This window comes from Micromonospora sp. KC723 (assembly GCF_004348595.1).
In the GTDB taxonomy this organism is placed as follows: domain Bacteria; phylum Actinomycetota; class Actinomycetes; order Mycobacteriales; family Micromonosporaceae; genus Micromonospora.
In genome coordinates this window covers 1-57671 of the sequence record NZ_SMKD01000017.1, presented here as the reverse complement: position 1 = coordinate 57671, position 57671 = coordinate 1, and the positions used below count along the sequence as shown (strand labels likewise).

The 57671-nt window shown below is 72.3% G+C and carries 47 protein-coding genes and 3 pseudogenes (1 of these 50 running past the window's edge); 19 read left to right on the top strand and 31 right to left on the bottom strand.

The window, feature by feature from the left end; translation table 11 throughout:
• A protein-coding gene (locus tag E1165_RS06720; protein ID WP_243704626.1) for an ABC transporter ATP-binding protein crosses the window boundary here: on the top strand, positions 1 to 35 show its end. The gene continues 1840 nt to the left of window position 1, outside the view; the window shows 35 of its 1875 coding nt (coding positions 1841-1875); its start codon lies off the left edge, out of view; the stop codon is at positions 33 to 35.
• A 156-nt stretch (positions 36 to 191) separates the two neighbouring features.
• Positions 192 to 2792, top strand: coding sequence for a valine--tRNA ligase (gene valS, locus E1165_RS06715; RefSeq protein ID WP_132388801.1), 2601 nt, complete (start codon positions 192 to 194; stop codon positions 2790 to 2792).
• Positions 2793 to 2816: 24 nt separating this feature from the next.
• On the opposite strand, the gene E1165_RS06710 is transcribed toward valS, so the two are convergent.
• From E1165_RS06710 to E1165_RS06695, 4 genes are read right to left on the bottom strand one after another with little or no spacing between them, the layout of a single operon-like run.
• Positions 2817 to 3527, bottom strand: coding sequence for an ABC transporter permease (locus E1165_RS06710; RefSeq protein WP_132388799.1), 711 nt, complete (start codon positions 3525 to 3527; stop codon positions 2817 to 2819).
• A 3-nt stretch (positions 3528 to 3530) separates the two neighbouring features.
• Positions 3531 to 4484, bottom strand: coding sequence for an ABC transporter ATP-binding protein (locus E1165_RS06705; protein ID WP_132388797.1), 954 nt, complete (start codon positions 4482 to 4484; stop codon positions 3531 to 3533).
• A complete protein-coding gene (locus E1165_RS06700) occupies positions 4481 to 5362 on the bottom strand; it encodes an ABC transporter permease (protein ID WP_132388795.1) in 882 nt (293 codons plus the stop codon). Before E1165_RS06700 ends, E1165_RS06705 begins: the two co-directional genes overlap by 4 nt.
• Positions 5355 to 6269: an ABC transporter ATP-binding protein gene (locus E1165_RS06695; RefSeq protein WP_132388793.1), complete on the bottom strand. Its 915-nt coding sequence runs from the start codon at positions 6267 to 6269 to the stop codon at positions 5355 to 5357. Before E1165_RS06695 ends, E1165_RS06700 begins: the two co-directional genes overlap by 8 nt.
• A gap of 144 nt (positions 6270 to 6413) precedes the next feature.
• Between E1165_RS06695 and E1165_RS06690 the strand changes: the two genes are divergently transcribed.
• The 4 genes from E1165_RS06690 to galT all read left to right on the top strand — a co-directional run bounded on the left by E1165_RS06690 (position 6414) and on the right by galT (position 10602).
• The gene (locus E1165_RS06690; RefSeq protein ID WP_132388791.1) at positions 6414 to 6989 is read left to right on the top strand and encodes a DM13 domain-containing protein; all 576 of its coding nucleotides are present in this window, start codon (positions 6414 to 6416) and stop codon (positions 6987 to 6989) included.
• 101 nt (positions 6990 to 7090) lie between these two features.
• The gene (gene cysC / locus E1165_RS06685; protein ID WP_132388789.1) at positions 7091 to 8620 is read left to right on the top strand and encodes an adenylyl-sulfate kinase; all 1530 of its coding nucleotides are present in this window, start codon (positions 7091 to 7093) and stop codon (positions 8618 to 8620) included.
• Between the two features lie 105 nt (positions 8621 to 8725).
• A complete protein-coding gene (locus tag E1165_RS06680) occupies positions 8726 to 9529 on the top strand; it encodes a DeoR/GlpR family DNA-binding transcription regulator (RefSeq protein WP_132388787.1) in 804 nt (267 codons plus the stop codon).
• The gene (gene galT, locus E1165_RS06675) at positions 9526 to 10602 is read left to right on the top strand and encodes a galactose-1-phosphate uridylyltransferase (protein ID WP_132388785.1); all 1077 of its coding nucleotides are present in this window, start codon (positions 9526 to 9528) and stop codon (positions 10600 to 10602) included. Before E1165_RS06680 ends, galT begins: the two co-directional genes overlap by 4 nt.
• A 282-nt stretch (positions 10603 to 10884) precedes the next feature.
• On the opposite strand, the gene E1165_RS06670 is transcribed toward galT, so the two are convergent.
• Complete coding sequence (locus E1165_RS06670) at positions 10885 to 12102, bottom strand: NADP-dependent isocitrate dehydrogenase (protein ID WP_132388783.1); 1218 nt, start codon at positions 12100 to 12102, stop codon at positions 10885 to 10887.
• A 135-nt stretch (positions 12103 to 12237) separates the two neighbouring features.
• Between E1165_RS06670 and E1165_RS06665 the strand changes: the two genes are divergently transcribed.
• Entirely contained in the window at positions 12238 to 13044 is an 807-nt protein-coding gene (locus tag E1165_RS06665; RefSeq protein WP_132388781.1) for an MBL fold metallo-hydrolase, read from the top strand.
• Positions 13045 to 13205: 161 nt separating this feature from the next.
• Here E1165_RS06665 and E1165_RS06660 read toward each other — a convergent pair whose 3' ends face one another.
• From E1165_RS06660 to purN, 4 genes and pseudogenes are all read right to left on the bottom strand, one after another.
• On the bottom strand, positions 13206 to 14156 hold the full coding sequence (locus tag E1165_RS06660) for a malate dehydrogenase (RefSeq protein ID WP_132388779.1): 951 nt from the start codon (positions 14154 to 14156) through the stop codon (positions 13206 to 13208).
• Positions 14157 to 14283: 127 nt separating this feature from the next.
• The gene (locus E1165_RS06655; RefSeq protein WP_132388777.1) at positions 14284 to 15144 is read right to left on the bottom strand and encodes a bifunctional methylenetetrahydrofolate dehydrogenase/methenyltetrahydrofolate cyclohydrolase; all 861 of its coding nucleotides are present in this window, start codon (positions 15142 to 15144) and stop codon (positions 14284 to 14286) included.
• A 173-nt stretch (positions 15145 to 15317) separates the two neighbouring features.
• Positions 15318 to 16889, bottom strand: coding sequence for a bifunctional phosphoribosylaminoimidazolecarboxamide formyltransferase/IMP cyclohydrolase (purH, locus tag E1165_RS06650; RefSeq protein ID WP_207916676.1), 1572 nt, complete (start codon positions 16887 to 16889; stop codon positions 15318 to 15320).
• A pseudogene (purN, locus tag E1165_RS29480) lies at positions 16890 to 17507 on the bottom strand (phosphoribosylglycinamide formyltransferase); the annotation flags it as partial.
• A gap of 178 nt (positions 17508 to 17685) precedes the next feature.
• Between purN and E1165_RS06645 the strand changes: the two are divergent.
• Both E1165_RS06645 and E1165_RS06640 read left to right on the top strand, forming a co-directional pair.
• A complete protein-coding gene (locus tag E1165_RS06645) occupies positions 17686 to 17985 on the top strand; it encodes a CD225/dispanin family protein (protein ID WP_132388773.1) in 300 nt (99 codons plus the stop codon).
• A 28-nt stretch (positions 17986 to 18013) separates the two neighbouring features.
• On the top strand, positions 18014 to 18445 hold the full coding sequence (locus E1165_RS06640; protein WP_132388771.1) for a DUF4190 domain-containing protein: 432 nt from the start codon (positions 18014 to 18016) through the stop codon (positions 18443 to 18445).
• 102 nt (positions 18446 to 18547) lie between these two features.
• Here E1165_RS06640 and E1165_RS06635 read toward each other — a convergent pair whose 3' ends face one another.
• Positions 18548 to 19831 carry a DUF6350 family protein gene (locus E1165_RS06635; RefSeq protein ID WP_132388769.1) on the bottom strand — a complete coding sequence of 428 codons (1284 nt, stop codon included), beginning with the start codon at positions 19829 to 19831 and terminating at the stop codon, positions 18548 to 18550.
• Between the two features lie 156 nt (positions 19832 to 19987).
• On the opposite strand from E1165_RS06635, the gene E1165_RS06630 reads away from it, so the two are divergent.
• Positions 19988 to 20254, top strand: a complete 267-nt coding sequence (locus E1165_RS06630) for a DUF4190 domain-containing protein (protein ID WP_132388767.1) — start codon at positions 19988 to 19990, stop codon at positions 20252 to 20254.
• 48 nt (positions 20255 to 20302) lie between these two features.
• Here E1165_RS06630 and sucD read toward each other — a convergent pair whose 3' ends face one another.
• The 3 genes from sucD to E1165_RS06615 form a co-directional block, all read right to left on the bottom strand.
• On the bottom strand, positions 20303 to 21190 hold the full coding sequence (gene sucD / locus E1165_RS06625; protein WP_132388765.1) for a succinate--CoA ligase subunit alpha: 888 nt from the start codon (positions 21188 to 21190) through the stop codon (positions 20303 to 20305).
• A 2-nt stretch (positions 21191 to 21192) separates the two neighbouring features.
• Entirely contained in the window at positions 21193 to 22371 is a 1179-nt protein-coding gene (gene sucC, locus E1165_RS06620) for an ADP-forming succinate--CoA ligase subunit beta (RefSeq protein WP_132388763.1), read from the bottom strand.
• Positions 22372 to 22858: 487 nt separating this feature from the next.
• Positions 22859 to 23263 carry a cobalamin B12-binding domain-containing protein gene (locus tag E1165_RS06615; protein ID WP_132388761.1) on the bottom strand — a complete coding sequence of 135 codons (405 nt, stop codon included), beginning with the start codon at positions 23261 to 23263 and terminating at the stop codon, positions 22859 to 22861.
• Between the two features lie 388 nt (positions 23264 to 23651).
• Between E1165_RS06615 and E1165_RS06610 the strand changes: the two genes are divergently transcribed.
• Positions 23652 to 24368, top strand: coding sequence for a M23 family metallopeptidase (locus E1165_RS06610; RefSeq protein ID WP_132388759.1), 717 nt, complete (start codon positions 23652 to 23654; stop codon positions 24366 to 24368).
• Between the two features lie 263 nt (positions 24369 to 24631).
• Positions 24632 to 25417 carry a M23 family metallopeptidase gene (locus E1165_RS06605; RefSeq protein WP_132388757.1) on the top strand — a complete coding sequence of 262 codons (786 nt, stop codon included), beginning with the start codon at positions 24632 to 24634 and terminating at the stop codon, positions 25415 to 25417.
• A gap of 73 nt (positions 25418 to 25490) precedes the next feature.
• Here E1165_RS06605 and E1165_RS06600 read toward each other — a convergent pair whose 3' ends face one another.
• Positions 25491 to 25877, bottom strand: a complete 387-nt coding sequence (locus E1165_RS06600; RefSeq protein ID WP_132388755.1) for a VOC family protein — start codon at positions 25875 to 25877, stop codon at positions 25491 to 25493.
• 153 nt (positions 25878 to 26030) lie between these two features.
• Positions 26031 to 28472: a DNA helicase PcrA gene (gene pcrA, locus E1165_RS06595; RefSeq protein ID WP_132388753.1), complete on the bottom strand. Its 2442-nt coding sequence runs from the start codon at positions 28470 to 28472 to the stop codon at positions 26031 to 26033.
• A gap of 182 nt (positions 28473 to 28654) precedes the next feature.
• On the opposite strand from pcrA, the gene E1165_RS06590 reads away from it, so the two are divergent.
• Together E1165_RS06590 and E1165_RS06585 are read left to right on the top strand one after the other, a co-directional pair.
• Positions 28655 to 30505, top strand: coding sequence for a bifunctional UDP-sugar hydrolase/5'-nucleotidase (locus E1165_RS06590; RefSeq protein ID WP_132388751.1), 1851 nt, complete (start codon positions 28655 to 28657; stop codon positions 30503 to 30505).
• Between the two features lie 264 nt (positions 30506 to 30769).
• Positions 30770 to 31114, top strand: coding sequence for a chorismate mutase (locus E1165_RS06585; protein ID WP_132388749.1), 345 nt, complete (start codon positions 30770 to 30772; stop codon positions 31112 to 31114).
• A 181-nt stretch (positions 31115 to 31295) separates the two neighbouring features.
• Here E1165_RS06585 and E1165_RS06580 read toward each other — a convergent pair whose 3' ends face one another.
• The 7 genes from E1165_RS06580 to E1165_RS06550 all read right to left on the bottom strand — a co-directional run bounded on the left by E1165_RS06580 (position 31296) and on the right by E1165_RS06550 (position 39561).
• The gene (locus E1165_RS06580) at positions 31296 to 32309 is read right to left on the bottom strand and encodes an ABC transporter ATP-binding protein (protein ID WP_132388747.1); all 1014 of its coding nucleotides are present in this window, start codon (positions 32307 to 32309) and stop codon (positions 31296 to 31298) included.
• Positions 32302 to 33330: an ABC transporter ATP-binding protein gene (locus E1165_RS06575; protein ID WP_132388811.1), complete on the bottom strand. Its 1029-nt coding sequence runs from the start codon at positions 33328 to 33330 to the stop codon at positions 32302 to 32304. The genes E1165_RS06580 and E1165_RS06575 overlap by 8 nt, the downstream gene beginning before the upstream one ends.
• Positions 33331 to 33354: 24 nt before the next feature.
• Entirely contained in the window at positions 33355 to 34332 is a 978-nt protein-coding gene (locus E1165_RS06570) for an ABC transporter permease (protein WP_132388745.1), read from the bottom strand.
• Entirely contained in the window at positions 34325 to 35251 is a 927-nt protein-coding gene (locus E1165_RS06565) for an ABC transporter permease (RefSeq protein ID WP_132388743.1), read from the bottom strand. Before E1165_RS06565 ends, E1165_RS06570 begins: the two co-directional genes overlap by 8 nt.
• Positions 35252 to 35402: 151 nt before the next feature.
• Positions 35403 to 37043: an ABC transporter substrate-binding protein gene (locus E1165_RS06560; protein ID WP_132388741.1), complete on the bottom strand. Its 1641-nt coding sequence runs from the start codon at positions 37041 to 37043 to the stop codon at positions 35403 to 35405.
• Between the two features lie 590 nt (positions 37044 to 37633).
• Entirely contained in the window at positions 37634 to 38320 is a 687-nt protein-coding gene (locus E1165_RS06555) for a response regulator transcription factor (protein WP_132388809.1), read from the bottom strand.
• Between the two features lie 2 nt (positions 38321 to 38322).
• Positions 38323 to 39561, bottom strand: coding sequence for an ATP-binding protein (locus tag E1165_RS06550; protein ID WP_132388739.1), 1239 nt, complete (start codon positions 39559 to 39561; stop codon positions 38323 to 38325).
• Positions 39562 to 39757: 196 nt separating this feature from the next.
• Between E1165_RS06550 and E1165_RS06545 the strand changes: the two genes are divergently transcribed.
• The 3 genes and pseudogenes from E1165_RS06545 to E1165_RS06535 all read left to right on the top strand — a co-directional run bounded on the left by E1165_RS06545 (position 39758) and on the right by E1165_RS06535 (position 43254).
• Positions 39758 to 41287: a PspC domain-containing protein gene (locus E1165_RS06545; RefSeq protein ID WP_132388737.1), complete on the top strand. Its 1530-nt coding sequence runs from the start codon at positions 39758 to 39760 to the stop codon at positions 41285 to 41287.
• Positions 41284 to 41544 (top strand): annotated as a pseudogene (locus tag E1165_RS30660) (hypothetical protein); the annotation flags it as partial. The gene E1165_RS06545 and the pseudogene E1165_RS30660, both read left to right, overlap by 4 nt.
• Positions 41545 to 42006: 462 nt before the next feature.
• On the top strand, positions 42007 to 43254 hold the full coding sequence (locus E1165_RS06535) for a phosphatidylserine decarboxylase (RefSeq protein ID WP_132388733.1): 1248 nt from the start codon (positions 42007 to 42009) through the stop codon (positions 43252 to 43254).
• 54 nt (positions 43255 to 43308) lie between these two features.
• Here E1165_RS06535 and E1165_RS06530 read toward each other — a convergent pair whose 3' ends face one another.
• From E1165_RS06530 to E1165_RS06520, 3 genes are all read right to left on the bottom strand, one after another.
• The gene (locus E1165_RS06530) at positions 43309 to 44241 is read right to left on the bottom strand and encodes a phosphatidylcholine/phosphatidylserine synthase (protein WP_132388807.1); all 933 of its coding nucleotides are present in this window, start codon (positions 44239 to 44241) and stop codon (positions 43309 to 43311) included.
• Between the two features lie 346 nt (positions 44242 to 44587).
• A complete protein-coding gene (locus E1165_RS06525; RefSeq protein WP_132388731.1) occupies positions 44588 to 45502 on the bottom strand; it encodes an NUDIX hydrolase in 915 nt (304 codons plus the stop codon).
• Positions 45503 to 45611: 109 nt separating this feature from the next.
• Entirely contained in the window at positions 45612 to 46559 is a 948-nt protein-coding gene (locus E1165_RS06520) for an NUDIX hydrolase (RefSeq protein ID WP_132388729.1), read from the bottom strand.
• 144 nt (positions 46560 to 46703) lie between these two features.
• Between E1165_RS06520 and E1165_RS29770 the strand changes: the two are divergent.
• A pseudogene (locus tag E1165_RS29770) lies at positions 46704 to 47057 on the top strand (PspC domain-containing protein); the annotation flags it as partial.
• Positions 47058 to 47175: 118 nt separating this feature from the next.
• Here E1165_RS29770 and guaA read toward each other — a convergent pair.
• Positions 47176 to 48729 carry a glutamine-hydrolyzing GMP synthase gene (guaA, locus tag E1165_RS06510; protein WP_132388725.1) on the bottom strand — a complete coding sequence of 518 codons (1554 nt, stop codon included), beginning with the start codon at positions 48727 to 48729 and terminating at the stop codon, positions 47176 to 47178.
• Positions 48730 to 48855: 126 nt separating this feature from the next.
• Positions 48856 to 50553: an FAD-dependent oxidoreductase gene (locus tag E1165_RS06505; RefSeq protein ID WP_132388723.1), complete on the bottom strand. Its 1698-nt coding sequence runs from the start codon at positions 50551 to 50553 to the stop codon at positions 48856 to 48858.
• A gap of 138 nt (positions 50554 to 50691) precedes the next feature.
• Between E1165_RS06505 and E1165_RS06500 the strand changes: the two genes are divergently transcribed.
• Entirely contained in the window at positions 50692 to 51801 is a 1110-nt protein-coding gene (locus E1165_RS06500) for an LCP family protein (RefSeq protein WP_132388721.1), read from the top strand.
• 6 nt (positions 51802 to 51807) lie between these two features.
• On the opposite strand, the gene E1165_RS06495 is transcribed toward E1165_RS06500, so the two are convergent.
• From E1165_RS06495 to guaB, 4 genes are all read right to left on the bottom strand, one after another.
• Entirely contained in the window at positions 51808 to 53271 is a 1464-nt protein-coding gene (locus tag E1165_RS06495; RefSeq protein ID WP_132388719.1) for a M1 family metallopeptidase, read from the bottom strand.
• A gap of 103 nt (positions 53272 to 53374) precedes the next feature.
• A complete protein-coding gene (locus E1165_RS06490) occupies positions 53375 to 54787 on the bottom strand; it encodes a M1 family metallopeptidase (RefSeq protein ID WP_132388717.1) in 1413 nt (470 codons plus the stop codon).
• A gap of 48 nt (positions 54788 to 54835) precedes the next feature.
• Positions 54836 to 55954: a GuaB3 family IMP dehydrogenase-related protein gene (locus E1165_RS06485; protein ID WP_132388715.1), complete on the bottom strand. Its 1119-nt coding sequence runs from the start codon at positions 55952 to 55954 to the stop codon at positions 54836 to 54838.
• A 27-nt stretch (positions 55955 to 55981) separates the two neighbouring features.
• Positions 55982 to 57544 (bottom strand): IMP dehydrogenase, encoded by a 1563-nt coding sequence (gene guaB / locus E1165_RS06480; protein WP_132388713.1) that lies wholly within the window; start codon positions 57542 to 57544, stop codon positions 55982 to 55984.
• Positions 57545 to 57671: the final 127 nt, after the last annotated feature.

The following is a 57671-nucleotide window of genomic DNA, read 5'->3' as shown; positions in this document are numbered from 1 at the left end:
CCCTGCACGAGCACTGGCGGACCTCCCTGATCTGAGCGCCCCCGCCGGCCGCGGCCCGGCTGGCCTCCCGCCTGGGGCCAAACGGAGTGTCCGGTCTCACGGACGGCACGGCGTGCGGCAGCCGGTGGCCGTTCCGCGGGTCGGGTCAATCATGGAGGCGGCAGACGGCACCGGCTGCCTAGGATCGACGGATGACCGACACGGCGAGAACGGCCCGCGCCGGTGTCCCCGACCGTCCCACCCTGGACGGCATCGAGGACACCTGGGCGCGCCGCTGGCAGGAGGACGGCACCTACGCGTTCGATCGGACGAGGGCGCACGTACCGACGGACACCCCGGGCCGGAGCGGTCGCCGCAGCGACGTGTTCTCCATCGACACCCCGCCGCCGACCGTGTCGGGCGAGCTGCACATGGGGCACGTCTTCTCGTACACACACACCGACACGGTGGCCCGCTTCCAGCGGATGCGCGGCAAGGCGGTCTTCTACCCGATGGGGTGGGACGACAACGGTCTGCCCACCGAGCGACGGGTGCAGAACGTGTACGCGGTGCGCTGCGACCCGGCCCTGCCGTACGACCCGGCCTGGCAGCCGCCGGCCACCCCGGTCACCGAACGGCAGCGCAGACAGCCGACCTCGATCTCCCGGCGCAACTTCGTCGAGCTGTGCGAACGGTTGACCGCCGAGGACGAGCAGGTCTTCGAGGCGCTGTGGCGGCGACTCGGGCTGTCGGTGGACTGGTCGCTGACGTACACCACGATCGGGCGGGCCGCCCGGACGGCCAGCCAGCGGGCGTTCCTGCGGAACCTGGCCCGGGGTGAGGCGTACCAGGCGGAGGCGCCGACCCTGTGGGACGTCGGCTTCGCCACCGCGGTGGCCCAGGCGGAGCTGGAGGACCGGGAGCGGCCGGGGGCGTACCACCGGCTGCGGTTCACCGGGCCGGACGGGCGCGAGGTGCTGATCGACACCACCCGGCCGGAGCTGCTGCCGGCGTGCGTCGCGCTGGTCTGCCACCCCGACGACGAGCGGTACACGGACCTGGTGGGCAGGCTCGTGCGTACCCCGGTCTTCGGGGTCGAGGTGCCGGTGCGCGCGCACCCGCTGGCGGACCCGGCCAAGGGCACCGGCATCGCGATGGTCTGCACGTTCGGCGACCTGACCGACGTGACCTGGTGGCGGGAGCTGGACCTGGCGACCCGGGTGGTGGTCGGCCGGGACGGCCGGCTGCTGCCGGAGCCGCCCGCCGGCGTGCCTGCCGGCCCCTACGCGGCGTTGGCCGGGCAGACGGTCAACGGCGCCCGGTCCACCGTGGTCGGGATGCTGGCCGACGCCGGCGACCTGGTCGGCGAGCCACGCCCGATCACCCACCCGGTGAAGTTCTACGAGCGGGGCGACCGGCCGCTGGAGATCGTGTCGACCCGACAGTGGTATCTGCGCAACGGCGGCCGGGACGCCCGCCTGCGGGAGGGGCTGCTGGCCCGCGGCGGCGAACTGCGCTGGGTGCCGGAGCACATGAAGCACCGGTACGACCACTGGGTGGGTGGGCTGACCGGTGACTGGCTGGTCAGCCGGCAGCGCTTCTTCGGGGTGCCGGTGCCGGTGTGGTACCGGCTCGACGACGTTGGCGAGCCGGACTTCACCCACCCTCTCACACCCGACGAGTCGATGCTGCCGGTCGACCCGTCCGGCGAGCCGCCGCCCGGGTACGACGAGTCGCAGCGCGGGGTGCCGGGGGGCTTCGTCGGCGACCCGGACGTGTTGGACACCTGGGCCACCTCGTCGCTGACCCCACAGATCGTCGGCGGCTGGGAGTCCGACCCGGACCTGTTCGGCCAGGTGTTCCCGATGGACCTGCGCCCCCAGGGCCAGGAGATCATCCGGACCTGGTTGTTCTCCACCGTGGTCCGCTCCCATCTGGAACACGGCGTGCTGCCCTGGCGGACGGCGGTGCTCTCCGGCTGGATCCTCGACCCCGACCGCAAGAAGATGTCGAAGTCCAAGGGGAACGTGGTCACCCCGATGGCGCTGCTCGAGCAGCACGGCTCCGACGCGGTGCGCTACTGGGCGGCCAACGGCCGGCCGGGCATGGACCTCGCCTTCGACACCGCCCAGATCAAGGTGGGCCGGCGGCTCGCCACGAAACTGCTCAACGCCTCGAAGTTCGCCCTCGGGCTGGGCGCCGCCGACGCGTTGCGCACCCCGGCCACCGCACCGCTGGACACCGCCCTGCTGGCCGAACTCTCCACGGTTGTCACGGCGGCGACGACGGCCTTCGACGCCTACGACCACACGGCGGCGTTGCAGGCGACCGAGGCGTTCTTCTGGCGGTTCTGCGACGACTACATCGAGCTGGTCAAGGAGCGCGCCTACGGCAGCGGGCCGGGGGCCGACTCGGCCCGGTCGGCGCTGGCGACCGCGCTGTCGGTGCAGCTACGCCTCTTCGCCCCGGTGCTGCCGTACGTCACCGAGGAGGTGTGGTCCTGGTGGCGGTACGGCTCGGTGCACCGCGCGACCTGGCCCACCACGTACGAGGTGGGCCAGGTCGTCACCGGCACCGGCGACCCGGCGCTGCTGCGGTTGGCGGCGAACGCGCTGGGTCAGGTGCGTCGGGCCAAGTCGGAACGGAAGCTGTCGATGAGGGCGGAGGTGCCGCTGGCCGAGGCGCTCGGCCCGGCGGCCCTGCTGGAGCAGCTCACCCTGGTCGCCGACGACGTCCGGGCCGCCGGTCACATCGACAAACTCGACCTGCTTCCCGACCGCACCCCGGAGCTGGTCGTAGCCTGCGCCTTCTGACCACCCGGTCGGGCGTACCGGTGGTCAGCTCGTCTCGCCGGCCACGCTGAACGAGCGGAGCCGGTCGATCGCCAGGATCGTGAGACCGACCGCGACCAGGGTGGTCAGCACGGCGGCGACGGGCACCGAGACCGCTGCGGTGAGCAGGTCGGTGGGGGCGAGCCGGTCGGCGAGGGTGATCACCCACTGTTGCACCGACAGCACGCGGGTGCCACTGACGAACCGGCCCAGCAGCCCCTCCCAGATCAGCACGTAGACCAGCCCGAGCAGCACCGGCCGCCGGGTGACCAGGCTCAACGCCAGGAACAACGCCGAGTACGCCAGCGCGCCCAGCGCCGAGGCGGCGGCGAGCGCCACGCCGAGGCGTACCGAGTCGGCGAGCACCCCCGCGACGACGATCGGCACCGCGACGGTGACCGCGCTGACCCCGGTGGCGACGGCCAGCTTCGGCAGCACGATCTGCCAGCGGGGCAGCGGCTTGGTCAGCACGTGTACCACCGTGCCGTCGTCGATCTCGGCGCCCAGCACGCCGGTGCCGACCACCAGCGCCACCACCGGCAGCACCACGGCCAGGCCGAGGCCCACCAGCACCGGCGGCCCCCACTCCCGCGGGTCCACGCCCAACGAAGTGCAGAGGACCGCGAGGGCCACCAGCACCGCGGGCAGCGGCAGCAGCATCAGGAACCGGCGGCGGCCGAACAGGCCCCGCGCGGTGATCCAGGTAACGGTCGACACCGCTCAACCCTCCAGCAGGTAGGAGAAGACGCTCTCCAGGGACTCGTCCTCGGGCAGCAGCTGCCGGACCCGGACGCCGTGGGCCAACGCGATCTTCGGCAGGGCACGGGTGAACGCGCCGTAGTCACCGGCCTTGACGGTCAACCCCGTGCGGTCCAGTTCGACGCCGGTGACCGAGGGCTCGGCCATCAGCGCGACGGCCAGTGCCCGGTCGTCGGTGGAGCGGACCGTGAACACGTGCGGCCGGTTGGTCATCAGCCGACGGATGGTGCGGAAGTCGCCGGAGGCGGCGAGCCGCCCGGCCACCATCACCTGCACCGTGCCGGAGACCTGCTCGACCTCCTCCAGGATGTGCGAGCTGAACAGGATGGTCCGGCCGGCGTCACCGAGGGAGTGCAGCAACGTCATCATGTGCAGCCGCTGGCGCGGGTCCATGCCGTTGAACGGCTCGTCGAGCAGCAGCACCTGCGGGTCGTGCACCAGCGCGGCGGCGACCCGCGCGCGCTGCCGCATGCCCTTGGAGTACGTGCCGATCCGGCGGTCCTGCGCGTCCTCCAACTCGACCAGGGCGATCGCCCGGCGGGCCGCCGCCGCCGGATCCGGCAGCCGGTGCAGCTTCGCGCTGGCCAGCACGAACTCGTACGCGGTGAGGAAGGTGTGCACCGCCTCCCGCTCGCTGACCAACCCGAGCCGCCGGTACACCGGCGGGTTGCGCCAGGTCGGCTCCCCGTCCAGGGTCACCGTCCCCCTGGACGGGGCCAGGAAGCCGGCCATCATGTGCAGCAGGGTCGTCTTCCCCGCCCCGTTCGGGCCGAGCAGACCGGTCACGCCCGGCCCGAGCCGCATGCTGACGTCGTTGACGGCCACCACGTTGCCGTACCAGCGGGACACGCCGGTGAGGGCCAGGGTGCTGGTGGTGACGGCCGGGGCGGGGGCCTCGGCGCTGAGCGTGGTCATCGGGCGGCCACCTTCCGGTATCGCAGCAGCAGCAGGGCAACACAGGCGGCGACCAGCAGCACCGCGCCGAGGGCGTACACCGGGCCGAAGCCGCCGATCATCTGGTCGGCCGCCCCGGCGGGCGCCAGCCGGTCGCCCAGGGTGAACAGGCCGACCCCCTGCACCAGGGTGGACGGTGAGGCGAGCATGGCCAGTTCGTTGACGGTGCGGGAGGGCAGGATGGAGAGCACGCCGACGATCGGGGTGGTCATCAGGAAGACCGCCACGACGCCGCCGGCGGCGAACGCCCGCTTGCCGGTGAGCGAGGCGACCAGCAGCCCGACCGAGGCGAAGACGACCGCCCACAGACCGGCGTAGAGCAGCGCCGGCAGCAGGTCGAACGCCTCGTCGCGCACCCCGGCGAGCCCGTCGCCGGTGGCGAAGGCGGCACCGAGGAACATCACCAGCTGCGGCCCGCCGAGCAGCAGCCAGAGCCCGGCCACCAACGCCAGCAGCTTGGCCAGCGCGTAGTCGCCGCGCGGCAGCGGACGGGAGAAGTACAGCGGCAGTACCCCGCTGCGCAGGTCACGGGAGACCAGCTCGGGGGCGGCGACCGCGGCGAAGAAGATGACCAGCCAGCTCATCGCGTCGGCGAACTGGGCGTACGTCATCACCACCTCGCCGGTCTGGCTGCGTATCGCGGTGATCCCGGCCGCCACCAGGGTGACGATGCCGATCACGAGCCACGGGAAGATCTTCGCCTTGGCGCTGCGGCCCAGACCGAAGATGGTGCGCAGGCCGTGCAGCCAGAGCCCCCCGAAGACGTGCCGGCGGCCCAGCCGGGGGCCGGTGTAGCGCTGGTAGCCGATGTCGTGGATGACTCCGGTCGGCTCAGACATGGGTGGGCTCCCTCAGGGCGAACAGCTCGGCCACCCGGTGCCGGCGCTGGTCCAGCCGGTGCAGCGGCAGGTCCAACTCGGCGACCGCGCCGAGGATCAGGTCGTAGGTGGCCTCGTCGGTGAGCGGGACGAGCAGCGTCGGGCCGTCCCGGGTCACCGGCAGGTCGAGCGCGGCGAGCCGGCTGGCCAGGCTGTCCGTACCCTCGCTGACCTCGACGGCGAGCACGTCGGTGGCGGAGGTCATCGCGGCGATCGGGCCGGCGCGCAGCAGCCGGCCGCCGTCGATGGCGACCAGCGTGTCGCAGATCCGCTCCACCTCGCCGAGCAGATGTGAGCAGACCAGCACCGAGATGCCGAACTCGGTGCCGATGCGGTGCACCAGCGCGAGCATGTCGTCGCGACCGGCCGGGTCGAGGCCGTTGGTCGGCTCGTCGAGCAGCAGCAGGTCGGGGTCGTGGACCAGGGCCTGGGCCAGCTTCACCCGCTGCTTCATGCCGGTGGAGTAGCCGCCGACGGCACGGTGCCGCTCCTCGTGCAGGCCGACGTGTCGCAGCGCCTCGGAGGCCCGCTCGCGGGCGGCCGTGCGTGGCAGACCACTCATCCGCCCCAGGTGGGTGACGAGCTCGGCGGCGGAGAGATCGGGTGGGAGCGCGTCGTGCTCGGGCATGTAACCGACCCGGGCGCGCACCGCGGCCGGGTCGGTGGTCGGATCGAGGCCGAGCACGCGGACCCGTCCGCCGCTCGGAGCGAGCAGGCCCAGCAAGATCTTGATCAGGGTGGATTTGCCGGCGCCGTTCGCGCCGACCAGCCCGATGATTCCCGGCTCGACCGCGACGGTCAGGTCGGACAGCGCGGTGACCCGGCCCCCGTACGTCTTGGTAAGCGACTCGGTCGCGATCAGTGTCACGACCGTCAGCCTAGGAAGCGGACCCCCCGGCGGGTATCAGGAATCGCCCGGGGTCGCCCCTGATACCCGGCGGGGACGGCGGTAAGGATCTCGTAAGCCGCTGGTGTGGTGACTCGCGGGCCGGTCGGCCCGAGACTGGACGGCATGGTCCGTCTGTCGCGTACCCCGCTGACCTGGTTCGTCGTCTCCGTCCTCGTGGTCGCAACGGCCTTCGGGCTGTACTGGTTCCAGCCGTGGAAGCTGGCGACCGACACCCGGGTCGACGAACGGCTGTCGGGGGTGGTCGAGCCGGCGACCGTGGGGCCGGCCGCCACCGGCCCCACCGCGGCGCCCACAGCCGACGCTCCGGTTGTCCCGGCGGGTCCGGTGCTGGTCAGTCGCGGACAGTTCGTCACCCACGAGCACGACACGTCGGGCACCGCCCGGGTGGTCCGCGCCGACGACGGCAGCCACCGGTTGGAACTGGTCGGGCTGTCCACCTCCAACGGGCCGGACCTGCGGGTCTGGCTCAGTGACCAGCCGGTGCGCACCGGCCGGGCCGGCTGGGACGTCTTCGACGACGGCCGCTGGGTCGAGCTGGGTCGGCTGAAGGGCAACCGCGGCGACCAGGTGTACGGCATCCCCGCCGGGACGGACCTGGCTGGGCTGACCAGCGTCTCGATCTGGTGCAAGCGATTCTCGGTCTCCTTCGGCGCCGCCCCGCTGACCCCGGTGGGCTGATCGGCGCCACCCTCATCGGCGGGAGTGGAGTGGCGCTCTCGACCGATCGCCGGTCGGCTGCGAAACTGTGTGCCGGCCAGGTCAGTGAGTGAGGGGTACGGATGAGCAACGGGTGGGTGCTGCCCGACGAGGTGCTTCGGGACGCTCCGGCGTACACGCCGCGCCCGGGTGAACTGGCCGACCTGGAGTTGTTGCTGACCGGGGCGTACGCCCCGCTGGCCGGCTTCATGACCCGGGCCGACCTGGCCTCCCTGCAACGGCGGGGCCGGCTCGCCGACGGCACGTCCTGGCCGGTGCCGGTGACCCTCCAGGTGCCGGCGGCGCTCGCCGCCGGGCTCGACCCGACCGACCCCGGCCGCCGCACCCTGGTGCTCAGCGACGGCGAGGGCGCACCGGTGGCGGCGTTGGAGGTCGTCGACGTCTGGACGGCCCGGGAGGGCGTGGCCGGCGTGGGTGGCCCGGTCCGCCGGCTCGGCGACGGCGGGCACGGCCCGTTCCAGCGGCTGCGCCGCACCCCGGAGGAGGTCCGTGCCCTGCTGCCCCCGGGCCGGGTGCTCGGGGTGATCGCCGACCGGCCGTTGCACCGGCCGCAGTTGGCGCAGATCGCCCACGCCGCGCGCACGTTGGGCGCGCACCTGCTGGTGATGATTCCGGTGGGTGAGGACGGCCATGGTGGCCTGCCCTCGGAGGCGCTGGTCCGCGCGATCTTCGCCGCCCGTGACCGGATGCCCCCGGCGACCCTGGTCGCGGTGCCGGTGCCGCGCCGCCGCGACGAGATCAGGGACGCGTTGCTGCGGGCCCGGATCTCCGCCGCGTACGGGGTGACCCACCTGCTCTCCACCGGCGAGTCGTTCTCCGGACCGGGGTTGCGGGTGCTGGTTCCCCGCGAGCTGGCCTACGACAACCGGGACGGACAGTGGCGCTGGCGGGAGGACATCCCGCCCCGCAACCGGCGGCTGGCGCTCAGCCAGGCGGAGATCGACGACCTGCTGGACCGGGGCTTCCCGTTGCCCGAGTGGCACACCCCGCCGGCGGTGGCCAAGGAGCTGAGCCGGGCCCGGCCGCCGCGCCGGCACCGGGGTCTGGTGGTCTTCCTGACCGGCTTGTCCGGTTCGGGGAAGTCGACCATCGCGCGGGGCTTGGCGGATCTGCTCCGCGAGCAGGGCGACCGGACGGTGACCCTGCTCGACGGGGACGTCGTGCGCCGGGAACTGTCGGCCGGGTTGGGCTTCAGCAAGACCGACCGGGACGCCAACGTGCGCCGGATCGGCTGGGTTGCCTCCGAGATCGCCAAGCACCGGGGGGTCGGTATCTGCTGTCCCATCGCCCCGTACGCGCAGGCGCGGGCGACCGCCCGCGAGATGGCGCTCGCGGCGGGGGCGGGTTTCGTGCTGGTCCATGTGGCCACCCCGCTGGAGGTCTGCGAGCAGCGGGACCGCAAGGGTCTGTACGCCCGCGCCCGCGCCGGTCTGCTCACCGGGATGACCGGCGTCGACGACCCGTACGAGGAGCCGACCGACGCCGATCTGGTGATCGACACCACCCACCTCACGGTGGAGGAGGCGGTGCGGGCGGTGATGCATCTGCTCACCGAGACCGGCTGGGTGGAACCCCGGCTCCAGTCCGCCTGATTACCCCGCAGTTCTCCTTCCGCCGCTGCCAGCTGCGCGCTAGTGTTCGTTCTTGTTGGAACGCGTTCGAGCGCGTGAGGTGCCCGGGAGCTGGAGGTGCGACGGATGCTGGCGCGACAACGACAGGCGGCCATCCTCGACCGGGTCCACGCCACCGGCGGGGTACGGGTCAGCGAGCTGGCCGCCGAGTTCGGCGTCTCCGACATGACCATCCGGCGCGACCTGGACACCCTGCACGAGCAGGGCCTGCTCGCCAAGGTGCACGGCGGCGCCACCGTCGCCGGCCCCGGCTCCACCGACGAACCCGGCTTCCACGCCAAGTCCGTCCGGCAGCTCGCCGAGAAGGCCGCCATCGCCGCCCGGGCCGTGGAACTGGTCCGCCCCGGCGCCGCCGTCGCGCTCTCCGCCGGCACCACCACCGCCGAACTGGCCCGACGTCTCGTCGAGGTGCCCGGCCTGACCGTGGTGACCAACTCGCTGCCGGTGGCCGAGATCCTGCACACCGGTGGGCGACCCGACCAGACCGTGGTGCTCACCGGAGGGGTGCGCACCCCCTCCGACGCGCTCGTCGGGCCGCTGGCCGTGGACGCGATCCGCTCACTGCACCTGGACGTGCTCTTCCTCGGCGTGCACGGGATCAGCGAACGGGCCGGCTTCACCACCCCGAACCTGATGGAGGCGGAGACCGACCGGGCCCTGGTCGCCGCCGCCGACCGGCTGGTCGTACTGGCCGACCACACCAAGTGGGAAACCGTGGGCATCTCTTCGATCGTCGGTCTGGCCGCCGCCGACGTGCTGGTCACCGACGACCAGTTGACAGCCGAGGCGCGCCGGGTACTCGACGAGAAGGTGGGTGAGCTGGTGGTCGTGACGAGCACGGGCCGGACAGTGGCGGAGGAGTCGCGGTGAAGCGTACGGCGATCGAGCTGGCGGACGGCCGCGAGCTGATCTACTTCGACGAGCGGGACGACGCGGTCCGCGACCAGCCCGACCGGCGAGACCTGCCGCCACCGCCGTCGGCCTCCCAACTGCGGTACGACCCGCTCACCGACGAGTGGGTGGCGGTGGCGGTGCACCGGCAGACCCGGATCTTCCTGCCGCCGGCCGACCAGTGCCCGCTCTGCCCCTCTCGGGGCGACCGGCTCAGCGAGATCCCCGCCCCCGACTACGACGTGGCGGTCTTCGAGAACCGTTTCCCGTCGCTCAGCCAGCGGATCGCCGAGGAGCCCGCGGAGATCACCCCGTTCACCCCGGTACGCCCCGGCCAGGGCCGCTGCGAGGTGGTCTGCTTCACCGACGACCACAACGCCTCCTTCGCCAGCCTGCCGCCGGGCCGGGTCCGCACCGTGCTGGACGCGCTCGCCGACCGGACCGTGGCGCTGAGCGAACTGCCCGGGGTGGAGCAGGTGTTCTGCTTCGAGAACCGGGGCGTGGAGATCGGTGTGACCCTGCACCACCCGCACGGGCAGATCTACGCGTACCCGTTCGTCACCCCGCGCACCCGGTCGATGCTGTCCGCCGCCCGCCGGCACGCCGAACGCACCGGCGGCGGCAACCTCTACGCCGACGTGCTCGCCGCCGAACGCGCCGCCGGGGACCGGATCGTCGTCGCCAACGAGCACTGGACGGCGTACGTCCCGGCAGCCGCCCGCTGGCCGTTCGAGGTGCACGTGGCGCCGCACCGGCCGGTGCCGGACATCCCGGCGCTCGACGACGCCGAACGAGCCGCGTTCGGCCCGCTCTACCTGGATCTGCTGCGCCGCTTCGACACCCTGTTCGACACGCCCATGCCGTACATCGCGGCCTGGCACCAGGCGCCCGTGCGGGTGGACCGGGAGCTGGGGCACCTGCACCTACAGTTGTTCAGCATCCGGCGGGCGAAGGACAAGCTGAAGTACCTGGCCGGCTCGGAGTCCGGCATGGGCGTCTTCATCAACGACATCGCGCCCGAGCGGGCCGCCGAACTGCTCCGCGCCGCCTGACCCGAAGCGGAATCCGGGGCGGGCCCAGAACGACAGGGCGCGGGGGGCCCGGGACAGGGCCCCCCGCAGGGAAGGGACGGCTGGCTGCGCACGACAGCCGGGAAGGCTGGCTGATCGGCACGCGTGCCGCGAGGCGACCTCGGTCAACCTTCCGTGGACGCGACTGGCACCACGTCCACCCCGTTCAACGACCCGTCCATGCACCGGTGACGCACCCGCCGTCCGGGTACGACGGAGCCCGCCGGCCTGGGCGGCCGGCGGGCTCGGTCGATGCGGCGGGAATCAGGCGCCGAGCTTGCGCGCCAGGTTCTCGTCGAGCGCGTTCATGAACTCGTCGGTGGTCAGCCACGGGGCGTCGCGCGAGATGAGCAGCGCGAGGTCCTTGGTCATCTGGCCGCCCTCGACGGTTTCGATGATGACCTGCTCCAGCGTGTTGGCGAACTCGGTGACCGCCGGGGTGCCGTCCAGCTTGCCCCGGTGGGCCAGGCCCCGGGTCCAGGCGTAGATCGAGGCGATCGGGTTGGTCGAGGTCTTCTCGCCCTTCTGGTACTGCCGGTAGTGCCGGGTGACGGTGCCGTGCGCGGCCTCGGCCTCGACGGTGCGGCCGTCGGGGGTCATCAGCACCGAGGTCATCAGGCCGAGCGAGCCGAAGCCCTGCGCGACGGTGTCGGACTGCACGTCACCGTCGTAGTTCTTGCAAGCCCAGACGAAGCCGCCCTCCCACTTGAGCGCGGCGGCGACCATGTCGTCGATGAGCCGGTGCTCGTAGCTGATGCCGGCGGCCTCGAACTCCGACTTGAACTCGTTCTCGAACACCTCGGCGAAGATGTCCTTGAACCGGCCGTCGTACGCCTTGAGGATGGTGTTCTTGGTCGACAGGTAGACCGGGTAACCGCGGTCCAGGCCGTAGCGCATGGAGGCGCGGGCGAAGTCGCGGATCGACTCGTCGAAGTTGTACATGCCCATGGCGACGCCGCCGCCCGGGAAGTTGGCGACCTCCATCTCCATCGGCGCGCCGCCGTCGGCCGGCTGGTAGGTGATGGTCACCGTGCCCGGGCCGGGCACGACGAAGTCGGTGGCCTTGTACTGGTCACCGTGGGCGTGCCGGCCGATGATGATCGGCTTGGTCCAGCCGGGGACCAGCCGCGGCACGTTGGACATGATGATCGGCTCGCGGAAGACGACGCCGCCGAGGATGTTGCGGATGGTGCCGTTCGGCGACCGCCACATCTTCTTCAGGCCGAACTCCTCGACCCGGGCCTCGTCCGGGGTGATGGTCGCGCACTTGACGCCGACGCCGTGCTGCTTGATGGCGTTGGCGGCGTCGACGGTGACCTGGTCGTCGGTCTCGTCGCGGTACTGGATCGACAGGTCGTAGTAGTGCAGGTCGACGTCGAGGTAGGGCAGGATCAGCTGCTCCCGGATCTGCTTCCAGATGATCCGGGTCATCTCGTCGCCGTCGAGCTCCACGACCGGGTTGTTTACCTTGATCTTCGCCATCGGCCGGCGCTCCTCTCGGGGGACACGTGCTCAAGCAGTACGAGCGTACTGGAAACGGGCCGGCAACCCACAGCCGCCCTCGGCTGGTGGGAAAACCGGGCGACCGGCACCGGAGATCGCTGGCATCATCGGCCGATGCCAGCGAGCCGCACCCTCGGGTCTATCACGGTCACCGCGCTCACCGACGGCGAGGGGCCGTTCTTCCAACCCCGCACCGAGGCCTTCCCCGACGCCACCGAGACGCACTGGCGCGAGGCGGACCGGCGCGACCCCACCTCGGTCACCGCCGACGGCCGCTGGTGGCTGCCGTTCCGTAGTTTCGCGCTACGCGACGGCGACGGACCGGTCACACTGGTCGACGCCGGCATCGGACCGGCCGACTCCCCCGCCGCGAGCTGGACGCCGGTGCCGGGGCGGCTCCCCGCCGACCTGGCCGCCGCCGGCATCGAGCCCGCCGACGTCGGCACCGTGGTCCTCACCCACCTGCACAGCGACCACATCGGGTGGGCGGTCACCGGCACGCCCGGCCGCCCGTACTTCCCGAACGCCGACTACCTCGTGCAGCGGGCCGAACTGGACGCGATGGAGACGATCAACCCAGGGCTGCCGGCCGGCCTGGTCGCCCCCTTGCGTGCCGCCGGCCAGCTCCGCGTGGTCGACGGCGACACCCGACTCACCCCCGGGGTACGCCTGCTGAGCACGCCCGGGCACACCCCCGGTCACCAGTCGGTGCTCGTCGACGCCGGTGACGAGCGGCTCCTGCTCACGGGCGACCTCCTGGTGCACACCGTGCAACTCGTCGACCCCGCCCTGGCGTACGCCCACGAGATGGACCCGGAAACCGCCCGGACCTCCCGCAGCATCCTGCTGCACACGCTGGCCGAGGGCCCCCCGACCCTCCTCGCCACCCCGCACCTGGGCGCTCCCTTCACCCCTCTCTGACCCCTCACCCATGTTCAGGAGGGTTGCGTCATCCCGGGGCCGGCTCCCGACGCGAACCTCCTGGTCGCCGGGGCGGTGCGGCGGTGGACGGCGGTGGGAGGGACGCGCAAGGAGGGCACGTCGGCGTGCCGGCGTGCCCTCCTTGCGGTGGTACTGGTGGATCACATGTTGGCGACGTCGGCCTGCTTGGCGCGCACCGCCTCGGCGGCCTCCTTGAGGCTGGCCAGCTCGTCGGCGTCCAGGTCGGTCTCGACGACCTTCTTGACGCCCTCGGCACCGATCTCGGCCTCGACGCCCAGGTAGACCCCGGCGATCCCGTACTCACCGTCGACCCAGGCGCAGACCGGCATGACCTCGCCGGAGTCCTCCGCGACGGCCCTGGCCATCCGGGCGGCGGCTGCGGACGGGGCGTAGTAGGCGGAGCCGGTCTTCAGCAGCGCCACCACCTCGGCGCCACCGTTACGGGTCTTGACGACGAGTTCCTCGATCTGCTCGGCCGGCATGACCTCGCGCAGCGGCTTGCCGTTGACGGAGCTCTTCGACGGCACCGGAACCATGGTGTCGCCGTGCGAGCCGAGGGTCAGCGTCTTCACGGACCTCACCGGCACCTGGAGCGCCTCGGCGACGAAGTTGGTGAACCGGGCGGTGTCGAGCATGCCGGCCTGGCCGAGCACCCGGTTCTTCGGGAACTGGGTGGCGAGCTGGGCCAGCGCGGTCATCTCGTCCAGCGGGTTGGACACGACGATGACGACGGCGCTCGGGGCGTACTTGGCCACGTTCTCGGAGACCTGACGAACGATCTTGGCGTTCGTCTCCAGCAGGTCCATCCGGCTCATGCCCGGCTTGCGGGGCAGTCCGGCGGTGATGACGACGACGTCCGAGCCCTCGATGGCCTCGTAACCCTCGCCGTTGGGGCCGGTGGTGACGCCCACGACCTTGGTCTCGAAACCCTCGATCGCCCGCGACTGGTTGAGGTCCAGCGCGAGACCCGCCGGCTTGCCCTCCACGATGTCGGTGATCACGACGGTGTCGAAGACGTCGTACTCGGCCAGGCGCTGTGCGGTGGTGGAGCCGTAGAAGCCGGCCCCGACGACAGTGACCTTCTTACCCATGGTCGTCCCACTCCCTGCTACCAGTCGGTTTTCCGGACCGTATCAGCCATCCTGGCATCGGTCGGGCCAGGGGCGGCGGGCATCGGCCGGATGGGGTGAACGTCACCGTCGGCCGCTTGCGGCGGCGTCAGTCCCGTTCGGCCCGCTCGACCACGTTGGTCAGCAGCATGGCGCGGGTCATCGGCCCCACGCCGCCGGGCATCGGCACGAGCTTCCCGGCCACCCCGGCCACCTCCGGGTCCACGTCACCGGTGTAGCGCCCCTTGCCGTCGGCCCCGACGACCCGGGTGATGCCGACGTCCACCACGGTCGCGCCGGGTGTGACCATGTCGGCGGTGAGCAGCCCCGGCACCCCCGCCGCGACGATCACGACGTCCGCGGCCCGGGTGTGCGCGGCGAGATCCAGTGTGCCGGTGTGGCAGAGGGTCACCGTCGCGTTCTCGCTGCGTCGGGTGAGCAGCAGGCCGAGCGGACGGCCCACCGTGTTGCCCCGGCCGACCACCGCCACCTTGGCGCCGCGCAGCGGCACGTCGTGCCGGCGCAGCAGCTCGACGATGCCCCGTGGGGTGCAGGGCAGCGGACCGTCGTAGCCGAGCACGAGGCGGCCGAGGTTGACCGGGTGCAGGCCGTCGGCGTCCTTGTCCGGGTCGATCATCTCCAGCGCCCGCTGGGTGTCCAGGTGGGCCGGCAGCGGCAGTTGGACGATGTAGCCGTGGCAGGCCGGGTCGGCGTTCAGCTCGGCGAGGACCTCGTCGACCTGCTCCTGGGTGGCGTCCGCGGGCAGCTCGCGGCGGATGGAGGCGACCCCCACCTCGGCGCAGTCGCGGTGCTTGCCGTCGACGTACGCCTGGGAGCCCGGGTCCGCGCCGACCAGGACCGTACCGAGCCCGGGGATGATGCCGCGCTCCGCGAGCGCCTTGACCCGTGTCCGCAGCTCGTCCTTGATCTCCGCCGCGGTCGCCTTGCCGTCCAGGATCTTCGCCGTCACGACCTGATCGTCTCATGGGGGTGTGCTCGCCGGGCGCGGGGTCCGTCGCCGGCCCGCGCCAGGTTGTGGTTCTCGGTCGCGGGGATGCCCCCGGTACGCCGCAGCCGCGACGGGACGGGTGCGGACGGCACGTTGGCGGAGATGGGGCGGACGCCTGAGCGCCAGGGCCGCGCTCAGTGGAAGAAGTGGCGGGTGCCGGTGAGGTACATGGTGACCCCGGCCTCCTTGCAGGCGGCGATGGTCTCCTCGTCGCGGACGGAACCGCCGGGCTGCACGATGGCCCTGACGCCGGCCTCGATGAGGATCTGGGGACCGTCGGCGAACGGGAAGAACGCGTCCGAGGCGGCGACCGCGCCACGGGCCCGGTCCGCGCCCGCCCGGCTGACCGCCAGCCGCGCCGAGTCGACCCGGTTGACCTGACCCATGCCCACGCCGACCGAGGCGCCCCCCCTGGCCAGCAGGATCGCGTTGCTCTTCACAGCCCGGACCGCCCGCCAGGCGAAGACCAGGTCGGCCAGGGTCGCCGGATCGGCCGCCTCGCCGGTGGCCAGCTGCCAGTTGGTGGGATCGTCGCCCTCGGCGTCGATCCGGTCCCGTGACTGCACCAACACACCGCCGGAGACCTGACGCCACTCGACCGGTTGCTGCGCGAACTGCGGGGCGCGCAGCAACCGGACGTTCTTCCTGCCCTGGAGGATCTCGACGGCGCCGTCGTCGTAACCGGGGGCCACCACGACCTCGGTGAAGATCTCCGCGACCTGTCGGGCCATCGCCACGCTCACCGGGCGGTTCACCGCGATCACGCCGCCGAACGCCGACACCGGGTCGCAGGCGTGCGCCTTGCGGTGCGCCTCCGCCACGTCCGCGCCGACCGCGATGCCGCACGGGTTGGCGTGCTTGATGATCGCCACCGCCGGCCGGTCGGGGAAGTCGTTGGCGGCCCGCCAGGCGGCGTCCGCGTCGACGTAGTTGTTGTAGGACATCTCCTTGCCGTGCAGCTGCTCGGCCTGGGCCAACCCGGACGGGCCGGCCGGGTCGGCGTACACGGCGGCGTCCTGGTGCGGGTTCTCGCCGTAGCGCAGCACCGCCTGCCGGCGAAGGGCCAGCCCGGCGAACCGCGGCCACCGCTCACCCTCCGGGGCCAGCTCACGCGCGAACCACTCGGCGACCGCCACGTCGTACTCGGCGATGTCGGCGAAGGCCCGGGCGGCGAGCGCCCGGCGTTGGGCCAGCGTGAACCCACCCTCGGCGAGCGCGGCCAGCAGCGCCGGGTACGCCGCCGGGTCGGTCACCACCGCGACCGAGGCGTGGTTCTTGGCGGCGGCGCGGACCATCGCCGGACCGCCGATGTCGATCTGCTCGACGCACTCGTCCTGGCTGGCGCCGGAGGCGACGGTGGCCTGGAACGGGTAGAGGTTGGAGACCAGCAGGTCGATCCCGGCGATGCCGTGCTCGTCGAGCTGCGCGGCGTGGGCGTTCCTGCGCAGGTCGGCGAGAAGACCGCCGTGGATCTTGGGGTGCAGCGTCTTCACCCGGCCGTCGAGGATCTCCGGGAAGCCGGTCACCTGCCCCACCGGGGTCACCGGCACCCCCGCACCGGAGATGGTCGAGGCGGTGCTGCCGGTCGAGACGATCTCCACCCCGGCGTCGTGCAGCGCCCGCGCCAGCTCGACCAGGCCGCTCTTGTCGTAGACGCTGACCAGTGCCCGCCTGATGGGGCGGCGCTCGTCCTGACTGGCACTCACTCCGACCGTGACCTTTCTTCCGGTGATCGTCCAACCTGCACGGACCAGGCGACCGACCTGCTCGACGAGCTGGCGTCGCTCGGCCTGCTTGATGCGCTCGGTGAGCGTCTCCACGTCGTCGTCGTCCCGCACCGGCACGGCGACCTGGGCGACGATCGGGCCGGTGTCCGTCCCGGCGTCGACGAAGAAGAGAGTGGCCCCAGTGATCTTGACGCCGTACTCGAGCGCGTCCCGGGGGCCGTTGATGCCGGGGAACGCCGGCAGCAGGGTGTTGTGCGTGTTGAGGTAGCGGCCCCCGAACGCGGCCAGGAAGTGCGCCCCCGCCAGCTTCAGGAAGCCGGCCGAGACGACCAGGTCGGGCCGGTGCTCGGCGACCCGCGCGGTCAACGCCCGGTCCCAGTCCTCCCGGGTCGGATGGTCCTTCACCCGTTCCACGAAGGTCGGCACCCCGGCGGCGGCGGCCCGGTCCAGGCCGGCGATCCCGTCCCGGTCGGCGCCGACGGCGACCACCTTCGCCCCGTACGCGGGGTCGGCGGTGGCGTCCAGCAGCGCCTGGAGGTTGCTGCCGGAACCGGAGACGAGTACGACGAGGCGGGCGGCGGACGCGGGCTCGGTCACCGGGCCACCCTATCGGGCACGTCGGGCCGCCCAGCGATTGGGCAGCGACGATTCGGGTGATCACGAATGTGGCACGCACGCGATACGCTGCCGGTCGCTCGGTGGCCGGCGTACGCCCGACACCGCACCTTTCACGAGTGATCAGGCACGAGCAGTGCCGATGAAACGAGGAGCTTCCATGCAGCCCGGTTACCCGAACCCCGCACAGCAGCCGATCAACAACAACATGACGATGTCCATCGTGGCCATCTTCTTCTTCTGGCCGCTGGCCATCCCCGCCATCATCAACGCCTCGAAGGTCAACCCCCTGCTCCAGCAGGGCGACTACGCTGGCGCGCAGGCGGCGGCCGCCGAGTCGAAGAAGTGGTCGAAGTGGGCCATCATCATCGGCGCCGTCTGGCTCGCGATCGTTCTGGTCTGCTGCCTCGCCGGTGGCCTGGCCGGCATGATGGGCGAATCCGGCAGCAGCACCTACTGACGCCCAGCAACCGAGGAGCATCGACGACATGCAGCCCGGACCCCCCGGTCAGGACCCGTACGGCCAACAGCCTCCGCACGACCCGTACGGGCAGCCCGCCCCCGGCCAGCCGTACGGGCAGCCGGCCGACCCGTACGCCCCACCGCCTGCCGCCCCGCCGACGTACCCGGGTGCCGGGTATCCGCAGCCGGCCGGGCAGCAGAACACCCTCGGACTGGTGTCGATGATCCTCGGCATCGCCTCGATCCCGATGCTCTGCTGCTTCTCCGTCGGCATCCCGCTCGGCGTCGCCGCCGTGGTCACCGGCTGGCTGGGCAAACAGAAGGCGGACCAGGGTCTGGCCAGCAACGGCGGCCAGGCCAAGGCGGGGCTGATCTGCGGCGGGATCGCCGTCGCCCTGGGCGTGCTGGGACTCGTCGTGAACCTCTTCGTCGGTCTCGACATGCCGAGCCGGTTCTGAGCGCACCACCGCGACGGGCGCCCCGGACTTCCGGGGCGCCCGTCGCGTTTGCGGGCGGGGCCCTGGTGTCGGGCGCACTCCCGTTCTCGGGCGCGGCCTGGCTCAGCGGCGGCTGAGCAGCTTGCCGGCGGCGGCCCCGAGCAGCGCCCCGACCGCCACCACGGCGGTCGCCACCAGGCCCACCTGCCAGGGCACCGGGCCGATCTCGGCCAGCCGGCCGCCACCGAGCGGGCCACCGGAGGCCCCGGCGGCCATGGCGACGAGCAGGCCCGCCACCGGCCCGGCGAGCACCGCCGGGCCGAGCAGCGCCGGCCAGCGCGGCTCCGCCCGCTCGTCGCCCGTGGCGCGCGACAGCCGACGGGTGAGCAGCCAGCCGGCGGTCATGCCGGCCAGCACCGGCACCGCGAGCAGAGCGGCCCCGAGGCCGTCGACCGGACCGCTGGGCAGGCCGGCGAGCAGCGGTACGGCCGGCAGCGCGCCGACCGTCACCTCGCTGGTGCGCACCGCCGTGCCGGTGCCGACGGTGAAACCGGGCCCGAGCAGGTAGGCGGTCGACCAGACCGTGGCGTTCGGCGCGTACGCGAGGCTGACCAGGGTGATCCCGGCCTGCCCGGCCACCCCCGTGCGGTACGCCCCGATCATGTCGGCGGCGTCGCCCCCGCCGGTGGCCACCGCCAGCCCGGCCGCCCCGGCTCCCGCGCCGAACAGCAGCAGCCCGGCCACCAACCCGGTACGCACCCCGTCGCGCAGCCGCGCGGGGGCGCGCTCGGCGAGCAGGCCGGCGACCCCGGTGGTGCGTACCGCTCCGACCAGGGCGCCCAGCGCGCCGACGAACGCGTACGTGACCCCGGCGCGGACCGGGGACACCCGCAGGCCGCCGGAGCCGACCAGCAGCGCGGCGAGGACTCCGAGCAGCGCGTACCCGACACCGACGGCGACCGCGGCGGTGAGCGCCTGCCGGGGGGAGCGTCCGCCCCGCGCCCCCATGGCCCGGCTGGTGTGCACGCCGGCGCGGGTCAGCCGCCAGAACGCCAGCGCGGCCAGCGCCAGCGGAACCAGGCCGAGCGGGCCGGCGGTGGTGTGCAACGGGACGCCGTGGCCGAGCAGCCAGCCGGCCAGGCCGGCGCGCAGCGCGCCGGGCACGGCGGCGGTGCCCTCGCTGAGCTGGGCCAACCCGAGCACCAGGGCGACCGGCAGGTACGACGTGACCGCGGCCCAGCCGGCGGCGACGCCGGCCGCGACCGCGAGCGGCGCCCGACGGCGGGACGGTTCGGGGCGGCGGGGAGCGGGCACCCGGGGGCCCGCCGTCGGCCGGCCGGGCGGGCCGGAGTCGGCGTGGACGCCGGCGGCGGGACGGCGGGGCTGATCAGGGGTGACCGAGGACATCGGGTCTACTCTGGCACGCCGGACGGATGTCGGCTGCCCGGCGGGGCCGCCCCGCGGCCGGCGAGTTCCCCGATCCACCGGTTCCGCGCCTCGATCCGGTTTAGCCTCGGCCCAGGACGCGACTGACGTCGCGGCACCGAGCGCTGGGAGGAAGCCGTGACCGCTCCGTACCCGCCGCCCCCGCCGCCACCCGCGGCCGGCAGGGACCGCACCACACTGTGGGGCGTCCTCGGCATCGTCCTCGGCCTGATCTGCTGCGGCATCCTGGGCATCGTCCTCGGCTACCTGTCGATCCGCGACGCCAAGCGGTACGGTCAGTCGCCGCTGCTCGGCTACCTGGCCATCGCCTTCGGAGTGATCAACATCATCGGCACCGCGATCTGGCGGGCCACCGGGACGTACCCGCTCTGGGACAACCGCTGAGGGGGCCGACCGTCACCGGTCGACCCCCTCGACGTCCCGTCCGTCCGCTCAGCGGCCGGACATGATCTCCCGCATCAGCTTGGCGGTCTCGGTCGGGGTCTTGCCGACCTTGACGCCGACGGCCTCCAGCGCCTCCTTCTTCGCCTCGGCGGTGCCCGCCGAGCCGGAGATGATGGCGCCGGCGTGGCCCATGGTCTTGCCGGGCGGCGCGGTGAAGCCGGCGATGTAGCCGACCACCGGCTTGGTGACGTTGGCCTTGATGAACTCGGCGGCCCGCTCCTCGGCGTCGCCGCCGATCTCACCGATCATCACGATGGCGTCGGTCTCCGGGTCGGCCTCGAACGCGGCGAGAGCGTCGATGTGCGTGGTCCCGATGATCGGGTCACCGCCGATGCCCACGCAGGTGGAGAAGCCGATGTCACGCAGCTCGTACATCATCTGGTAGGTCAGCGTGCCGCTCTTGCTGACCAGGCCGATCCGGCCGGTGCCGGTGATGTCGGCCGGGATGATGCCGGCGTTGGAGGCCCCCGGCGAGGCGATGCCCGGGCAGTTCGGGCCGATGATCCGGGTCTTGGCACCCTTGGCCACGTTGTACGCCCAGAACGAGGCGGTGTCGTGCACCGGCACACCCTCGGTGATCACCACGGCGAGCGGGATCTCCGCGTCGATGGCCTCGACCACCGCGCCCTTGGTGAACTGCGGCGGCACGAAGATGACGGTGACGTCGGCCCCGGTCTCCTTCATCGCGTCCGCGACGGAGGCGAACACCGGCAGCTCGGCGCCGTCGAAGTCGACGGTGGTGCCGGCCTTGCGTGGGTTCACGCCGCCGACGACGGTGGTGCCGGCGGCGAGCATCCGCCGGGTGTGCTTCATGCCCTCGGAGCCGGTCATCCCCTGGACGATGACCTTCGAGTCCTTGGTCAGCCAGATAGCCATTGTCAGACCCCCGCAGCCGCCAGCTCGGCGGCCCGCTCGGCCGCGCCGTCCATGGTGTCGACCCGCTGGATCAGCGGGTTGTTCGCGCCGTCGAGAATCGCCCGACCGGCCTCGGCGTTGTTGCCGTCGAGGCGGACGACGAGCGGCTTGGTGGCCTTCTCGCCGCGCTGCTCCAGCAGGGCCAGCGCCTGGACGATGCCGTTGGCGACGGCGTCGCAGGCGGTGATGCCGCCGAAGACGTTGACGAAGACGCTCCTCACCGACGGGTCGGAGAGCACGATCTCCAGGCCGTTGGCCATCACCTCGGCGCTCGCGCCGCCGCCGATGTCGAGGAAGTTGGCCGGCTTCACGCCGCCGTGCCGCTCACCGGCGTACGCGACCACGTCGAGCGTGGACATGACCAGGCCCGCGCCGTTGCCGATGATGCCGACCTCGCCGTCGAGCTTGACGTAGTTGAGGTCCTTCTCCTTGGCGGCCTGCTCCAGCGGGTCCACGGCGGCCTGGTCGACCAGGGCCTCGTGGTCCGGGTGCCGGAAGCCGGCGTTCTCGTCGAGGGTGACCTTGGCGTCGAGCAGCAGCAGCTTGCCCTCGCCGGTCTTGGCCAGCGGGTTCACCTCGACCAGCGTGGCGTCCTCGGCGACGAAGGCCTGCCACAGGCCCACGGCGACCTCGACGACCTGGTCGGCGACCTCGGCGGGGAACCCGGCGGCGGTCACGATCTCGCGGGCCTTCGCCTCGTCCACGCCCTCGACGGCGTCGATCGGGGCCTTGACCACCTTGTCGGGGGTCTCGGCGGCGACCTGCTCGATGTCCATGCCGCCGGCGACGCTGGCGATGCAGAGGAAGGTGCGGTTCGCCCGGTCGAGCAGGTACGAGAAGTAGTACTCCTCGGCCACGTCCGCGGTCACGGTGATCATGACCTTGTGGACGGTGTGACCCTTGATGTCCATGCCGAGGATGTCGGTGGCCCGGGCCACCGTCTCCTCCGCGCCCTCGGCCAGCTTGACGCCGCCGGCCTTGCCTCGGCCGCCGACCTTCACCTGCGCCTTGACGACCACCCGACCGCCGAGGCGTTCGGCGATCGCGCGGGCCTCCTCCGGGGTAGTGGCGACGCCGCCGGCGAGCACGGGCAAACCGTGCCGCTCGAACAGGTCCCGCCCCTGGTACTCGTACAGGTCCACGATTGCGCGTCCCGTCCCGTCTCCGCGGCGCGCCGTCGCGCCGCCACCAGCGTTGTGGAAACTCCGTTGACGCCCGTCATCAGTTCAAACAGCCGTCGGCCGCAGCCTAGCGAGACAGGAACCGCCGGCAACCGAGCGGGTGCGTGGTGTGCGGTAATGCACAGCGTGCCGCGCGCGACGCGCCGGTGCCCGGCACCCGGCCGAGATGGCCGCCGAAGATCCCGGAGAAGGGGCGTAACCCCCTGGTGGGGGCGTCGTTGAGTCTGATGTCGAAGCGCTGATGGCGCGACGACGGGAGCGGCCGATGCCCTGTCGGTCGAGGGGTGGCGGCGGGGCATCGTGCATAGAAGGGCCGGGCGTGTGAGGGGTGCGTCCGGCCCTTCCCCCTGCCCGCGACCCGTTCCGGGTCGTCCCGTCGCGACACGCTCGGCCCGCCCCGGCTCGCGCACCCGGCAGGTTGCCGGAGGGCGAGGCGTGAGTGTCGCTGTCAGGCGACGGCTTGGGCGACGTTCGCCCGGACCCACTCGACGATCGACTGGGTGGTCGCGCCGGGCGTGAAGATCTTCGCGACACCGAGCTGCTCCAGCTCGGGGATGTCGGCGTCCGGGATGATGCCGCCACCGAAGACGACGATGTCCCGGGCGTCCCGCTCGGCGAGCAGTTCCAGCACCCGACGGAAGAGCGTCATGTGCGCGCCGGAGAGCACGGAGAGTCCGACGGCGTCGGCGTCCTCCTGGATGGCGGTCTCCACGATCTGCTCCGGGGTCTGGTGCAGGCCGGTGTAGATGACCTCCATGCCCGCGTCGCGGAGGGCGCGGGCGACGACCTTGGCGCCGCGGTCATGGCCGTCGAGGCCCGGCTTGGCGACGACGACCCGGATACGAGAGCTCATCAGCGCACACCTTCCACGGGCTCCGCGGCTACCACCTGAACGAACGGTAACCCGGCGACCGGGGGGCTGGGAAACCGGCCTGCAACCCCTATCGCCGAAGCCAGCCGAACGGAAGCCGGACACCTCCGCCGAACGGTCACTGTGCGCAACTTATGGGCAGTATGGGGGACAGCCGTACGGCGTCCAGAGATATGACAATGACGGACGGAAAGGGACAGAAAGCCCGACTGGTTCGGCGCTTCCGCTTGTGACGGGGGCGGCGGAGGGCTAACGTGTCCACGGTTGTCATCAGGTCCACCGACGGGTGACGACGCCGCCAACGGACGTTCGACCGCACTTCACCGGACGGCCCGAGTCGGCATCGGATCCCCGACAACGGAGGGTGTGCGTGCGCCAGCGCCTGTCGTCTGAGCCCGATAGATATCGTGGCCGCCGCCGTGTACCCACTCCCCCACGCAGCCGCTACGCGGCGGTGGTCACCACCGCCTTCGTGGGAGCCGGCATCGTCGCCCTCGGCGCGAACGCCCTTCCCGACAGCAAGAGCGTCAGCCCGTCGGTCCTCGACGAGCTGAAGCAGGCCTCGATCACCAGCCAGGACGCGGCGGCCCGCGCCGAGGCCGCCGACCGCGCCACCCGTGACACCGTTCGGGGCGGCAACGGAGCGTCCACCGAGGCGGACCCGTGGCTGCTGCCCCTGCAGGGCTACGACTTCAACTCCCCCTACGGGATGCGCTGGGGCAAGCTGCACACCGGCATCGACCTGGTCGCGGCGGAGGGCACCCCGTACGTCGCGATCCACTCCGGCACCGTCACCAAGGCCGGCTGGTTCGGCGGGTACGGCTACGCGGTAATCGTCCAGCACCCCGACGGCAGCGAGGCCATCTACGGCCACTCCTCCGAGGTGAGCGTCCGGGAGGGGCAGCAGGTCAAGGCCGGTGACCAGCTCGGCCTGGTGGGCAACACCGGCCACTCGTACGGCTCCCACCTGCATCTGGAGATCCATGTCAAGGGCGAGCCACTGGACCCGGTGCCGTGGCTCCAGGAGCGCGGAGTGGACATCAAGCTGCAAGTCGAGGCATATTACAGCGAGGTAGCGGCTTCCTGACGCTCCGTATCGCCCGTTGACCGCCCGGATCGAACGATCCGGGCGGTTTCTCGTGCGCCAAAGTCAACTACGTCACACCACGGAGTGTGATCGAGGCCACGGGCCACATGATCAGAAATGCACGTGGAGACGGTGACACCGCCGCAAAGCGGGCACGCCGCCTCGGGCAGCTCCGGCCACCCGCCCGTACCGGTACCGGCCGCCGCCCCGGGTGGCACCCAGGATGGGCGGGTCCCCGCCCTCCGAGTGTGTGAAGGTCCGCCGTGCAGGAAGACAGCAACACCCCGAACGCCACGACCCCGGCCGGACCGGCCCGGCACCGGCTGCGTAGGCGCCGCGGCGGACGCGGCCTCGTCGTCGGCGCGGTCGCCCTGGTCGGCCTCGGCGTCGCCGGTGCCGCGACCGTCGCGTTCGGCTCCGACGACACCCCCGCCCCGACCGCCGTGTCGCTCGACGCCCAGACCCGCGCCGAGGCCGCCGACCGGGCCGACCGCTCCGCCCGGGAGCCGATCGCGTCGGTGAGCCCCTCGGTCACCCCGAGTCCCACGACGGCGAGCCCGAGCGCCAGCGCATCACCGGCAGCCTCGAGGAAACCCGCTCCCAGGCGCACCCCGAAGAAGACCAGCAAGCCGACGCCGAAGCCCACGCCGTCCTGGGTCATCCCGATGAAGGGCGCCGAGATCACCTCGTGCTACGGCATGCGCGGGGGCACCCTGCACGCGGGCATCGACTTCGCGATGCCCGCCGGCACCCCGGTCCGTGCCGCGTTCGGCGGCACCGTCGAGAAGGCCGGCGACGCCGGCGACGGCTACGGCATCTCCGTGGTAATCAACCACGGCAACGGCTACCTGACCCACTACGCCCACCTCAGCAGCGCGAAGGTGAGCGCAGGCTACCGGGTGGCCGCCGGCGAGACCATCGGCCTGGAGGGCTCCACCGGCGACTCCACCGGCCCGCACCTGCACTTCGAGGTGCACCAGGGCCAGATGTGGAACCAGATCGACCCGGCGCCGTTCCTGCGCGCCCGGGGCATCGACGTCGCCTGCTGACCGGACCTCCGGTGGGTCGTCCCGCGTCGGGGCGCCGGCACCGACTGCCCGCCCTCCCGCCGCGAGGGCGTCCTCACCCAGGGGTACCGCGCTCGGCGGAGCTGGTGTTCACGCAGAACTCGTTCCCCTCCGGGTCGGAGAGCACGACCCAGCCCTGCCCTTCGCCACGCCGGTCGGCGATCACCGTGGCACCGAGGGCGACGAGCCGGTCGACTTCCTCGTCGCGGGTGCTCTCGCGCGGCTGCAGGTCCAGGTGCAGCCGGTTCTTGCCGGTCTTCGGCTCCGGCACGCGGGTGAACAACAGGCCAGGGTGTCCCGGCGCGGGCGGCAGCACGGCGCACTCGTCATGGCCGGGCCGGTCCTCATCGTCGGTTGCCCAGCCGGTCACCGCGCCGTAGAACCGCGACAGCGGGTACGGATCGGCACAGTCGATCGAGATCCAGCGGATGGAAGAGGTCACCGACTCTCCAGCGAGGGGCGTACGGGCGGGTCGACAGCCACCGACCCGGCAAGACCGTCGATATCCTATTCCCACCCGGACGCGCGGCGCTGTCCGGCCGGACGCGCCGACGCCGAGGGGGCGACCCGGTGCGACGGCCCCGCCGCGCCGATGTCAGAGCTTGTCGATCGGGGCGTGCCGCAGCACCAACCACAGAGCCTGGTCACCGAAGTCGATCTGCGCCCGGGCCCCCGGGCCGTGCCCTTCCACGGCCAGCACCCGGCCCAGCCCGTAGCGCTGGTGGTTGACCCGGTCACCAACCGCCACCTTCGGCGCCTGCCGCAGCTCACTGGCGGTGGCCAGCCGGCTGGCGTCCACCCCGAGGCGCTGGGCGAGCTGCGCCGCCTTCGGCGTACCCCCGACGAAGCCGCCACGCCCGCCGGGCGCGCGGTCCGCACGGCCCCCGACACCGCCGCCCCCACCGGCCCACGAGGTGTACGACCCTTCGGTGCGCTCCCAGCGAACCAGCTCGGGGGGAAGTTCCTCGAGGAACCGTGACGGTGGGTTGTAGGACGGCTGCCCCCAGGCGGACCGGGTGACCGCCCGGGACAGGTACAGCCGCTGCCGGGCCCGGGTGATGCCGACGTACGCCAGCCGGCGCTCCTCCTCCAGCTCACGGGTGTCGCCCAGCGAACGCAGGTGCGGGAAGACGCCGTCCTCCAGGCCGGTCAGGAACACCACCGGGAACTCCAGCCCCTTGGCGGTGTGCAGCGTCATCAGGGTGACCACGCCCTGGTACGGCGCGTCGTCGTCCGCCTCGGCGCCGTCAGGCGTCGAGCCGGGCTGCGCAGGGACCTGGTCGGCGTCGGCGACCAGCGCGACCTGCTCCAGGAAGCCGGCGACGGTGGCCCGCTCCCCCTCCTCGGCGGTCGCCTCGATCCGCTCGGTGTACTCCCGGGCGACGCTGACCAACTCCTGGAGGTTGTCCACCCGGCCGGCGTCCTGCGGGTCGAGGCTCTCCTCCAGCTCCGTGAGGTAACCCGAGCGGGTCAGCAACGCCTCCAGCACCTCCTCGGGGGTGCCGGTCTCGGCCAGCTCTCGCGCGCCGTCGAGCAGCGCCACGAAGTCGGCGATGCCGTTGGCGGCCCGGGTGGAGATGCCGGGGGCGTCCTTCGCCCGGCGCAGCGCCGCGCCGAAGGAGATCCGGTCCCGGCTGGACAGCGCCTCCACACAGGCCTCGGCCCGGTCGCCGATGCCACGGCGGGGGGTGTTGAGGATCCGGCGGAGGCTCACCGTGTCGTCGTCGTTGACCACCGCGCGCAGGTAGGCCAACGCGTCGCGGACCTCCTTGCGCTCGTAGAAGCGCACGCCGCCGACGACCTTGTACGGCAGGCCGACCCGGATGAACACCTCCTCGAAGACCCGGGACTGGGCGTTGGTGCGGTAGAAGACCGCGACGTCCCCGGGGCGGGCGGCACCGTCGTCGACCAGCCGGTCGATCTCCCGGGCCACCCAGTCCGCCTCGGCGTGCTCGGTGTCGGCGACGTAGCCGACGATCCGCTCACCGGCGCCGGCGTCGCTCCACAGCCGTTTCGGTTTCCGTGAGGTGTTCCGGTCGATGACCGCGTTCGCGGCGTTGAGGATCGTCTGCGTGGAGCGGTAGTTCTGCTCCAGCAGGATCGTCCGGGCGTCGGTGAAGTCCCGCTCGAACTCCAGGATGTTGCGGATCGTCGCGCCGCGGAACGCGTAGATCGACTGGTCGGCGTCGCCGACCACGCAGAGCTCGGCCGGCGGGATTCCCTCGGTGCCGGAGACCAGCTCCTTGATCAGCACGTACTGGGCGTGGTTGGTGTCCTGGTACTCGTCGACCATCACGTGCCGGAACCGGCGGCGGTAGCTCTCCGCGACGTGTGGGTGCGACTGGAGCAGGTGCACCGTGGTCATGATCAGGTCATCGAAGTCCAGCGCGTGTGCCTCGCGCAGTCGACGCTGGTAGAGCGTGTAGGCCTCGGCCAGGGCCCGCTCGTTGGGCCCCTTCGCCCGGGAGGCGAACGCCTCCGGGTCGACCAGCTCGTTCTTCAGGTTGGACACCTGGGCGGCCAGCCCGCGCGCCGGGTACCGCTTCGGGTCCAGGTCGAGTTCGCGGGCCACCAGCTGCATCAGGCGGCGGGAGTCGTCGGCGTCGTAGATGGAGAAGGTCGACTTGAGCCCGGCGTGCTCGTGCTCGGCGCGGAGGATGCGCACGCAGGCGGAGTGGAACGTCGACACCCACATCAGCCGGGCCCGCGGGCCGACCAGGTTGGCCACCCGTTCCTTCATCTCCCCGGCGGCCTTGTTGGTGAAGGTGATCGCGATGATCTCGCCGGGGTGCACGTCCCGTGCGGCCAGCAGATAGGCGATCCGGTGGGTGAGCACCTTGGTCTTGCCCGAGCCCGCGCCGGCCACGATCAGCAGGGGCGAACCGGCATGGGTGACCGCGTCCCGCTGCGGGCCGTTCAACCCCTCGACGAGCTGCTGCGGGTCGAGGCGCGCGACGGCGGAGCCCGGCCGGCGCGGCGGCGTCCGGGCAGGCTCGGGCGTGGGCGGGGACGCGGGGATGTCGAAGAGAGGATGCATCGCACGGCGAGTCTATGCCGCACGCCGGACACTTCCCGACCGCGCACGCCCCGCGCCGGCCCGGTCAGTGGCGACTGAGACAAACCTGTCATGGTGTCGCCCCTGGTGTCTTCGTCCCCGACCCGGGACGATGACGCGGAAAGCTCCGACCACTCCCCCGTACCCGACTTGGGAGAACAACCATGAGTCAACCGCGCTCGCGCGGTCGGGCCGTGCTGCGTCACCTCGCCGTACCCGCCCTCGCCCTGGCCGTGGTGGCCGGTCTGCCGGTCGCCGGCCGGTCCACGCCGCCGCCGGCCACCGCCGACGACACCGCCGGGCTCGTTCCCGTCGCCGTCTCCTACGCCAAGCCCGCCGGCCACGAGGTCAAGGGCCAGTTCCTCAGCTACAACGACTTCCACGGTGCCATCGACCCGCCGGGCGGCAGCGGTGCCACGGTCAACGGCACCCCCGCCGGCGGCGTGGAATACCTCGCCACCTGGCTGAAGAAGCTGCGCGCCGAGGCGCAGGCCGAGGGGCGAACCACCACCACCGTCGGCGCCGGTGACCTGATCGGCGCCACCCCGCTGGTCAGCGCCGCCTTCCACGACGAGCCCACCATCGAGCTGATGGACGAGATCGGGCTGGACATCAGTTCGGTCGGCAACCACGAGTTCGACGAGGGCGTCGACGAGCTGATCCGGATCAACAAGGGCGGCTGCCACCCGGTCGACGGTTGCCAGGACGGGGACGGCTTCGCCGGCGCGAAGTTCACCTACCTCGCGGCGAACACCATCAGCAAGAAGACCAAGCTGCCGATCCTGCCCCCGATCGACGTCCGTTTCGTCGGCGGTGTGCCGGTCGGCTTCGTGGGGGTCACCCTGGAGGGCACCCCGGGCATCGTCAACCCGGCCGGCATCAAGGACGTCACCTTCACCGACGAGGTCCAGACCGCCAACAAGTGGGGCGGGCTGCTGAAGCTCTTCGGCGTCAAGGCGATGGTGCTGCTGGTGCACGAGGGCGGCGGGCAGGCCGCGCCGCCGAGCCTGCCCGGCATCTCCGACTGCGCCAACTTCTCCGGCCCGATCGTGGACATCGTCAAGGGGCTGCGCCCCGAGTTCGGCGTGGTGGTCTCCGGGCACACCCACCGCTTCTACTCCTGCTCGCTGCCGAACTCCTCGGGAGCGCACAGCGTGGTGACCAGCGCCGGCAGCAACGGCCAGCTGATCACCGACATCGACTACTCGCTGGATCGGCGCACCGGCCGGTTCACCGGCATCACCGCGAAGAACGTGGTCGTGGAGAACGGCGTCCGCAACGCCGACGGCACCTGGCAGCAGACCGGCGGGGTCTTCGTCAAGAACCCGCAGCTGGTCGACCGGGGCGCCGAGGCGCTGGCCGACAAGTACCGCGAGGCGGTCGCCCCGATCGCCAACCGGGTGGTCGGGCGGATCAGCGCGGACATCGGCCGGGAAGCCCGCCCCAACGGGGAGAGCCCGATGGGTGACGTGATCGCCGACGCGCAGCTGGCGTACACCCGCGGCGACGGAGCGCAGATCGCGTTGATGAACCCGGGTGGCGTCCGGTCCTCCCTGGCGTACGCGGCGTCGGCCGGCGGGGAGGCGCCGGGCGAGGTGACCTACGGCGAGGCGTTCACCGTGCAGCCGTTCAACAACCTCGTGGTCACCCAGACGTTCACCGGTGCCCAGCTCAAGAGCGTGCTGGAGCAGCAGTTCGTCGGTTTCAAGGGGCAGACCAGCCAGCGGATCCTCCAGCCGTCCGCCGGGCTGACCTACTCGTACGACACCACCGCCCCGGCGGGTTCCCGGGTCAGCGCGCTGGCGCTGCACGGCATCCCGGTCGACCCGGCGGCCAGCTACCGGGTCACCACGAACGACTTCCTCGCCAACGGCGGGGACGGGTTCACCGAGCTGCGGGCGGGCACCGGCCGCACCACGTCTCCCGGCTTCGACGTGGACGCGCTCGTCGCGTACCTCGGAGCCGGCGAGCCGGTGGGACCGGGCCCGGCCGACCGGATCACCAGGCTCGGCTGACGTGCCGTCGCACGGCCCCGGGCCCTGCGGGGCCGTGCGACATCCCACGTATTGGCGGAATCCTTGCGCCGCCGCGGCGACGGTCGGCATACTCGACGACGTGTTCGGTCAGCGCCTCTACTTTTACTACGGCACCGGGAGTCCGGCTGCCGTAGGTCGCGCCTGATCAACCAGACCTACGAGAAAGCCCCGGGCTCTTGGAGCCCGGGGCTTTCTCCGTCCCGGGATCCCGACACCGGGCACGACGTCAGGAAGGTACGACCGATGATGGCAGACGTGGTGGAGCAGAGCGGTGAGGCGGCGGCCGGGTCGACGGGTACGCCGGGCGGGAACACCGCGGCCCGCTTCGGGACCGACGAACCGGCCGCGGCGGCCCGCATCGCCGCGATCCGCGAGCGCATCGACGAGATCGACCGGACGTTGATCGAGCTTTGGCAGGAACGCGCCGAACTCTCCCGGGAGGTCGGCACCACCCGGATGGCCTCGGGCGGCACCCGGCTGGTGCTCTCCCGGGAGCGGGAGATCCTGGAGCGGTTCCGGGAGGCGCTCGGCGCGGACGGCACCCAACTCGCCCTGCTCCTGCTGCGAGCCGGCCGCGGGCCGCTCTGAGCGGCGGCCGTGGCGGCGCGTCCAGGGTTCGGCGCACCCTGGTCCGCGCCCGGCGGGGGCGGACCGGCCGGATCGCCCCACCCTCGGGTCCGTGGTCCGGGCAGGTGGGCGGCGGGCCGGGCCGGAAACGGCGAACCGCCTGCCGGCGTCCGTGTGTGGCCGGCAGGCGGTTCGGGGCGACTCACGCCGGGTGGCTGGCGACGATCTCCCGCTTCTCGGCGAAGTGGCAGGCGCTCGGGTGGTCCGAGCCCGGCCGGACCTCCAGCAGCGGCACCTGCTCGGCGCAGACGTCCTGCGCCTTCCAGCACCGGGTCCGGAACCGGCAGCCCGAGGGCGGGCTGATCGGGGACGGGACGTCACCGGTGAGCCGGATGATCGCCTTACTCTCGCGCAGCGTCGGGTCCGGCACCGGCACCGCCGAGAGCAGCGCCTGGGTGTACGGGTGGGTCGGCCGCTCGTAGATCTCGTCCTCGGTGCCGATCTCCACGATCTTGCCGAGGTACATCACCGCGACCCGGTCGGAGAGGTGACGTACCACCGACAGGTCGTGGGCGATGAAGACGTACGACAGGCCGAGCTCGTTCTGGAGCTTCTCCAGCAGGTTCATCACCTGTGCCTGGATCGACACGTCCAGGGCCGAGACGGGCTCGTCACAGATGATGATCTCCGGGCGCAGGGCGAGCGCCCGGGCGATGCCGATGCGCTGGCGCTGGCCGCCGGAGAACTGGTGCGGGTACCGGTTGATGTGCTCCGGGTTGAGGCCGACCAGGTCGAGCAGTTCCTTGACCTTGCCCCGGCGGCTGCCCTTCGGGGCCACGTCCGGGTGGATCTCGAACGGTTCGCCGATCAGGTCACCGACGGTCATCCGCGGGTTCAGCGAGGTGTACGGGTCCTGCATGACCAACTGGATCTGCCGGCGCAGCCGACGCATGGCCCCCGCGGAGAGCGTGGCGACGTCCTGGCCCTTGTAGACCACCTGGCCGGCGGTGGGCTTCTCCAGGCTCATCAGCACCCGGCTCAGGGTCGACTTGCCACAGCCCGACTCGCCCACCACGCCGAGCGTCTCACCGGCCCTCAGGTCGAAGGAGACGCCGTCGACGGCCTTGACGTGCCCGACGGTCTTCTTGAACACGATCCCCTGCGTGACGGGGTAGTGCTTGACCAGGTCACGGACTTCGAGGATGTTCTCAGTCACGGTTCACCAGCTCCTCGGCGAAGTGGCAGGCGCTGGCCCGGCCGGCGCCGATCTGCAGCAGCGGCGGAACCTTCTCCCGGCACACCGGCTGCGCCATGGGGCAGCGCGGGTTGAACGGGCAGCCCGGCGGGATGTTCATCAGGTTCGGCGGGAGGCCCTTGATGGTACGGAGCTGCTGCCCCTTCTCGTCCATCCGGGGAATCGAGTCGAGCAGGCCGAGGGTGTAGGGGTGCGCCGGCTTGGCGTACAGGTCGTAGACGTCGGCTTCCTCGACGATCCGGCCGGCGTACATGACGGCGATCCGGTCCGCGACGTCGGCGACCACGCCGAGGTCGTGGGTGATCAGGATCAGGCCCATCTGCCGCTCCCGCTGGAGCTCGCCGAGCAGGTCCATGATCTGGGCCTGCACGGTCACGTCCAGCGCGGTGGTCGGCTCGTCCGCGATGAGCACCTCGGGGTCGAGCGCGAGCGACATGGCGATCATCGCGCGCTGCCGCATACCGCCGGAGAACTGGTGCGGGTAGTTGCTGAACCGGCCCTTGGCGTTCGGGATCTTGACCTGGTCGAGCATCTCGATCGCGCGCTTCTTCGCCTCCGCGCGGCTCGTGCCGCGCCGGATCCGGAACTGCTCGGCGATCTGGAAGCCGACGGTGAAGACCGGGTTCAGCGCGGAGAGCGAATCCTGGAAGATCATCGCGATGCCCTCACCGCGGATGCGGCGGCGCTCCTCGGCGGACATGGTGAGCATGTCCTTGCCGTGGAAGCGGACCTGCCCGCCGGTGACGAAGCCCGGCGGCATGTCCAGGATGCCCATGACGGTCTGCGCGGTGACGCTCTTGCCGGAGCCGGACTCGCCGAGCACGGCGAGGGTCTCCCCCGCGTCGACGTGGTACGTGACCCCGTTGATGACCTTGGCGACGCCGTCCTGGGTACGGAACTCCACCCGCAGGTCGTCGACCTCGAGCAGCCGGCCGGAGGGGCGGCCGGCGCCGCCGGCGCCGGGTGCGCTCTGCTCGGACACGAGAATGTCGGACAACTCAGTCCCCTATCGGAGCTTCGGGTCGAGGGCCTCGCGGACGGCCTCACCGAGCATGACGAAGCTCAGCACGGCGGTCACGAGGAACGCGGCGGGGAAGAAGACCAGGCCCGGCGCGACCCGGATGTAGTTCTGCGCTTCGCTGATCATGATGCCCCAGGACACCACCGGGCTCTTCAGGCCGACGCCCAGGAAGGAGAGCGTGGCCTCCGCGCCGATGAACGAGCCGACCATGATCGTGGAGTAGACCAGCAGCGGCGCGAGGCAGTTCGGCAGCAGGTGCTTGAAGATGATCCGGCCGGTGCTGGCGCCCATGGCCCGCGCCGCCACGATGTAGTCGGCCTCCTTGGTGGCCAGCACCGAGGAGCGCATCAGCCGCATGACGACGGGCCAGCTCAGGATCACCAGGGAGGCGATGACCAGCCCCATGATCTTGACCTTGCTGTTGTTGCTGCCCGAGCCGTTGAAGGTGGTCAGGATCACGATGGCGCCGAGCACGAACGGCAGGCCGAAGAAGACGTCGGCGATGCGGGAGAGCAGCGCGTCGACCCAGCCGCCCCGGTAGCCGGAGATGATGCCCATCAGGCCGCCGAACAACATGGTGCCGAGCACGGAGAGCAGCGCCACCACGATCGAGGCGCGGGCGCCGTAGATGACCCGGGCGTAGACGTCCCGGCCCTGGATGTCGTAGCCGAACCAGGCCTGCGACGAGGGCTTCTCGAGGCTGTGGGAGAGCGAGCCGTTCACCGCGTCCCCGGAGGAGAACAGGGACGGGAAGGCCGCCATCACCACGAAGAGCAGGATTACCGACGTGGAGATCCAGAACAGCGGCTTGCGGCGCAGGTCACGCCACGCGTCGCCGAGCAGGCCACGCGGCTTCTCGGTGCGGGCGCTCTCCGGCAGGCCGGCGTTGGTGGGGGCACCGATCTCGGTCGGCTGTTCCGGCCGGGGGGTGCTGACGATCGAGGCGGCGGAGGGGTCACTCATAGCGGATCCTCGGGTCCAGGGCGGCGTAGAGCAGGTCGACCAGCAGGTTCATCAGCAGGTAGACCAGCACCAGCACCACCACGATGGAGACAACGGTAGCGCTCTCCTTGGTGACGATCGACCGGTAGACCTGCCGGCCGATGCCGTTGATGCCGAAGATGCCCTCGGTGACGATCGCGCCACCCATCAGCGCACCGAGGTCGGTGCCGAGGAGGGTGACCACCGGGATCAGCGAGTTGCGCAGCAGGTGCACCCCGACCACCCGGCGCATCGGCAGACCCTTGGCGATCGCGGTACGGACGTAGTCGGCCCGCCGGTTCTCGGCGATGCTCGTCCGGGCCACCCGGGCGATGTAGGCCATCGAGGCGCTACCCAGCACGAAACCCGGGATGAGCAGTTGGGAGAACGGCATCTCGCTGGAGACGGTCGCCGGAACGATCTTCCACTGCACGCCGAACAGCCACTGGAGCACGAAGCCGACCACGAAGACCGGCAGCGCGATCAGGAACAGCGTCGAGACCAGGACCAGGTTGTCCAGGAAGCCGTTGCGGCGGAGGCCGGTCAGCACGCCGGCGGTCAGCCCGATCACGGCCTCGATCGCCAGCGCCACGACGGCCAGCTTCAGCGTGTTCGGGTACGCGGTGGCGATGATGTCGTTGATCGACCGGCCGCTGTACGTGGTGCCGAAGTCCCCCTGTAGGAGGTTCTTCATGTAGGTGGCGTACTGCACGAAGACGTTCTGGTCCAGGTGGTACTTCGCGGTCATCGCCGCGACGTACTCCGGCGGGCAACGGCGTTCGCCGCACTTGCCGGCGAACGGATCACCGGGCACGGACCAGACCAGCCAGTAGATCAGGAACGTGGTGCCGAGAAACACCGGCACGAGTTGGAGCAGCCGTCTCACGAGGTAACGGCCCATGGGGTGGTCCTCCAGACAGGGAGCGCGCCGGCGGCCGACACGCTGGGGCAGCAGGCGAGGGTGGGTATGGTGTCACCCGCTCGCGGAACGGCCCCGGGCCGGGTCCACCGGATGTGGCGGACCCGACCCGGGGTCAGTCAGACCGTTCGGATCAGAGCTCGACCGAGGAGAGGTCCAGCTCACCGACGTTGGTCAGCTCGAGCTTCTTGATCTTCTCCGAGTGGCCGACCTGCAGGCCGTAGAAGTAGATCGGGATGCTCGGGACGTCCTCGTCGACGATCTTCAGCGCATCGGCGAACTTGGCGTGCGACGCCTCCAGGCTCGCGGCGCCACTGGCCTCCTTGGCCAGCGCGTCGACCTGCGGGTTGTTGTACAGGCCGTCGTTGGAGGAGCCGCCCTTGACGTAGAGCGGGTTCACCCAGTTCTCGATGTCCGGGTAGTCCTGCTGCCAGGCGGCACGGTACGGGCCGGTCATCTTGCGGGCGTTGACGTTCTGGCGGAAGACCGCGAAGGTCGGCACGCCCTCGGCGCGGGCCTCGATGCCGAGGTTCGTCTTCACCTGCTGCGCGACGGCCTCCATCCAGTCCTTGTGGCTGGAGTCGGCGTTGTAGTAGAAGACCATCTCGCCCTGGAAGCCGCCGGCCTCCTGGAGAAGCTGCTTGGCCTGCGTCGGGTCGAACTTGCAGGCGGTGCAGTTGCCCTGCGGGGCACCCGGGGTGAGCGGGTTGGCCCAGCTGTCGGCCGGCTTGCGGGTACCGAAGAAGATCTTGTCGGAGATCTCCTGCCGGTTGATCGACAGCGAGACGGCCTTGCGCAGCTTCGGGTTGGCGAAGCGCTTGTCGTAGATCGGGAAGGCGATGAACGCCGTCGCCGGGACGACGGTGGACAGGGCCCGGTCGCCCAGGTCGGTCTTGTACTTGTCACCGGCGAGCGCCGAGGTGGGGATCGGCTCCAGGAAGTCGAGGTTGCCCGAGAGCAGGTCGGCGTAGGCCGCGTCCTCGTTCTGGTAGAGCCTGTAGGTGAAGTCCTTGACCTTCACCTTGTCGCGCAGGGTGTAGTCGTCGAAGCGGGTGAGCTTGATCGCGACGTTGTCTTCCCACGACACGAACTTGACCGGGCCGTTGCCGATCGGCTTCTTGCCGAACTCCTCCGGCTTCTGGGTGAAGAAGACGTCCGGCAGCGGCATGAAGGCGCTGTAGCCGAGCTTGGTGGGGAACACCGCGGTCGGCGCGCCGAGGGTGACCTCGAAGGTCTGGTCGTCGACGACCTTCAGGCCGGACAGCTTGTCGGCCTTGGGGGCCGGCGCCTTCTGCGGGCCGTCGCCGTCCGGGTCCTCGGTGGCGACGTCGCCGTAGCCGGCGATGTCGGCGAAGAAGCTGCCGTTCGCCGCGCCGTTCGGCGAGTAGGCGGCCCAGTTCCAGGCGTCGACGAAGTTCTTCGCCTTCACCTCGGTACCGTCGTGGAACTTGGTACCCTTCTTGATCTTGATGGTGAAGACCTTCGAGTCTGTGGTGTCGATGGACTCGGCCAGCGCGTTGCGCGGGGCGCTTCCGTCGTTCGGGTACTCGACCAGACCCGTCCACAGGTTGTCGATGAGCTTGCCGCCACCGGTCTCGGTGGTGTTGGCCGGAACCAGCGGGTTCTCGGGCTGGACGCCGTTGACGACGATCGCGCCGTCCTTGCTGGCGGCGGCGTCGCCTTCGCCGCTGTCGCTGTTCGAGCAACCGCTGGCGACCAGCGCGGCGGCCATGCCAACCGCGATGGCGCCACTCGCCCGCTTCGAGACTCTCATTCCGAGGGGCCTCCTCTTTCTAACCTGGTTCCGTCGTGGGTTTCACGCACGTATGGGGGTGACACCGCCGGGGACCTCGTGTCTCAGGCCACCGGTTTACCGCAGAGGAAATCGGGACACCCCAGGGGGACCGATCCGCCGGGCCACCACACCCCCGCGTCCGACTCCGCGCAGACTCGACGGCCACGAGCCGCATGGAGGGGCGGCGCCGTGGCCGGCGAACGTGCGGATGCCTCGCACCGAGGATGAGGTGCTGCCACTGTGACACCCACCTGCCCATTGCGTGAAGGTGCCGTTATCAAGCCGTTAGTTGCCCGCCACGTTGCCGATACTTCGGAAAAGATCACCAACTGTCCCGCTCGTGCCCCTCTGAGCAGGCAGGGCAACCGGGTTGCCGGGGCGTCCCGACCCGAGAAGCTCAGCCGTGAGCCGTCCCGCCACCACCCGGCCACGCTCCAAATCCCACCGAACGTTGACCGTTTCTGCCCACCCGGATGACGCCGCCTCGGACTGGCCGGGGAGCATCGTAACCGGGTGGAGGATGGCTTCCACGATGGTACCCGGGGGTGGTTCCGTCTCGTCCCGCGCCGTCACACCAGCCGGCGGTCCGCCGCCCAACGGGACAGCTCGTACCGGTTGGACATCTGGAGCTTGCGCAGGACGTTGGAGACGTGCGTCTCGACCGTCTTGATCGAGATGAACAGCTCCTTGGCGATCTCCTTGTACGCGTACCCCCGGGCGAGCAGGCGCAGTACCTCCCGCTCCCGGTTGGTGAGCTGGTCCAGCTCCGGGTCGGCGACCGGCGCGTCCGGCCGGGCCGCGAAGGCGTCCAGCACGAACCCGGCCAGCCGAGGGCTGAACACCGCGTCCCCGTCCGCCACCCGGCGGATCGCCGCGGTCAGCTCGTCCGGGGAGATGGTCTTGGTGACGTACCCCCGGGCGCCGGCCCGGATCAGCCCGATCACGTCCTCGGCCGCGTCCGACACACTCAGCGCCAGGAACCTGACCTGCGGGTGGGTACGCCGCATCGCGTCCAGCACCGCGCGCCCCCCGCCGTCGGGCATGTGCACGTCGAGCAGCACCACGTCGGGCTGGAACGCGGCGATCCGGGTGACCGCCTCGGCGACCGTGCTGGCCTCCCCCACCACCTCGACGTGCGCGCCCAGCTCCGCCCGTACGCCGGCCCGGAACATGGCGTGGTCGTCGACGAGGAAGACCCGCAGCCGCCCGTTCCGGGCGTCCGCCCCCTCGACCGGTTCCATCGACTGCTCCGCCATGGTCATCTGTCCCTTTCCGCTGTGGAGCCGGTGCCGCTGATCGGCAGGATCAGCCGGACCTCGGTCCCCTCCCCCGGCCCGGAGCGGATCTCCGCCCGGCCACCGTGCCGCTTCATCCGCCCGACGATCGATCCTCGTACGCCGTGCCGGTGGTCCTCCACGGTATCCGGGTCGAAACCCTTGCCCCGGTCGCGGACGAAGACGCTCACCTGCTCCGGCTCCACCTCGGCGTAGAGCGACACCGTCGCCACCCCGGCGTGCCGGGCCGCGTTCACCAGCGCCTCCCGGGCCGCCGCGACCAGCGCCCCGACCCGCTCGTCGGTCTCCCGGTCGCCCACCACCACCGCCTCCACGGTGATCGCGAAGGTGTCCTCCACCTCGGCGGCGGCCTGCTCCAACGCCGCCGCGAACCGTTCCGTCGGCGAGCCGGTGGGCTTGTACAGCCAGTTACGCAGGGAACGTTCCTGGCCCCGGGCCAGCCGCTGCACCGTCTTCACGTCGGTGGCGTTGCGCTGGATCAGGGCCAGGGTGTGCAGCACCTGATCGTGCACCATCGCGGCCAGTTCGGCGCGCTCCTGCTCCCGGATGCGCCCCTCCCGCTCGGAACGCAGCTGGTTCCACGTCCGCCACAGCACCGGCCCGGCCACCACCCCGACCCCGGCCAGCCCGACCAGCGCGAAGATCACACCGTTGACCACCGCGTCGACGTTCTGCATCGGGGAGTACACCGCCGCCACGCCGATGATGCCGACCGCGACCAGCAGCCCGCCGCCGGCGAACCGGAGCACGAAGGAACGCCGGTCGCTCTCCTCCACCACCGCGCCCAACCAGGGCACCGGCATCGCGCCACCCCAGTGTCGACGGCGTTCCGGCGCGGACTGGTGCCAGATCACCCCGGCGCCCACCGCGATGATGGCCACCAGCCACCCGGCGGTGCCCGTGGCGCCCACCGAGTCGAAGACCATCACCTGCACCAGCAGCACACCCAGCCCGATCAGGACGAAGGGCAGCAGTTGGGCGGGGTCCCGGCGGGGCGGTACGGCGGTGTCACCGGGGCGCAGCGGCACCACCGCCCAGAACGCCGCGTACAGCAGCAGCCCCAGGCCGCTGAGCCCGAGCAGGATCATGAACGCGACCCGTACCCGCAGGACCGGGATGCCGAGATGGTCGGCGATGCCGGCGGCCACGCCGGCGGCCAGCCGGTGTTCGGGCGCCCGGTAGAGGCGGGGTGGCGGCGTCACGGCGTTGATCGGAGGCTCCCGGTGACGGAGGGTGCGACAGGCACGCCGGACGGTCCCGGCGCCGGCTCGATCGTCACACGGCGTGCCGCCCCACCACCACGGGGACGCCCCCGACATCCGCGCCCCCGGGATCTCAGGGTGGGGTCAGGGTCGGATCCGGAGGACGTTCGCAACGGCGACGCAGCAGGATCGAGGCATGACCGAGCAAGCTGCCCCGACGCCCCGCCCGGCAGCCGGCGGATGGGACGCACCCGCCACCGGACCCGCCACCGCGCCCCCGGGCGGCGCCGCACCGCCGACCGCGGGGCCGATCCCGGCGCCACCGTCCGGCAGCGCCGGCTTCACCTCGCGGTACGGCCTGGTCCGCCCGCGTGAGGGCCGTTACCTGGCCGGGGTCTGCGCCGCCGTCGGCCGGGCCACCAACACCGACCCGGTGCTCTGGCGGGTGATCCTCGCCGTGCTCGGTTTCTTCGGCGGCATCGGCATCCTGGTCTACGTCGCCGCCTGGCTGATCATCCCGGGCGAGGGTGACAGCGCCTCCCCGGTGGAGTCGATGCTGGGCCGAGGCCGGTCCAGCATGTCCCCGGTCACCGTCATCGTGCTGACCATCCTGGTCGCCGTGAGCTTCGGCTACATCGTCACCGACCCGTTCCGGGCCGTGCTGCTCGGCGCGGCGATCCTGATCGGGGGCGCGCTGCTGCTCAACCGGGACGGCCACGCGCCACGGCCGACCCCGATCCCCGACGGGGTGAGCCCGCCGGCCCCGGCCACCGCGCCACCCGGTCCGGTGCCGCCGGTCAGTTATCCCGCGCCCGAGCTGTTCACCCCGCCGCCCGCACCGGCCATGCCGGTGCCACCCGGGCCGGCCACCGGGGTGACGCCGCAGGAGCGCACCGCCGAACTCCCGGCCTGGTCACCGGCGACCCCGTACCCACCGGCACCGGCCGACGCCGGGTCGGGTTTCCCGGGCCTGCCGTCGGCCCCGGTGCCGCCCGCGCCCGCGGTGGCCGCCCCACTGCCACCCGGCTACCGGCAGCCGTTCGCCCCGCACGGCCCGTACGCCGGATCGCCCACACCGCCACCACCGGTGCGGCCCCCGAAGCCGCCGAAGCGACCACGGGAACGGTCCGCGCTCGGCGCCGTCACCTTCTCGTTGATCTTCCTGACCCTGGGCGTGGTCGCGATCCTCGACCTGCTCGGCGTCTTCCCCATCGGCGCCGCCGCGTACTTCGCGGCCGCGCTTGCCACCATCGGTCTCGGGCTGCTGGTCGGCACCTGGTTCGGCCGGGCCCGCTGGCTGATCGCGTTGGGGCTGGTCACGGCGGCGGCGCTCGGTGTGGCGACGGTGGCCGAGTCCTACGACCGGATCCGCGGCGTCGACGGGAACGTCACCTGGGCCCCGACCGACCGGCGCGACCTCGCCGACCGGTACGAGAACAGCTTCGGCGACGCCACCCTGGACCTGCGCGGGGTGGACCTCGACGGGCAGGACGTCCAGATCGCCCTCGTGGTCAACTTCGGTCAGGCCACCGTCGTGGTGCCACCGAACGTCGACGTCACCACGATCACCGACGTCAACGCCGGGGAGGCCACCGTCTTCGGCCGGCGGTCGCCGGGGAACGGCCGGTCCCGCGAGTTGGTCGACCTGGGCCCGGACGGGGCGGGCGGCGGCAGGCTGCGGCTCTACGTCCACGTCAACGCCGGCAACCTGGAGGTGACCCGATGAGGGCGCACCGCACGGACCTCGTCTCGTTCTTCTTCGGGCTGCTCTTCGTCGGGTCCTCACTCTGGTGGCTGCTCGCCCAGATCCTCGGGCTCGCCCTGCCGCCGGTCGGCTGGTTCCTCGCCGGTGCGTTGCTGTTGATCGGGCTGCTCGGCCTGGTGGGGGCGCTGCGCTCGGGCCGGCACGACCGGCGGCGGGACCGACCGGCGGCGACCGGAACGGACGTACCGGACGCCGAGCCGGCCGGAGACGGCGACCGGCTTGCCCCCGACCCGACCCGGTTCGACGGGCCGGGCACCGACCCGGCCGGTGACGGCGAGGTGACCGCCGCGGACATCCGGCTGACCGGCCCGGACGAGCCGTCGGCCCCGATCTGGAGCCCGGACGGCACCGACGAACGCGGCCTGCGGCCCGACCAGTACCCGGCGGTGCCCGACGGGGCCGACGAGTGGCCCACCGGGGCGGTCGTCGACCGGCCCGTCGAGGCGGTGGAGGACCGGGCCGCCGACGCGCCGGAACAGGGACCCCGGTCGGCCCGGTGACCGGCCCGTCGGCGGGACGGCGACGTCCCCCGCCTGAGCACGGCGGTGCGCCCGCCGGCCACCGGCTCGTATGCTGGCCCGTGGAGATTCCGCCCTCCACCGGCCGGCCCGCCGCGCCACCGGCGGCCACGGCCGAGCCGTCGCGATGCCCGTCTCTACCCCGTCAGGAGCCCGCCCGACATGACCCAGTCCCCCGCCGTGCGCACCCCGGTCCGGTCCGGTCCGGTCCGCATCGGCGAGCGCGCCGCCCGTACCCTCGTCGCCGAACTCGCCCGGCGTAACGACCCGAAGGCCGCCCTGCTGGTCGGCGCGACCGCGGGGTCCGCGGCGCTGGCCGCGGCGATCGACGCGCTGCTTCCCGGCGACACGCTCACCGTGGTGCCGGCCGAGTCCGCCGACGCCGCCGAGCTGCGCGAGCACGTCACGGCCCAGGGCCGCTGGGTGGCCGACCGGGTACGCGTCGTCGACTCCCTCGCCGAGGCCGACGCCGCCGAGGTGGTCATCGCCGCCGAGCCCCTGGCCGGCACCGCCGAGCAGGCCCGGGCGACCGTCGACGGCCTGGCCAAGTACCTCACCGACGGTTCGGTGCTGAGCGTGTCCGCGCCGGTGTTCCGCACCGGGGGGGCCGCCGCCGAGCTGGACCGGCAGGGGGTGCTGCACGGCGTCCGCACCGACCTGGTGCTGCGCAACTCCCCGCCGGTGCGCGTGCACCACCTGCGCTTCACCCCGGCCAGCCCGGCACTGGCCGCCCGCCTGGCGCCGGCCCACCGGCCCTCCAGCGTGCCGCTGACCCGTGGCATGCACATCGACTCCAACGGGGTCGCCGCGGCCGGCATCGCCCTCGGGTTGGCGGCGGCGGCGAAGGTGGCCCGGCCGAAGTCGAAGCTCTGGCTGCTGCCGGCGCTGGCCGCCGCTCCGGTGGCCGCGTTCTTCCGGGACCCCGAGCGGGACGTCCCGGAGGACCCGTCGGCCGTGGTCGCGGCCGCCGACGGTCAGGTGCTCTCCGTGCAGCGGCTGCACGACGAGCGTTTCGGCGACGGCGAGTGGTTGCGCGTCGCGGTCTTCCTGTCGGTGCTGGACGTGCACGTCAACCGGGCCCCGGTGGCCGGGAAGGTGGTCGACTACTTCGTCGCCGACGGTGGTTTCGTCAACGCGATGAAGCCGGACGCCGAGCACAACGTGGCGGCGTACACGGTGCTGGACACCGCGCACGGCACGGTCGTGGTCGCGCAGCGTACCGGGTTGATCGCCCGTCGGATCGTGCAGCGGGCACCGATCGGGGCGCTGTTGGCCAAGGGTGAGCGGTTCGGGCTGATCCGGTTCGGCTCGCGCACCGACGTCTACCTACCGGCCGACGCCGCCGAGCCGATGGTGGGCCCGGGTGACCGGGTGGTCGGCGGTGCCACGGTCATCGCCCGTTGGCGCTGACCTCAGCAAGCAGGGGCACCGCTCGTGCGGTGCCCCTGCTGCGCGGTACGGCGGTCAGGCGGTGCGGCGCTGGTGCAACCAGAGCAGCGGGCCACTGACCAGGTAGCCCACCACCACCAGGGCGAAGGTGAGCCGGATGTCGACCAGCGCGCCGATCACCGGGGCGAGCCAGACCCACGGCGGCAGCTTCAGCAGCCGGGCCAGCTTGGCGTACGGGAAGCTGGAGACCATCGCGAAGGCGAGCAGGGCCACCCCGGCGATCTGGACGACCGGTGGCAGCGGCAGCCCGATGGCGACCGTGAGGGCGAGCACCGCCGCCGCCATGGTCGTCGGGACGCCGCAGAAGAACCGGCCGTCCTTGGGCGAGACGTTGAACCGGGCGAGCCGGATCGCGGCGCAGCCGGCGACGAGGGCCGCGGCCACGGCGGCGGCGCCGGTGGGCGCCGACCCGGCGAGTGAGGCGTAGACCACGACCGGGGCGGCCAGGCCGAAGGAGCACATGTCGGCCAGCGAGTCCATCTGGGCGCCGAACGGGCTGGCCACGCCGAACCTGCGGGCGAGCGCGCCGTCCAGGCCGTCGAAGGCCACGCAGGCGATCAGCAGCAGCGCGGCCACCCGGGTCTCACCGGCCATGGCCACGAAGATGGCGTTGATGCCGAGCATCAGGCTGGCCACGGTGCAGGCGTTGACCAGCGCGAACTTCACCCGGCGGGCGGCGGTGCGCTCACCGGGCAGCAGCGGGATGGTCATCGCCGGCGACTCGTCCACCGGTGTGGCGGGGGCGAGGGCGGGGCTGACCGGCATGACCGCTTCGATCTCGGCCCGGCCGAGCGGGAGGTGTCCCCGGCCGAAGCGGTTGAGGCCGTAGCGGCGGCGGGGCCGGTCGGCGAGGCGCTCGGGGAGCACCAGGTTGGTGGCGGCGTCGCCGTCACGGCGGCTCACGCGGACCAGCAGCACCTGACGGGCGAACGTGCTGCTGCGGCGCAGGGAGCCCGCCCAGCGACGCCCTGCGGGGCGCGGACTGTCAGTCGTACGACGCCGGCGCCATGGGGCTCTCGGCACGTTTCCTCCATCACCGGATCGGCTGGCCGCCCCGTGGGGCGGGTGTCCGGCTGTCTCGTGCCGGACCACTGTCGGCCCGGCAGCCGTCGAAGCGGAGTACACCATTACACAGGGGAGTGGTGGTTGGCGATAGCTGCCGGCGGTACTTATATCTCCGTTAACCGCGCAAACCGCTCCGTTGTTCCCATCTCGGGCTGCATCGCCCGTTATCTCTGCCAACCTCACATCCGACTGTACCGGAGCTGTTCCGGACTGGCCCGTCGGGCGGGCGCTACCGCCCCTGTTGTCCGGTTGCCATCGCCGCCACGTCGGTCAGCGGCAGGCCGGTGAGCTGGTCCGGGGTGAACCAGGCGGCGTCGGCGGTGGATCCGCCGGCCAGCTCGGTGACCACCGCCTCGGTGGGCGCCGGCACCAGCACCCGGTACACCACCCGGACCGCGTGCCAGTCCAGCGGACGCCCTTCCGGACCGCGAGCCACAGGGTTGTGCAGATGACCGACTGTCACCAGGTCGACTACCGTGCCGAGCTGTCCGGACTCCTCCACCAGCTCGCGCAGCAGGCCGGCGGCCGGTTGCTCACCGTGATCCGTGCCGCCTCCGGGGAGGTGCCACTTCCCCGCGCCCGGGTAGCCGGCGGCGATCCGGGTCAGCAGGATCCGGTCCTGCGGATCGGTGGCCAGCCCGTACGCGGCGAAGCGCTGCCGCCGGTCGGCGGGCGGCGCAGCGACCTGCCCGGCCGGCAGGGCTCGGGGCAGACCGGCCGGCAGGGGCGCCACGGGCAGGCCGAGCAGTTCGGCGGTGAACGGCATCAGCGGCAGCGCGGCGGCCTCGTCCGGGGTGACCCAGGTGAGCGCGTCGCTGCCACCGGTCGGCTCGGGGCGGAGCTCGCCCCCGGACGCCTCGACGTCGAAGACCAGCCGGTCGGTGTGCACCGCGACACCGGCATCACGGAAGGTGGTCACGTCGGCGACGGCGGCCCGAGGTCGGACCACCTCGACGGCCAGCCCGGTCTCCTCGGCGAACTCGCGGACCGCCGCGGCGACCGGATGCTCCCCGTGCCGGATGCCCCCACCCGGCAACTGCCAGACGCCCGGGAACGGGCACGCCGCCGAACCGCGCGCAAGCAACACCCGCCCGCCGGAGTCCCGGAGCACCCCGTAGCTGCCCACCCTTCGCCGCGTTTCCACCCGTCCACTCTCCCCCGCCCCGCGTCCACCACGTCGATCGTGAGGTTAACGGGAGCGGAGCGGACATCCTCGACACCGGACGAGCCCGCGGGGAGAGGTGGATCGGCGGTCAGGTGAGGTTGGCGGCCTGGACGGCTTCGGCGGTGACCTCGGTCAGGCGCTCCGCCGGAAGTGCGCCCAACTCCTCCCGGCCAAACCAGCGGGCCTCACACGTCGAACCACCTACATCGGCGACCGTGGGCGGAGCGGGCTGGTCGACGATCACCCGGTAGAACGCGCGTACGCCGTGCCAGTCGATCGGATAGCCCTCCGGGCCGAGCGAGGCGGCGTCCCGGTGGCTTGCCACCCCGAGCAGCCCGACGAGGCGACCGGTCTGGCCGGTCTCCTCGACCAGTTCCCGGATCAGCGCCGCACCGGGCTGCTCGCCGTAATCCGTGCCACCGCCGGGCAGGTGCCAGCAGCCGGCCCCCGGGTACCCGTCGGAGACGCGGGTCAGCAGCACCCGGCCCTGCGGGTCCGTCACCACGGCGTACGCGGCGAACCGCTGGGCGCGGTGCAGGCCGTCCGGGCCGGGCACGGCGTAGAAGGAGGGGAACTCCGGTGGCTCGTCCGGGACGATGTCGGCCGAGGCGGCCGGCAGCCCCAGGGCGCGCGCGGTGAACGACCGCAGTGGCAGCTCGCGCGCCTCGTCGAGGGTGTACCACCGGGCGAGGTCGGTGGGACGGTCCACCCGGTCGGTCAGCGTGCCGCCGCGCACTCCGACCCGGTAGATGAGGCGGTCGGTGTGGATGGTGATGCCTCGCTCGGGCAGGGCGCGCATGTCGGCGAGGACGTCGTCGAGGCCGGAGACGGCGACCGACAGACCGGTCTCGGCCGCGGTCTCCCGTACGACGGTGTGCTTCGGATCCTCACCGTGGTCGACCGCCCCACCCGGCAGGGACCACACGCCGGGGGTGCCGGAGCGCTCCGACGCGCGGACCAGCAACACTCGGCCGACTGAATCAGCACAGACTGCGTATGCCGCGATCCTGCGAAGCGGCTCCAGCAAGGTGGTCACGAGACGAAATTGTCCCCGCGACCGGTTACCGCCATCGAAAACTGTCAGATTCCTGACTCAGAACTGGACCATCAGGGATCGGTCCGGGTAAGGATCCGGGCAGTCACCGAGGTGGTCCGGCCGCCCGATGCGGACCGTGGAGGCATGACCTCGACAACCCCTCCCCAGGCTCCGTACAAGCAGCTCCGCCGGCCCACCACCGATCGGATGGTCGGCGGTGTGGCCAGCGGCCTCGGCCGGTACTTCGCCGTCGACCCCACCCTGGTCCGGGTGGTGTTCGCCGTCGCGGCCCTGGCCACCGGCGGGATCGCCGCGCTGGCGTACCCGATCATGTGGTTCCTGATGCCGGAGGAGCCGCCCGGCGCGCCCGCCTGGCCGCACCCGACGAACGCCGCGCCGCCGGCCCCGCCGACCGCCTGGCCACCCGCCGGCACGCCGGCACCCGCGACCTGGCCGGCGGCCACGCCCGACCCACAGGACCCGACGATGCCGGTCGAGACGATCCCGGCCGGCCGGCCCACGCCGGAGCCGGCCACCGAACCGATCCCGACCGGGCGACCGACCCCCGAGCCGGAGCCCCGGCCGGAGCCTCAGCCACCGGCCGGCTGAGGCGGGATCACTCCCACTCGATGGTGCCCGGCGGCTTGCTGGTGACGTCCAGGACCACCCGGTTGACCTCGGCGACCTCGTTGGTGATCCGGGTGGAGATCCGGGCGACCACCTCGTAGGGCAGCCGCGACCAGTCGGCGGTCATCGCGTCCTCGCTGGAGACCGGGCGCAGCACCACGGGATGCCCGTAGCTGCGCCCGTCACCCTGCACACCGACGCTGCGCACGTCGGCCAGGAGCACCACCGGGAACTGCCAGACGCCCCGGTCCAGGCCGGCGTTGCTCAGCTCCTCCCGGGCGATCAGGTCGGCCTGGCGCAGCACCGCGAGCCGCTCCTCGTCCACCGCGCCGATGATCCGGATGGCCAGGCCCGGACCCGGGAACGGGTGCCGCCAGACCATCGCCTCGGGCAGGCCCAGCTCCAGCCCGAGCGTACGGACCTCGTCCTTGAAGAGCGTGCGCAACGGCTCGACCAGGGCGAACCTCAGGTCCTCCGGGAGACCGCCGACGTTGTGGTGGCTCTTGATGTTGGCGGTGCCGGTGCCGCCACCGGACTCGACCACGTCCGGGTAGAGCGTGCCCTGCACGAGGAACTCCACGTCGCCGCGCGAGGCGATCTCCCGGGCGGCGGCCTCGAAGACCCGGATGAACTCCCGGCCGATGATCTTGCGCTTCTGCTCCGGGTCGGTGACCCCGGCCAGGGCGCCGAGGAACCGCTCCCGGGCGTCGACGACCCTGAGCTTGATGCCGGTGGCCGCGACGTAGTCCTTCTCCACCTGCTCGGCCTCGCCGGCCCGCAGCAGGCCGTGGTCGACGAAGACACAGGTGAGCTGGTCGCCGACCGCCCGGTGCACCAACGCGGCGGCGACCGCCGAGTCCACGCCGCCGGAGAGGCCACAGATGACCTCCTTGTCGCCCACCTGCTCGCGGATCCGGGCGACCTGGTCGTCGATGATGTTCTCGGGCGTCCAGGTCGGCTCGATGCCGGCGATGTCGTACAGGAAGCGCTGGAGCATCTCCTGGCCGTGCGCGGTGTGCCCGACCTCCGGGTGGAACTGCACGCCGGCCCGCCGGCCGGCCAGGTCCTCGAACGCGGCGACCGGAGCGCCCGCCGACTCGGCGGTGACGGTGAAGCCCTCGGGGGCCTCGGTCACGCAGTCGCCGTGGCTCATCCACACCGGCAGGTCGTCCGGCAGTTCCCGGAGCAGCACGCCGGCGTCCGCGCGGGCGCGCAGCGGGGTGCCGCCGTACTCGCGTTTGCCGGTCCTCGTGACCGTGCCCCCCAGGGCCCGGGCCATTGCCTGGAAGCCGTAGCAGATGCCGAAGACCGGGACGTCGGCGGAGAACACCCCCGCGTCGATCTGCGGGGCACCGGGGGTGTAGACGCTGGACGGGCCGCCGGAGAGGATGATCGCCGCCGGCTTCTTCGCCAGCATCTCCTCCACCGGCATCGAGTGCGGGACGATCTCCGAGTAGACCTTCGCCTCGCGCACCCGGCGCGCGATGAGCTGGGCGTACTGGGCTCCGAAGTCCACCACGAGGACGGGGCGAGGCGTGCTCATGTGCAGAAAGCCTACCGACAGTCACCCCCGCCCCCGGCACGGGCCGGGCCATGGGCGCGCCGCGGCGTATCGCCGCCGCTCCGGACCGGCGCGCCGCACCTGGTCCGACCCGCCGACCGGGCGGGCTCAGGGGCGCAGCGCGCCGGGCGCGCCCGCCGGGACCGCCGGGTCGCGCGGCGGCACCGCAGCCACCCGGCGGTACGGCGAGCCCAACGGCGGGCGCGGGTCGGCCTCGCCCCGGTTCGGCCAGAACGACATCGCCCGCTCCGCCTGCGCGGTGATCGTCAGGGACGGGTTGACGCCGAGGTTCGCCGAGACCGCCGCGCCATCGACCACGTGCAGCCCCGGGTGGCCGTACACCCGGTGCCACGGGTCGACCACCCCCTCGGCCGGAGACGCGCCGATCACCGCCCCACCGAGCAGGTGCGCCGTCATCGGGATGTCGAACGGCTCGGTCAGCGCGCCGCCCGGCGTACCGTCGATCTCCTCGGCGAGCAGCCGGGCCGCCCGGTTGCCGGCCGGGATCCAGGTGGGGTTCGGGGTGCCGTGCCCGGGACCGGAGACGAGCCGCCGGCCGAACGGGCCGCGCCGCAGTCGCGTGGTGAGCGAGTTGTCGGCCGACTGCATGACCAGGGCGATCACCGTCCGCTCCGACCAGCGTCGGACGGAGAGCATCCGGGCGGCCAGTGCCGGCTGCCGGAGGATGTCGCCCAGCCAGCGACGGGCCCGGTGCGGGCCACCGTCGACCAGCAGCGACTGGAGCAGGCCCATGGCGTTCGAGCCACGGCCGTAGCGGACCGGCTCGATGTGGGTCTGCGGGTCGGGGTGGAACGAACTGGTGATCGCCACCCCCTGGGTGAAGTCGAGCCCGCGGGCACGGGCCTGCCGGGGCCCGACCGACGCGCCGAGGATGGCCTCGGAGTTGGTCCGGGTCAGCTCGCCGAGGCGCGGGGAGAGCGCCGGCAGCGCCCCGGTCGCCTTCATCTCGTGCAGCAACCGCTGGGTGCCCAGCGCCCCGGCGGCGAAGACCACCTGGTCGGCGTGGACCACCTGGCGGCGGCGACGCGGCCAGGCGCCGGTGCGCGCGGTGTGCACCGCGTACCCGCCGCCGGGCCCGGGCCGCACCGCGGTAACCGTGGTCAGCGCACGGACCTCGACACCGAGCCGTTCGGCCAGCCAGAGGTAGTTCTTGACCAGGGTGTTCTTCGCCCCGTGCCGGCAGCCGGTCATGCACTCGCCGCAGTGGGAGCAGCCGGTGCGCTCCGGGCCGACGCCACCGAAGTACGGGTCGGCCACCCGCTGGCCGGGCCGGCCGATGTACACGCCCACGGGGGTGGCGTGGAAGGTGTGCCCCACCCCCATCCGCTCGGCCACCGCCCGCATCGCCCGGTCCGCCGCCGTGGTGACCGGGTACGTGGTGACACCGAGCATCCGCCTGGCCTGGTCATAGTGGCGGGCCAACTCGTCGCGCCAGTCGGTGATGTCGCGCCACTGCGGGTCGGCGTAGAACTCGTCGAGCGGCTCGTAGAGGGTGTTGGCGTAGACCAGGGAGCCGCCACCCACCCCGGCGCCGGAGAGCACCAGCACCCCGCCGCCGGCCCGCCGCTCGGCGGAGCGGAGCAGGGTGATCCGTTGCAGGCCGTAGCAGCCGAGCTTCGGGGCCCACAGGAAGCGCCGGACCCGCCACGAGGTCTCCGGGAACTCGTCGTCGGCGAAGCGCCGCCCGGCCTCCAGCACGACGACGCGGTACCCCTTCTCGGCGAGCCGGAGCGCGGTGACGCTGCCGCCGAAGCCGGAGCCGATGACGACCACGTCGTACCGCATGAAGGCATCATTACCGGCGGGTAGCCATCGCGCCAGTACCGGTTTCGGGTGACCATGCGGATGACCGGCCGATCCGGTGGCCGTGGGCCCGCAACCCGGCCGGCCCGTCGGAGCGTTGTACAGACGGGGGTGTCGGGGATGGCTCAGGACGCGGGGTCGGCACGGCGGGCACGGGCGCTGCTGCTGGCCGCCCTCGCCGCGATCCTGCTGGTGCTGGCCGGCAGCCTGGTGGCCACCCGGCTGGTCGGCCGCGACGAGGCGCAGCCCCCACCCGGCCCGACCGGTACGCCGCCCGCCGGCACGCCCAGCCCCACCCCACCGCCGGGGGCCGCCGACGTCACCGGCCCACTCAACCTGCTCCTCGTCGGCGTCGACACCCGGGTCAGCGTGCCCGGCTGGGAACCGCACGCCGACTCGGTGCTGGTGCTGCACGTGCCGGCCGGGCTCGGTCGGGCGTACCTCTTCTCGCTCCCCCGCGACCTGCTGGTCGACATCCCGGCCTTCCCGCCCGCCGGCTACCGGGGTGGGCGCACGAAACTCACCCACGCGATGAGCTACGGCAGCCGGGTGCCCGGCCGACCGCGCCAGCCCAGCGCCACCCAGGGGTACGAGTTGCTGCGCAGCACGGTCGCCGGTTACACCGGGCTGCGCGTCGACGCCGGCGCCGTGATCAACTTCCCGGGCTTCGCGCGCCTGGTGGACACCCTCGGCGGGGTGGACCTGTACGTCGACCAGCGGGTCGTCTCGATCCACCGCAGGCCGGACGGCAGGCACCGTGACCCGGCCCCCACCGGCGGGGGCTACGTGGGGCCGCAGATGGTCTACGAACCGGGCGAGCGGCACCTCAACGGCTGGCAGGCGCTGGACTACGCGCGCCAGCGCTACATCACCGGCGGCGACTACGCCCGCCAGCGGCACCAGCAGCAGCTCGTCAAGGCGCTGGCCACCAAGATCCTCGACGAGGACCTGGCGCGCCAGCCGGACCGGGTCGAGCAGGTCGTCGCCGCGCTCGGCGACACCCTGAACTACCTGGGCGGCCCCCGGATCGTCGACCTCGCCTACGCCCTCGGCGGGCTGAGCCCCGACCGGCTCACCCTGGTCGGGCTCCCCGGCAGCGGCGTCGGCAAGGGCAGCGGCTACCGGGGTGAGCAGCTCACGTCGGTGGGCACCGGTTTCCTCACCGCGCTCGCGGCCGGCGACGCCGAGGCGTACCTGGCCGCCCATCCCACGCTGCGGGTGAAGAGGTAGCGCGTCTCAGAGCTTCACCGGCCGGGCCGGTCGCTTCGTGCCGTACAACCAGGCGTCGAAGAGCGCGTCGAGCTGCCTGCCGGAGACCCTCTCGGCCAGCGCCACGAACTCGGCGGTGGTCGCGTTGCCGTCCCGCTTCTCCGCCGCCCAGGTCTTGACGATCCGGAAGAACGCCGGGTCGCCGACCGCGACCCGCAGCGCGTGCACGGTCATCGCGCCGCGTTCGTACACCGACCGGCTGAACAGGTTGGGCACCCCGGGCCTCCCCGGCGGCGTGCTCCACACCGAGGCCGGCATCCCCGAGTAGCGCCCGTCGAACGCCTGCTTCGCGGTGCCCCGGCCGCTGTGCTCGTTCCACAGCCACTCCGCGTACGAGGCCAGGCCCTCGTTGAGCCAGATGTCGCGCCACCTCGTCAACGCCACACTGTTGCCGAACCACTGGTGGGCCAGCTCGTGCGCGACCACCTCGGTGTTCTCGCCCCGGCGGAAGAAGCCGGCGGAGTAGACCGGGCGGCTCTGCGTCTCCAACGCGTACCGGACCCGGGGATCGGAGACCACCACCCCGCCGTACGCGTCGAACGGGTACGGCCCGAAGACGCTCTCCAGGTAGTCGGCCACCCGTACGGTCTGCGCGATCGACCGGTCCGCCGCCCCCCTGGGCAGCGTGGTGGTCACCGCGCTCCACACCGGACGCCCCTTGTGCTCCCCGGTGGTCAGCCGGAACCTCCCGATCGCCACCATGCTCAGGTAGCTGGCCATCGGGTCCCGCTCGGCCCACTTCCAGGTGGTCCAGCCGCCCGCGCTGCTCCTCCCGCCCGGCACGCCGTTGCTGACCGCCGTCAACCCGTCCGGGACGGTGATCTCGAGGTCGTAGCTGGCCTTGTCGGAGGGGTGGTCGTTGACCGGAAACCAGGTGCTCGCCGACTCCGGTTGCCCCAGGGCGATCGCGCCCTCGTCGGTGTGCAACCAGCCGCCCTCGCCGAGCACCTCGTTCTTCAGCGCCTTCGGTTTCCCCGCGTACCTGATCTCGGCGACGAAACCGTTGCCCGAGGTGAGCCCGGCTGCCGGGGTGACCACCAGTTCGTTCTTCTCCTGCGCGTGGGTGGCGGGGGCACCGTCCACGGTCACCGCGCTGACCGCGAGGCCGGCCAGGTCCAGGTGGAACGACGCCAGGTCCGTGGTGGCCGCCGCCCGGACCGTGGTCACCCCGCTGAGCTGGTCGGTACGCGGGTCGTAGCGGACCTTGACCGTGTAGGCGGCCACGTCGTACCCACCGTTGCCGTAGGTGGGGAAGTAGTCGTCGCCCGCGCCGGCCGCGCCCGGCCGGTAGTCGCGCGACGGGGTCGGTGCGGCGCCAGCCGAGGGTGACACCGCCGGTCCGGCGTCGTCGGACTGGCAACCGGTCAGGCCGAGGCCGGCGGCAGCCACCAGGGCCAACCCGACCGACAGGCTCCGTCGTACCCCGCGCATGGCGTGTTCCTCCCCCGTGCCGGGCGGTGGCGCCGAGCCACCGCCGACCGGCGTCGCGGGCCGGTCGCCGGGGCAGCGTACCGAGTGGGGACGCGGCACCGCGTCAGGGCAGGGCGGGCGCGGAGGCGCCGGAGAGCCAGGCGTCCAGCAGCGGGCGCAGCGACCGGTTGGCGACCCGCTCGGCGTGCCCGACGAAGTCCGCGGTGGTGGCGGTGCCGTCCCGCCGCTCCGCCGTCCAGCCGCGCAGGATCCGGAAGAAGGTCTCGTCGCCGACGGTACGGCGCAGCGCGTGCACGGCCAGGGCGCCCCGCTGGTAGACGCCGTCGCCGAACATCTCCGCCGGGCCCGGGTCCAGCGACGGCTTGGACCAGTCGATGGTGGCGTACCGGCGTTCGAAGGCGCGCTGCGCGCTCGGGCCGCCCTGGTGCTCCGCCCACAGCCACTCGGCGTACGTGGCGAAGCCCTCGTTGAGCCAGATGTCCTGCCACCTCGCCAACGCCACGCTGTTGCCGAACCACTGGTGGGCCAGCTCGTGCACGACCACCGACGGGTTCGGTTCGCCACGCCGGAAGAAACCCGGCCCGTAGACCGGGCGGGACTGGGTCTCCAGCGCGTACCCGATGCGGTCGTCGGCGACCGCGACACCCCCGTACCCGGCAACCGGGTACGGCCCGAAGCGTGCGGCGAGGAAGTCGGCGATCTCGCCGGTGCGGGCCAGCGACCGGGCCGCCGGCCCGTCCGCCGGCAGGTCGGCCGCGACCGCCGTCACCATCGGCCTGCCCTGGTGTGTGCCGGTGCGCACCCGGTAGTCGCCGATGACGAGGAAACTCAGGTAGCTGGCCATCGGGACGTCCTCACGCCACCGCCAGGTGGTCCACCCGCCCGCGGTGGTCCGGTCCCCCGGTACGCCGTTGCTCAACGCCTCCAAGGCGTCCGGCACGGTCACCTCGATGTGGTAGGTGGCCTTGTCGGAGGGGTGGTCGTTGACCGGGAACCAGGTCGCCGCCGACTCGGGCTGCCCCAACGCGATCGCCCCGTCCTCGGTGTGCAGCCAGCCGCCGCTGCCCAACACGCCGTCGCGGACGGCGGTCGGCACCCCGGCGTAGGCGACCTCCACGGTGAACCCGGCGCCCTCGGGTACCCCGCGCGCCGGGGTGACCACCAGTTCGTTCCCGTCGCGACGGTGCCGGGCGCCGGCTCCGGAGACGGTGACCTCGGAGACGTCCAGCCCGACCAGGTCCAGGTTGAACCGGGACAGCGGCGCGGTGGCGGTCGCGGTGACCGTCGTCCGCCCGGTCAGCCGGTCGCTGGCCGGGTCGTAGCGCACCGCCAGCCGGTACGCGGAGACGTCGTAGCCGCCGTTGCCACGGCCCGGGACGTACGGGTCACCGGCGTCGGCCGCGCCGGGCCGGAACCCGTCGCGGTCGTCGCCGTCGTCGGTGCAGCCGACCAGCACCAGGGCCGCCACGACGGCTGCGGCGAGAGCGGGCCGGATCCGGGCGGAGAGACGACGCACCGGCCGAGCCTATCGGCACGACCGGCGCGTCGGGATGATTTGTCCGGGTCAGCGGTCCAGCACCAGGCCGACCTTCTGGAACTCCTTGAGGTCGCGGTAGCCGCACTTGGCCATCGCCCGGCGCAGCCCGCCGAAGAGGTTGAGCTGGCCGTCCGGCTCGTCGGCCGGGCCGAAGAGCAGCTGCTCCATCGAGCCGAGCGGCTCGCCGGCCACCTCGAACGCGCCGCGCGGCAGCGACGGGTGGCTGGCCGCCGAGTGCCACCAGGCACCGCCGGCCGGGGCCTCCGCGCAGAGCGAGAGCGCCTCGCCGAGCATCACGGCGTCCGCGCCGCAGCCGAGCGCCTTGGCGATGTCGCCGGAGGTCTGGATGTCGCCGTCGGCGATGAGGTGCACGTACCGGCCGCCGGTCTCGTCGAGGTAGTCCCGGCGGGCCGCGGCGGCGTCGGCGATCGCGGTGGCCATCGGCACCCGGATGCCGAGCACCGACTCGGTGGTGGACCAGTCGTCGCCGCCGATGCCGACGATCACACCGGCCGCGCCGGTACGCATCAGGTGCAGCGCCGTCTTGTAGTCGGTGCAGCCGCCGACCACCACCGGCAGGTCGAGGTCGGCGATGAACTCCTTGAGGTTCAGCGGCTCGTCGGTGGTGGAGACGTGCTCGGCCGACACGATCGTGCCCTGGATGACCAGGATGTCCACGCCGGCGTCGAGGATCACCGGGGCGAGCGCCAGGGTGTGCTGAGGGGAGACCCGGACGGCCACCGTGCCGCCGCCGGCCCGCAGCTCACGCACCCGCTCGGCGATCAGGTCGGGGCGGATCGGCTCGGCGTAGACCTCCTGGAGGCGCTTGGTCGCCCGGGCGTCCTCGTCCAGGCCGGCCAGCTCCTCCAGGACCTTGGTCGGGTTCTCGTACCGGGTCCACAGGCCCTCGACGTTGAGCACTCCCAGCCCGCCGAGCTGACCGAGCCGCACCGCCGAGGCGGGGCTCATCGTGGCGTCGGAGGGGTGCCCGACGCAGGGAATGGCGAACCGGTACGCGTCGAGCTGCCAGCTGGTGGAGACGTCGTCGACGTCCCGGGTCCGGCGGCTCGGCACGATGGCGATGTCGTCCAGGTGGTAGCCGCGCTGCGCGGTCTTGCCCAGCCCGATCTCGACCACGTCACGCATGGGGCACTCCAGGTGGTTGGGGGATGGTCAGCGGGTGTGGTAGTTGGGCGCCTCGACGGTCATCTGGATGTCGTGCGGGTGGCTCTCCTTGAGCCCGGCCGCGGTGATCCGGATGAGCTGGCCGCGCCGGTGCAGCTCGGGGATGCTCTCCGCGCCGACGTACCCCATCGCGGCGCGCAGCCCACCGATGAGCTGGTGGGCGACCGTGGAGAGCGGCCCCCGGTAGGGCACCTGACCCTCGACGCCCTCGGGGACGAGCTTGTCCTCGGCGAGCACGTCCTGCTGGAAGTAACGGTCCTTGGAGTACGACTTGGCCTGGCCGCGGGACTGCATCGCGCCGAGCGAGCCCATCCCCCGGTACGCCTTGTACTGCTTGCCGTTGATGAAGATCAGTTCGCCGGGGCTCTCCTCGCAGCCGGCCAGCAGGCTGCCGAGCATCACCGTGTCGGCGCCGGCGACCAGCGCCTTGGCGATGTCTCCGGAGTACTGGATGCCGCCGTCGCCGATCACCGGGACGCCGGCCGGCCGGGCGGCCCTGGCCGCCTCCATGATCGCCGTGATCTGCGGTACGCCCACCCCGGCGACGATCCGGGTGGTGCAGATCGCGCCCGGGCCCACCCCGACCTTCACGCCGTCGGCGCCCGCGTCGACCAGCGCCTTCGCGCCGGCGTAGGTGGCCACGTTGCCGCCGACGATGTCGATGGACACGTCCGCCTTGAGCCGCCGGACCATGTCCAGCACGGCCCGCTGGTGGCCGTGCGCGGTGTCCACGATCAGCACGTCGACGCCCGCGTCGACCAGCGTCCGGGCCCGCTTGTACGCGTCCTCGCCGACGCCCACGGCGGCGGCGACCCGGAGGCGGCCGGCGTCGTCCTTGGTGGCGTTCGGATACTGCTCGCTCTTGGTGAAGTCCTTGACGGTGATCAGCCCGCGCAGTCTCCCGGAGCCGTCGACGATCGGCAGCTTCTCCACCTTGTGCTGGCGCAGCAGGGCCAGCGCGTCGTCCTTGCTCACCCCGACCGGGGCGGTGACCAGCGGCGTCCGGGTCATGATCTCGCGGACCCGGGTGGCCGGGTCGGAGACGAACCGCATGTCGCGGTTGGTGACGATGCCGACGAGCTGGCCCTCGCCGTCGACCACCGGCACGCCGGAGATGCGGTAGCGCCCGCACAGCTCGTCGACCTCCCGGAGGGTGTCCTCCGGGCTGGCCGTCACCGGATTGGTGATCATGCCGGACTCGGAGCGCTTGACCAGGTCGACCTGGAGCGCCTGGTCCTCGAGGGAGAGGTTGCGGTGCAGCACGCCGATGCCGCCCTGGCGGGCCATCGCGATCGCCATCCGCGCCTCGGTGACGGTGTCCATCGCGCTGGACAGCAGCGGCACCGTCAGCTCGACGTTGCGGCTCAGCCGCGTACGGGTGTTGACCCGGCTGGGCACCACGTCCGACTCGCCGGGCTGGAGCAGCACGTCGTCGAAGGTCAGGCCGAGTGGCACCACCCGCGCCGAACCGGCCGGCAACTCCGGCAGGTGACCGCCCGGCTCGCCGTGGTCGGCGGCGCCAGGAAGATCGGTGCTGGGCGAATTTTCCACGATTGCTCCCCTGAGCTGCTCGGACGGGCTTCAGCGAGGTGGCGCGCGGGCACCGGCGCACGCCGGAGTGGCGGCGTGTTCGGTTCATCGTACCCACTGAGCTGCGCGGGCCCCGGCGGTGCCGGCG

Bases quoted from the DNA above. Each gene is read 5' to 3' on its own strand.
- valS (WP_132388801.1), top strand. From the start codon at position 192: ATGACCGACACGGCGAGAACGGCCCGCGCCGGTGTCCCCGACCGTCCC.
- E1165_RS06705 (WP_132388797.1), bottom strand. From the start codon at position 4,484: ATGACCACGCTCAGCGCCGAGGCCCCCGCCCCGGCCGTCACCACCAGC.
- E1165_RS06700 (WP_132388795.1), bottom strand. From the start codon at position 5,362: ATGTCTGAGCCGACCGGAGTCATCCACGACATCGGCTACCAGCGCTAC.
- E1165_RS06690 (WP_132388791.1), top strand. From the start codon at position 6,414: ATGGTCCGTCTGTCGCGTACCCCGCTGACCTGGTTCGTCGTCTCCGTC.
- cysC (WP_132388789.1), top strand. From the start codon at position 7,091: ATGAGCAACGGGTGGGTGCTGCCCGACGAGGTGCTTCGGGACGCTCCG.
- E1165_RS06680 (WP_132388787.1), top strand. From the start codon at position 8,726: ATGCTGGCGCGACAACGACAGGCGGCCATCCTCGACCGGGTCCACGCC.
- E1165_RS06670 (WP_132388783.1), bottom strand. From the start codon at position 12,102: ATGGCGAAGATCAAGGTAAACAACCCGGTCGTGGAGCTCGACGGCGAC.
- E1165_RS06665 (WP_132388781.1), top strand. From the start codon at position 12,238: ATGCCAGCGAGCCGCACCCTCGGGTCTATCACGGTCACCGCGCTCACC.
- E1165_RS06660 (WP_132388779.1), bottom strand. From the start codon at position 14,156: ATGGGTAAGAAGGTCACTGTCGTCGGGGCCGGCTTCTACGGCTCCACC.
- E1165_RS06645 (WP_132388773.1), top strand. From the start codon at position 17,686: ATGCAGCCCGGTTACCCGAACCCCGCACAGCAGCCGATCAACAACAAC.
- E1165_RS06640 (WP_132388771.1), top strand. From the start codon at position 18,014: ATGCAGCCCGGACCCCCCGGTCAGGACCCGTACGGCCAACAGCCTCCG.
- E1165_RS06635 (WP_132388769.1), bottom strand. From the start codon at position 19,831: ATGTCCTCGGTCACCCCTGATCAGCCCCGCCGTCCCGCCGCCGGCGTC.
- sucD (WP_132388765.1), bottom strand. From the start codon at position 21,190: ATGGCTATCTGGCTGACCAAGGACTCGAAGGTCATCGTCCAGGGGATG.
- E1165_RS06615 (WP_132388761.1), bottom strand. From the start codon at position 23,263: ATGAGCTCTCGTATCCGGGTCGTCGTCGCCAAGCCGGGCCTCGACGGC.
- pcrA (WP_132388753.1), bottom strand. From the start codon at position 28,472: ATGCATCCTCTCTTCGACATCCCCGCGTCCCCGCCCACGCCCGAGCCT.
- E1165_RS06590 (WP_132388751.1), top strand. From the start codon at position 28,655: ATGAGTCAACCGCGCTCGCGCGGTCGGGCCGTGCTGCGTCACCTCGCC.
- E1165_RS06585 (WP_132388749.1), top strand. From the start codon at position 30,770: ATGATGGCAGACGTGGTGGAGCAGAGCGGTGAGGCGGCGGCCGGGTCG.
- E1165_RS06570 (WP_132388745.1), bottom strand. From the start codon at position 34,332: ATGAGTGACCCCTCCGCCGCCTCGATCGTCAGCACCCCCCGGCCGGAA.
- E1165_RS06565 (WP_132388743.1), bottom strand. From the start codon at position 35,251: ATGGGCCGTTACCTCGTGAGACGGCTGCTCCAACTCGTGCCGGTGTTT.
- E1165_RS06560 (WP_132388741.1), bottom strand. From the start codon at position 37,043: ATGAGAGTCTCGAAGCGGGCGAGTGGCGCCATCGCGGTTGGCATGGCC.
- E1165_RS06555 (WP_132388809.1), bottom strand. From the start codon at position 38,320: ATGGCGGAGCAGTCGATGGAACCGGTCGAGGGGGCGGACGCCCGGAAC.
- E1165_RS06545 (WP_132388737.1), top strand. From the start codon at position 39,758: ATGACCGAGCAAGCTGCCCCGACGCCCCGCCCGGCAGCCGGCGGATGG.
- E1165_RS06535 (WP_132388733.1), top strand. From the start codon at position 42,007: ATGACCCAGTCCCCCGCCGTGCGCACCCCGGTCCGGTCCGGTCCGGTC.
- guaA (WP_132388725.1), bottom strand. From the start codon at position 48,729: ATGAGCACGCCTCGCCCCGTCCTCGTGGTGGACTTCGGAGCCCAGTAC.
- E1165_RS06505 (WP_132388723.1), bottom strand. From the start codon at position 50,553: ATGCGGTACGACGTGGTCGTCATCGGCTCCGGCTTCGGCGGCAGCGTC.
- E1165_RS06500 (WP_132388721.1), top strand. From the start codon at position 50,692: ATGGCTCAGGACGCGGGGTCGGCACGGCGGGCACGGGCGCTGCTGCTG.
- E1165_RS06495 (WP_132388719.1), bottom strand. From the start codon at position 53,271: ATGCGCGGGGTACGACGGAGCCTGTCGGTCGGGTTGGCCCTGGTGGCT.
- E1165_RS06485 (WP_132388715.1), bottom strand. From the start codon at position 55,954: ATGCGTGACGTGGTCGAGATCGGGCTGGGCAAGACCGCGCAGCGCGGC.